Source organism: Kitasatospora sp. NBC_01300, from assembly GCF_041435235.1.
Lineage (GTDB): Bacteria > Actinomycetota > Actinomycetes > Streptomycetales > Streptomycetaceae > Kitasatospora.
The window spans coordinates 6,060,192-6,117,862 of sequence record NZ_CP108408.1 but is presented as its reverse complement, the minus strand read 5'-3'; the positions used below and the strand labels follow the sequence as shown (position 1 = coordinate 6,117,862).

Genomic DNA, 57,671 nt, shown 5'->3' with positions numbered 1-57,671 from the left:
CGCCGTCACCACCCTCGGCCTGGCGCTGCTCGTCCCGCTGGACACCGGCTGGTCCGCCGCCGACATCGCCTGGCGGCTCGCCCTGGCCGGTGTCGGGATGGGCCTCAACGGCGGCCCCACCCAGGCCCTGGTGATGACCGCCTCGCCCCCCGGGAAGCTCGCCACCGCGGGCTCCGCCGTCCAACTGGCCCGCAGCCTGGGCTTCGCCTTCGGCCCGGCCCTGGCCGGCGCCGCCGCGCTGGCCGGCGACCGCGCCACCACCGGCACCCGGGCGGGCATCGCCCTGGCCGCCCTGGTCGCGGCGGCGGCCGTGGTCCTGCTTGCCCTGCACCGCCGTCCACGGACCTGAGACCACCGGACCGCGCCTCCCCCACGCCCAAAGCCCGAGCCCCCAAAGCCCGCGCCCCCAAAGCCCGCGTGCCCGAAGCCGTACCCCAGAGCCCGCACCCCGTCATGCCCGCACGACCGGAGGAACACCGCAGATGACCGACACCGTCCACGACCCGGCGCCGGCCCACCCGTCGGACGAGCCGCGCTGCCCGTACGGCTACGACCAACTCCCGGACCCCGTACCGCTGTACGGCCCCGCGTACAAGAGCGACCCGTACCCGCTCTACCGGCGGATGCGCGAGGCCGGGCCGGTACACCGGGTGGAGTTCCCGAGCGGCATCCACGCCTGGCTGGTCACCGGCTACCAGGCCGCCCACGAGACCCTCAACGACCCCCGGTTCGGCAAGAACCACGCGCTGGGCAACGAGAACTGGCGCAAGCTGGCGTCGATCATGCCCGAGCCGCAGCACTCCCAGTTGCAGGTCCACCTGCTGCACCAGGACCCGCCCAAGCACACCACGATGCGCAGGCTCGTCCTGGACGCCTTCGCTCCGCGCCGGGTGGAGTCGCTGCGCCCGCGCTTCCAGGAGCTGGCCGACGCGCTGGTCGACGAACTGCCCGAGGCCGGCGGCGCCGACCTGGTGGCCGGCTTCGCGGCACACTTCCCGTTCCGGGTGCTCGCCGAAGTGATCGGCCTGCCGGCCGAGTTGGCGGTGCGCTTCGACCGCGACTGGGGCAAGGTGGTGCAGCCCGTCGGCCCGCACGACCCGGGCCGCCCGGCGTACGAGGCGCGGCTGCGCGGCCTCCAGACGTACATCGCCGACGTCGTCGCCCACAAGCGCGCCGGGAACCCCGCCGGTGATCACGACCGGCACGACCCGGCCACGGCCGGCGCCGACCTGCTGGGCCGGCTCGTCGCCGCCCACGACGCGGGCGAGTTGAGCCGCGAGGAGGTCGACTCCATGGTGTTCCAGCTGCTGGTCGCGGGCCAGGAGCCGGTCACCAACCAGATCACCACCATGCTGATCACCCTGCTGCGCCACCCCGACCAGCTCGCCCGGCTGCGCGACTCCCTCTCCGAGGGGCCCGCCCACGACCCCGGCCTGCTGGCCCGCGCGGTGGAGGAACTGCTGCGCCACGACGCCGCGTTCGAGCTCACCACCTGGCGCTTCCTCGCCGAGGACGGAGACCTGTTCGGGACCACCGTCCCGGCCGGCGACTCGGTGATCGTCTCGCTGTGCGCCGCCAACCGGGACGAGACCCGGTTCCCGGACGCGGACCGCCTCGACCTCGACCGCACGCCCAACGCCCATCTCGCCTTCGGCCACGGCATCCACTACTGCCCCGGCGCCGCCCTGGCCCGGGCCGAACTCCAGACCGCCATCGCCACCCTGCTCACCCGGCTGCCCGGGCTACGCCCGTCCGAGGCCCCCGGCGAGGGCCTGGACTCCCTCGCCTGGATCCCCGCCGTCCTGGCGCGCGGGGTCAACCGGCTGCCCGTCGGGTACGACCGGCGCGTCTGAGCCGGGGCCCCCGGCCGCCCTGCGAACACCCCGCGGCCGCGCCCGCCCGCCGACGTCCCGCGACGTCCGCCCGACGTCCGCTCCACGCCCGCACCACCTTCCACGGAGGACCACCATGCCGCCCGCCGGCACCGTTTCCACCCGCCACCACCACACCGGACCCGTGCCCACACCCGTGCCCACACCCGGGCTCACACCCGCGCCGGAGCCCACGAACACCGGGGGCGGCGCCGACCCGCAGTCCGCCGCGCGGCTCGCCGCCCGGATCCTCGGCCTGCTGCTGCCGCACCGCCGCGCCTCCGACCCGGAGCTGGACGCCAAGCCCGAGCATTTCCCGTTCCAGCTGGCCCAGTTGACGGACTTCATCACCGCCGGCGACCCGATCCTGTTCACCCTGCCCGGCTTCCCCTGCAAGTCGCCTAACCCCGCGAAGGTGCTCAGCCACCTGCCCGACGAGGGCGAGCGGCTGTCGCTCACCTTCCTCGACGGGCTCTGCGCGGAGATCGGCGGGTACTACGAGCCCGGCGCGCGGATCCTGATCTGCTCGGACGGGCACATCTTCGGCGACCTCGTCCACGTCCCCGACGACCACATCGACGAGTACTCCGACGAGTTGACGGCGATGATCGCACGCGAGGACCTCGCCCACCTCGCCACCTTCGACCTGCGGGACGTCCTCGGCGACCTGCCGTACGACGACAAGCGCGCCCGGGTGCACGCCCAGTACGCGCCGAGCGTCGAGGAGTTGCGCGAGCTGGTGCTGACGGACGAGGAGACCCTGCGGCTCTACCGCGGCATCACCCGCTTCCTGGCCGACGACACCGTCGGCTTCACCGGCACCCGCTCCGCCCTGCAACGCGACTGCCGCCGCCGCGCCTACGGGGTGATCCAGCGCAGCCGCGCCTGGGGCGAGTTGATCGCCGAGCAGCACCCCCGGTCGGTCCGGCTCTCCATCCACCCGCAGCCGGCGGGCGCACCGAAGTTCGGCATCCGGCTGCTGGAGGCCGCCGACGCCTGGATGACGCCCTGGCACTCCTCGGTACTCCACCGTGCCGACGGCGACTGGGAGTTGCTGCGCAGCGAGGACGCCGCGCAGCGCGGCCGGCTGGTCGAGATCGACGGCCGGCCGAGCCACTACGAGGCGCTCTGACGCGCGGGCCCCACCTCGGCGGCCTGCACCCTCTCGGCCCCCGCCCCACCAGCATCCGCCGCCCCGACCCCGACACCCTCCACCGAGGTCGGGGCGGCCGGCGAGGCCGGGACTGCCGGGGTGCGGTGGTCGAAGGCGATCAACGGGTCGCCGGTGAGCGGGTGTTCGACCACCGCCGCCCGGACGCCGAACACCTCGGCCAGCAGCTCCGCGGTCAGCACCTCGCGCGGCGCCCCGGAGGCCACCAGGGCGCCGCGGTGCAGGACGTGCAGCCGGTCACAGACGGAGGCGGCGGCGTTGAGGTCGTGCAGCGCGACCAGGGTGGTGCGGCGCTGGTCCCGCAGCAGGGCGAGGAGTTCGACCTGGTGGCGGACGTCCAGGTGGTTGGTCGGCTCGTCCAGCACCAGGACGTCCGGCTGCTGGGCGAGCGCGCGGGCCAGCAGCACCCGTTGCCGTTCGCCCCCGGACAGTTGGGCGAAGCGGCGGTCGGCGGCGTCCGCCATGCCGACCCGTACGAGCGCGTCGGCGGTGATCCGGTGGTCCTCGGCGTCGTCGGCGGCGAACGACCGCTTGTAGGGGGTGCGGCCCATCGCGACCACTTCGCGGACGCTCAACTCGAAGTCCCCGCCCCGCTCCTGCGGCAGCGCGGCGATGTGCCGGGCGGACTGCGCGGGGCGCAGCCCGGCCAGGTCCCGCCCGGCCAGCAGCACCCGCCCTGCACTCGGCCGCAGGTGCCGGTAGACGGTGCGCAGCAGGCTGGACTTGCCGCTGCCGTTGGGCCCGACCAGGCCGGCGATCTCCCCCTCCTCGGCGACCAGGTGGACGCCGGCCACCACCGCCCGCCCGGACAGGGTGACGCTCAGGTCCTCGACCGCGATCCTCACGTGCGCTCCAGTCGTCGGTCCAGCAGGTAGAGCAGGGTGGGGGCGCCGAGGACGGCGGTGACCACGCCGATCGGCAGTTCCTGGCCGTCCAGCGCGGTGCGGGCCACGGTGTCGACCACGACCAGCAGCAGCGCACCGGTGAGCGCGGACAGCGGCAGCAGGCGCCGGTGGTCGCCGCCGACGAGCAGGCGGCAGACGTGCGGCACCATCAGTCCGACGAAGCCGATCGCGCCGGATACCGCGACCAGCACGCCGGTCAGCACGCTGGTGACGACGAAGACCTCCCGGCGCAGCCGGGTGACGTCCACGCCGAGCCCGGCGGCCGTCTCGTCGCCCATGAGCATCGCGTTGAGCCCGCGGGCACGGGCCTGGAGCAGGGCCAACCCGAGCACCACCGCGACGGCGGGGACGGCGAGTTGGGCCCAGACGGCGCCGCCGAGACTGCCCATCAGCCAGAACAGCACGCCACGGGTCTGCTGCTCGTCGCGGGTCTGCAGGACGAGGTAGCTGGTGATGCCGCCGAGGAACTGGGCGATGGCGATGCCCGCGAGGACCAGGCGCAGCGGGGAGAAGCCGCCGCCGCGCCTGGCCGCCAGCCAGACCAGGGAGAACGCGGCGAGCGCGCCGGCGAAGGCCGCCAGGGAGACGGTGAGGCCGAGCGCGCTGCCGAAGGCGAGGTCGAGGCCGAGCGAGGTGCCGAGGACGATCGCGGCGACCGCCCCGAGGGAGGCGCCGGAGGAGATGCCGAGCAGGTAGGGGTCCGCGAGCGGGTTGCGGACCAGGGCCTGCACGGCCGTGCCGACCAGGCCGAGCCCGGCCCCGACCGTCGCCGCCAGCAGGGCGCGCGGGACGCGCAGCTGCCAGACGATGAGGTCGCGGGTGCCGGGTTCGGGGGCCCGCCCGGTGAGGTGGTGGGCGACCACCGACCAGACCTCGCCGGGCGGGATGTCCACCGCGCCGAACGACACGGCGGCGGTCAGCGCGAGCACCAGGGCGGCGGTCAGCGCGACGGCCAGCGGCCCGGCCCGCAGGGTGCGGGCCGGGCGGGGCTCGTCGCGCCGTTCGACGGAGACGGCCGACGTCACCGGCTACTGCCCGTTCTTGACGAGGTCGGGGTGGACGGTGGCGGCGATCTGCCGGACGGCGTCGGCGTTGCGCACGCCCGCGATGGTGGTGACCTCGGAGCCGAGCCGCACGAAGTGGCCCTCCTGGACGGCCTTCAGGCCCTGGGTCGCGGGGAAGCCGCGCAGGAACGCCTCGGCGTCGTCGAAGGCCTTGCGGGTGGCCTCCTCGCTGCCCCGGTTGCGGACGGCGAGCTGGATCCAGTCCGGGTTCTTGGCGACGACGTCCTCCCAGGAGCCGGGCTTGAAGTCGGCGTCGCAGTCGGCGAACACGTTGCGGGCGCCGGCCTGGGTGATCACCGCGTTGGCGACCTGGCGGCCGCAGACGGCCACCGGCTGCTTGGTGCCGGCGTCGAAGTCGAAGACGAAGTAACCGGGCCGCTGCGCCTCCGCGACGCCGGCGAGGGCGGTGCGCACCTCGCCGATCTGCTTCTCCATCCCGGTGACGAGCTCCTCCGCACGGGCGGCCGTGCCGGTGACCGCGCCGAGGCGGCGGATGTCGTTCTCGACCCCGGACAGGTCGGTGCGCGGCGCCTTGGCGGCCTTGGGGGTGCCGGCGCAGGCGGTCGAGAGGAGGTAGACGTGCTGGATGCCGGCCGCCGCGAACTCCTCCTCGCTGGGACCGGTGGCGCCGCCGCCCATCATCGGCATCGCGCCGAAGGTGTCGACGTACAGGTCGGCGCCGGAGCCGAGCAGCTTCTCCTTGGGGATGGTCTTGTCGCCGAGCACCGGCACCTTGGCGCCCTGTTCGGCCAGGGCCGGCGGGAGGGTGCCCTTGCCGGGCGGGAAGCCGGTACCGATCACCCGGTCGCCCGCGCCGAGTTGGAGCAGTAGCTCCAGGGCGGCGGCGTTGCTGGTGACGATCTTGGCGGGGGCCTTGGCGATGGTGGTCTCCCGGTCCGCGCAGTCGGCCACCTTGACGGGGTAGCCGCCGGCCGGGGCGGTCTGGGCGGCACCGGCCGCGCCGCGCTCTCCGCCTCCCCCGCCGCCGTTTCCGGCGCCGCTTCCGCAGGCCGTGGCGAACAGGGCGACGGCGGCCGCGATTCCGCAGACAACGCGAGGGCGCATGGTAATTCTCCTGGTCGGTGATCGTGCTCGGGGCCCGTCCTGCGAACCCGGACCAGGTAGTCGGTCGGACCGCCCGGGGGGTTCCCGGGGATTTCCGCGCCGCCCGGCTCCCGTACACCCGCCGGCCGCTGCCCGTTCGCCACCCGACCGCCGCCCATCCGCTGCCTGTCCGCTGCCCGTCCGTGAACCCCCGGCGTAGGGTGGCCGGATGGCCGATCCCACCGTCCTGCGGGACGATCTCGACCTGCCCGTCCGGTTCGGCCCGCGCCCGCCGCGCCGGGTGGTGTCGTTGGTGCCGTCGCTGACCGAGGCGGTCGCCGCCACCGCACCCGGGCTGCTGGTCGGCGCCACCGACTGGTGCAGCCATCCGGCCGACCTGGCGGTCACCAGGATCGGCGGCACCAAGAACCCGGACGTGCCGGGCATCCTCGCCCTCGCCCCGGACCTCGTCCTCGCCAACGACGAGGAGAACCGGCGCCCCGACCTGGACGCGCTGCGGGCGGCCGGCCTGCCGGTCTGGGTCACCGACATCCGCACCCTGGACGACGCGTTCCGCTCGCTCGACCGGCTGCTCACCGCCGCCTGCGCGCTCCCGCGCCCGGACTGGCTGGACCGGGCCGAGGCGGCGTGGGCCCCGGTCCGGCGCCCGCCGGACGGCCCGCGGGCGATCGTTCCGGTCTGGCGCCGCCCGTGGATGGTCCTGGGCCGCGACACCTTCGCCGGGGACCTGCTGAGCCGCCTCGGCCTCCGGCTCGTCCACGCCGGGCACGCCGAGCGCTACCCGGCCATCCCGCTGCCCGAACTGCTCGCCTGCCGCCCCGGGTTGGTGGTCCTCCCGGACGAGCCGTACCGCTTCACGACACAGGACGGCCCCGAGGCGTTCCCCGGCGTCCCGGCGGCGCTGGTCAGCGGACGCCACCTGACCTGGTACGGACCGTCCCTGGTGACGGCGCCGACGGTGCTCGCGCACGCGTTGGACCACCCGTTCGTACGGGGCTCGAACAGCACATCGTAGGATGACCGCCACTCACCGGGACCGCCGGTGACGAGTGGGGGGAACCACAGTGGCAGTCAGCGCATCCCGGAGAGCACTGGTCATGGTGTCGGCCGCAGCAGTCTCGACGGCCGTCCTGGCCGGCTGCGGCACCAAGCACGCCGACAACCACCAGAACAGCGCGCCGGACACCACGGCGGTCGCCGCCACCGGGACGCCGACCGAGACGCCGAGCGCGAGCCCGTCCGCGACCGCCACCCCGACGCCGACCGCCACCCCGACGGCCAGTGCCTCCCACAGCCCGACCCCGTCCGCGAGCAAGTCCGGCAAGCCCGCCCCGACCACCCCGGCCCCGACCACCACCAAGCCCGGCGCGCCGAGCAGCCCGCCCGCCGCTCCCACCACACAGCCCCCGGTCGCCAAGCCCGCCGTCGTGGCCCCCGTGCCCGTCGCCAAGCCCGGCCCGGTCGCTCCCCCGCCGCCGCCCGCGCCGCCGACCCCGCACGTCCCGCCGCTGCAGAGCAGCTGCCAGCCCAGCAAGCCCCAGCCCGACGAGCCCAAGGAGGCCGTCGGCGCAGCCCTCGCCACCGCCGCCGGCCAGGCCCGCACGCTCAACCTCAGCAGCGGCGGCACCGACAAGCTCCCGCCGCTGCCCGTCAACCTGGTCAAGGCGATCGCCTGGCAGGAGAGCGGCTGGCAGTCCGGCATCCTCGCCTGCGACGGCGGGATCGGCACCATGCAGATCATGCCGAACACGATCAGCTGGATGAACAGCAAGTTCGGCACCACCTCCGACGCGAAGACCCTCCCCGGGAACGTCCAGCTCGGCACCCAGCTGCTCGACTGGCTGGTCGCCTACTACGGCGACTCCTCCTTCGACGGCAAGTACGACCTCTCCCCCGACCCGGCCACCGGCAAGACGCCGCTGCTCGACCTCGTCATCTCCGCGTACAACGCCGGAGCGGGCAACGTGCACTACAACACCGTCACCGACCCGGCCACCGGCCAGGTCGTCGGCAGCCTGGTCATCCCCAACCCGGGGTACGTGGCCAACGTCAAGGCGCTGATGACCGGCCAGCCGTGGACCAAGACCGGCTGACGAACCCCCGAACCCGCGCGGACAGCGGAAGGGCCCGGAACGCGGTCTCGCGTCCCGGGCCCTTCGCCGTTGTTCCCCGCTGGTACGTCAGCCCCGCGCGGCGGTGACGGCGGCGCCCAGCGCCTCCTTGATCCGCGGCCCGAGGCGGGCGAAGCCCAGCTCCTTCATCGCCGCCCGCAGCAGTTCCTCCTCCGTACGCTTCACACCGTCACCGTCCACCCACCGGACGACGGCGAGCAGCTCGTCGGCCGAGTAGGCGGTCACGGGCCGGCCGGGCGTGAAGTCCGGCTTCTCGGGCCGACCGGCGGCAACGGGCGCGGGCTCGACGGCGGGCGCGGGCTCGACGACCTCGACGACCTCGACGACCTCAGCCTCGGCCACCGGCTCCGCAACAGCGGCGGACTCAGCAACCGGCTCCACCTCAGCCACCGGCTCGTCGGCCTCTGCCACAGGAACCTCGACCACAACGACCTCGGCAACCGTCTCAGGCTCGACCTCAGCCACCGGCTGCACGTCCTCAATGGCCTCGGTCTCTTCAACCGACTCCACGACAACAGCGGCGGGCGCTTCCTCGACGGCCTCAACCTCGGCCACCGGCTCCACGACAGCGGCGGACTCAGCAACCGGCTCAGCCTCAGCCACCGGCTCGACGACGGCAACCGGCTCGACCTCGGCCACGGAAACCTCGACAACCGCCTCGGGCTCCACAGCCGGCTCGACGACGGCGACGGCGGGCGCCTCCTCGACGACCTCGACGACCTCAGCCTCGGCCACCGGCTCCACGACAGCGGCAGGCTCAACAACCGGCTCGACCTCGGCCACAGGAACCTCGACCTCGGCGACCTCGGCAACCGTCTCGGGCTCCACAGCCGGCTCCACCTCGGCCACCGGCTCGACGACGGCGACGGCGGGCGCCTCCTCGACGGCCTCGACGACCTCGACGACCTCAGCCTCGGCCACCGGCTCCACGACAGCGGCAGGCTCAACAACCGGCTCGACCTCGGCCACAGGAACCTCGACCTCGGCAGCCTCGGCAACCGTCTCGGGCTCCACAGCCGGCTCGGTCGTCTCCTGCTCGACGACGGGCGTGTCCTCCAGGACCGACGCCTCCTCCGCGAGCTCGACCTCGGCCACGGCCTCGACAGCGGGAACCTCGACGGCGGCCTCGGCCTCCGTGGTTTCCGTGGTCTCCGCCAGGGCGGCGGTCGCGGCGGCCACCAGGTCGTCGGCGGCCGGGGACGGCGCCGGGAGGGAGACCACGACAGCGGACGGAGCTTCCTCCGTCACCTCTTCCTCGGCTGCCTCGGCCGTCTCGACCACGGCCTCGGCCTCGGCCTCAACGTCGTCCGAGCCCGCGTCCGCGTCGGTCACCGTCTCCTCGGCCGAAGCCGAAGCCGAAGCCGGAGCCGGAGCCGGAGCCTCGACGGCGCTGCCCTCCCCCGCGAGCCCGTCGCGCTGGCCGCCGGCCAGGGCCTGGCGGGCGGCGAACGCGGCTTCGGCGGCGCGGCGGTCGGCCCGGGCGGCGGCGAGTTCGGTGAGCAGGTCGCCGAGGCCGGCTTCCTCCAGGGTGGTGCGCAGCCCGCGGATGGTGGGCAGGCGGTAGAGCGTGCCCTCGTCCGCGGCGAGCCGCTCGACGAGGTCGACGAGCTCGGCGAAGGCCAGCCCGTCGAGGTCGTGGTCGGGGAGCAGTCGGGCGAGGCCGCGCAGTCCGGTGTTGATCGCCTCGAAGGCCTGGGCGGTCCGCTCGACCAGGGCGCCGTCGGCGGGGACGACCGGCAGGGTGCCGGCGGGGGCGAGGGCGGCCCAGGCGCGGCGCTCGACCTCGGCGGAGGCGAGTGCCTCGTGCAGGTCCTCGCGGCGGATGCGGCGGTCGGTGGCGAGGGCCGTGGCCTGCTTGCGCAGGGAGCGGGCGCGCAGCCAGGAGAGCTTGACGCCGTTCTCGCGGCGCCAGGTGCCGTCGGCGGTGGCGGCGGCGAGGGCGCCGAGGTCGGCGTCGTAGGCGGCGGTGGTGAGGGTGGCGGAGGTGCGGTGGACGCGCTGGAGCATCTCGACGAGGAGTGCGGCCTTGGCGACGGTGTCGGGTTCGTCGAGCTTGGCGTCGGCGGCGAGTACGGCGACGGCGTCCCAGGTCTGCTGGAGGTCGCGGCCGCGCAGTTCGGCGAGGGCGGTGGAGGCGGCCCGGGCGTCCTCGGGGGTGGCGACGGTGTCGACGGCCGCGTACCAGGCGTGGGTGTCGGCGGTGAGGGTGAAGGCCCCGAGTTCGGCGTAGCGGCCGAGGTCCTCGCGGAGGTCGGTCTCCGCCGTGGTGGCCTTGGCGTCCTGGGGGTCCTTGACGTCTGCGGCGTCGGCGACGTCCGCCGGGTCGGCTGCGTCGGCGTTGCGCGAGTGAAGCACTGTCATGTGAGGTCCGGTTCTGGGCGACGACGGCGGGGCTGGCGGCGAGGGGGCGGCGGACCGGTTGCGCGGGGTGCCCCGGGGGCGGGGCTGGGGGGCGCGCGGGAGGGCCGCCGGTTGTGGACGCCCAGAATACGGGTGCCCGTTCGAGCCTTGCACGCACCCACCGCCCGACGGGCCGGTGTCGTGTGCCATACCCCCCGCCTGGCCGCTACCCGGGAGGGCCGCACGGGTGGTGGGACGTTGGGCCGGACGGGTGCTGGGGCCCGCGGCCGTCGGGCCGGGCGGGCGGGGTCCCCGGGCGGGCCCCGGGCCGTCGCGGCCGGTCCAGCGGGACGGCGCGGAGCCGCCGGCCGAGGGGTGGGCGGTACCCGGCGCGGCCGAGGGAGCTGAGGTCGACCGGCGCGAGGTACTCGTGGAGCGCGGTGCGGTGCCACCATGCGCCGGTTTCCCGCAGTTCGCGCCAACTGGTGAACCGGTAGAGGTAGAGGGTCGCCCGGACGTGGGTCGGCGGGGTGCCGGGAAAGGGGTTGTGGCGCAGCAGGCGGAGGGTGGCGGGATCGCCGGCGAGCAGGCGGGCGACGAAGGGCAGGAACCAGGGGCGGGCGTAGGCGGGTGAGATGCCGGCGAACCACATCAGCCAGTCGAGCCGCAGGTGGTAGGGGGCGTACTGGCGCGGGAGACGGCGCACGTCGCCGGGTTTGCCCTTGAAGCCGTACTCGTGCCAGACGGTGTGCGGGGTGAGGGTCGGTTCGTCGGTGCCTTCGACGACGACCTCCTGGCGGACGCGGCTGATGCTGCCGAAGGCGCCGTAGGTGTTGACGAGGTGCAGCCGGTTGAAGGAGCGGTTCATGGCCTGGCCGCGCGAGACGAGGTTGCGGACCGGCCAGTAGCTCAGGACGGCGACGGCCGCGGTCAGGGCGATCACCAGCGCCTCGAACCAGACGGGCGCGGCGGGGTGGACGCGGGCGTGGAGGGGCAGTCCGACGCGGGCCGGGTCGACGGCGGCGAGGGCGAGCGTGATCGTGAGCCAGTTGAGCCAGGCGAAGTTGCCCGAGGCGATCAGCCACAGCTGGGTGGTGACGACGGCGCAGGCGGCGTAGCTCGCGACCGGCTGCGGGAGGAGGAGGCCGACGGGGACGACGAGTTGGACGAAGTGGTTGGCGGCGACCTCGACGCGGTGCAGCGGGTCGGGCAGGTGGTGGAAGAACCAGCTGAGCGGTCCGGGCATGGGCTGGGTCTCGTGGTGGTAGCGCAGGCAGGTGAGGTCGCGCCAGCAGCGGTCACCGCGCAGTTTGATCAGTCCGGCGCCGAACTCGACGCGGAAGACCAGCCAGCGCATCAGCCAGAGCACCAGGGTGGGCGGGGCGGTGTCGGCGTTGCCGAGGAAGGCGGCGAGGAAGCCCGCTTCGAGCAGCAGCGACTCCCAGCCGAAGGAGTACCAGGTCTGTCCGACGTTGACGATCGAGAGGTAGAGCCCCCAGAGCACCGCCCACAGCAGGACGGACGCCCAGAGCGGGACGGCGTCACCGAGTCCGGCGGTCACGGCGGCGGCGAGCGCGGCGCCGCTCCAGGCGACGGCGGCGAAGAAGCGGTCGCTGTAGTGGAGGTGGAACAGTCCGGGCGCGTGGCGGAACGGGACCCGGGCGGTGAAGCGGGGCACCGGCAGCATGCCGTCGCTGCCGATGAGGGCGCGGAACTGTGCGGCGGCGGCGAGGAATCCGATCAGGTAGAGGCCGGCGAGCAGGCGTTGGACGAGCAGTCGGCTCAGCCAGTAGTCGGGGGCGGCGAACCAGTCCATGCGGCCCATGCCTACCACCGGCGGCCGCCGGGCGGGTCACGGCCGGGGTGCGGGCGGCGGCGGTTCACCCGCACGGGCCCGCACCCCGGACGCACCGTGGCGGGGAGCCTCTCCTCGGGGGTGAGAGGCGCCCCGCCACGGTGGTGGGTGGTGCGCGGTGGTGCGGTTCGACGAGCGGTGGTGCGGAAGGGGACGGCGACGCCGCGCGCGGACGGCGGGTCGGCGGCTCAGTTCGGCAGGACGAGTCCGGACTCCCCGGCGATGCCCGGGCGGCCGGCGGGGGTGGCGCCGCTCTGTTGGAGCCGGTCGACCAGCAGGGCGGCCAGCGTGCCGAGTTCCTCCTCCGTGCGGGACTGCGCGGTGACGTCCATGCCGACGGTGAGGACACCGTTGACCTGGCCGGTGCGCGCGGCCCGCAGCGGGGTGCAGGTGAAGCTGAAGACCTGCTGGCCGCGCTGGACGTCGGGGCGGCCTGACTGGATCCGGACGTCGTTGAGGACGGTGCTGCGCCCGGTGTGGTAGGCCTCGACGATGGCCTGCTGGAGGCCGGCGGCGCCGAGCTGCGGGTAGGCCAGGCCGATCGCGCCGTACGCCACCGGGGCGCCGAAGGTGTCGGCGTGCTGGGCGTTGGCGTAGCGGATCTCCTGACCGGGGCCGTCGGTCAGCATGATGGGGAACGGGGAGCCGTCGAAGGCGGCGAACATCTCCTGCTGCTGGGCGAGCAGGTTGTCGCGCAGCCGGATCTCGGAGAGCAGCGCCTCGGCGAGGTGCTGGATGTCGCGCAGCCGCTCGCGCCCCCACTGCCGGGGTTCCCGGTCGAGGACGCAGACGGTGCCGATGACGGTGTTGGTGTCGTCGACGAGCGGGGCGCCGAGGTAGGCGCGCACGCCCAGTTCGTCGACGACCGGGTTCCCGGAGAACCGGGGGTAGGCGAGGATGTCGTCGAGCGCGAGGGGGGAGCGCTGGGCGACGACGTGCGGGCAGAAACCGTGACTCAGCGGCATCTGACGGGTGGGCAGGTCGAAGGCGATGCCCCGATCGGCCCAGGAAGCGCCGTCGTCGACCGCGACGTCGTTCGAGTTTGGCGGAATGTAGAGCCCCCGGAACATCTGGCGCTCGTCGTTGATGAAGTTGACCATCGCGATGGGAGCGCGGGTGATGCTGGCGGCCAGGTGGGCGAAGCGGTCGAAGGCCTCGTCCGCGGACGGTTCGTTGAGACCAAGGCTGCGCAGCCTGCGGGTCCGCTCGGACTCCCCGGCGGCACCCGGGAACTGGCCTTGAGTGCTCATCACATCAGTCATGGCGCACATGTAATCAGACATCCGGGCGGTTCGGTGCTCCCGGTCCGGCTCATCGCCGTTGCTGATGGACAGTCAAAGCCGCATGTGAGCGGCCGCTCAGCAGGTTGCCGCAACGGGTCAAGATCACTTCCCACTCAGAGCCATGGCAAAACTCCTCAGCGTAAGGACGGGCCGATTTCCGCCAATTCAAGATCGACTCTGGGTCAGCACAGGAGGCCCATACGACAATGAGCCCTGCCGAAGACACGGGCGGCATTCCCAACCCCTGGGAATCCGCCCCGAGTTCCGCATGCACCGATTGCGACGGGGCAGTCGGCCGCCACCACCTCGAACCCCCACTCATCTCCGGGGAGCGGCTGGAGCGACTTCGACAGCACGGACGGAGGCACGGCACATCCACTGACACGAGAGGACCCCAGCATGGCGATGGACTACTTCACCGACGAGCGCCACGAGAGTCTCCGAGCGGAGGTCCGGGAGTTCGCGGAGAAGGAGGTACGCCCGCACGTGGCCCGAATGGAGGCCGAACGGACCGTCGAGTTCGAACTGTCGCGGGAGATCGCCCGGCGGGGCTGGATCGGGGTGACCATTCCGCGCGAATTCGGCGGACTGGGGCTGGGGCACCTCGCCAAGACCGTCATCGTGGAGGAACTCGCCCGCGTCAGCGGCGCCATGGGCGCGGTGACACAGGCCTCACAGCTCGGCGTCGCCAAGGTCATCCACTTCGGCTCGGACGTCCAGCGGCGCAAGTGGCTGCCGAGGTTCGCCTCCGGCGAGTCGCTGCCGACCATCGCCGTCACGGAACCGGAGTGCGGCGGCCACGTGCTCGGCATGTCCGGCACCGCCCGCCGCGAGGGCGACCAGTACGTGCTCAACGGCCGCAAGTGGTTCGTCGGCAACTCCCACATCGGCGACGTGCACGGCGTGGTCCTCCGCACCGGCGAGGGCAGCAGGGGCCTGTCCGCGTTCCTGGTCGAGAGCGAGCGCCCCGGCTTCCGCGTCGGCGAACTCGGCTCGCAGAGCGGCCTGCACGGCTTCAGCTTCGGCGAGATCGTCTTCGAGGACTGCCGCATCCCCGTCGGCAACCGGCTGGGCCTGGAGGGCCAGGGCCTGGACGTCGCCTACTCCTCCTCCACCCTCTACGGCCGGCTCAACCTCGCCGCCGTCGCACTCGGGATCCACACCGCGATCGTCGAGGACACCGCGCGCTTCGCCGAGGGGCGGGTGCTCTACGGCAAACCGATCAACCGCCTGCCCAACATCGCGCTGAAGCTCGGCGAGATGCAGTCCAGGCTGATGACCGCCAAGCTGGCCGCCTACCACGCCTCGCACCTCCTCGACCACGGCAGGGCCTGCGACGCCGAGCTGATGAACGCCAAGCTCATCAACACCGAGTACGCGCTGGACTCCGCGCGCAACGCCATGGAGATCCACGCCGCCCGGGGCCTGCAGACCGAGTTCAGCATCGAGCGCTACCTGCGCGACGCCACCCACGTCTACCCGCCGGCCGGGACCTCGGACGTCCAGCGGCTGCGACTCGGCCAGGTCGCCTGCGGCACCTACGGCAAGCAGTGGTCGGCGGAGCTGTCCGACCTGGCGAGCTGGGCGTGGACCGAACTGTCCCAGCGGGAGGCCGCAGTGGAGCTGCAGGCCTTCGGCGGCGGGCAGGTGGTGCCGATACCGCTGGCGGGCTGAACCGGCGCCGCGCGCCGACGCACCGGTGGGCCTGCCCACCGGCGGACCCACGCACCGGCGGACCCACGCACCGGCGGACCGGGCTGTCGGGCTGTCGGACGAGGGCGAACGTTCGGCGCGGCGGTGAATTGACCTGTTCCTGACGACTCTCCGGGAGGTTCTCCCGGCCCCCGGAGAGCCGTCCGCGCACCGTCCACGCGCCGCCCGCGACCGACGTGAGCTGCGACTTTCCGCCGGCGGACACTCCTTCCGGATGCCTCCGTCATTGTTATAACCCGTCCACATATCGTCAGTTGATGTTGCGATGAGGGCACTTGGGACTGATACCGTTCCTGCCGTCGGCGGCCGTGCTGCACCCCCGCCCGGGCGATGACACCGCGTCACCCCGTCCGGCCACCCCGGCCGTGGCGCCCTGAAGCCCCGGACGGACCGCGTACAGGTCGGCCCGCCGTTCGGCCCAGCGACTCGGCCCTGCAACAAGGAATCAGATGCCAGGCATATCGGCTCCCCGCACGGCCCACCGCGCCGGCCGGTCCGGCTCGCTCCGCAGCTCACTCCTCGCCCTCGTCCTGGTCCCCGGCCTGGGCCTCGCCGCCGCCTGGGCCTACGCCGCCTACCTGCTGCGCGGCGCCGAACACCGCACCGCCGTGATCGCCGGAAGCGCCGTCGTCGCCCTGGTCCTGCTGATCAGCCTGGTCCACGGCATCCGGACCGCGCGAACCCTGTCCGCCCGCCTCGGCGCACTGCGCGCCGACACCCTCGCACTCGCCCGGGACGAGATCCCCGAGGTCGTCGGACGGCTGCGCGCCGGGGAGCCCGTGCCCACACCGCCCGCCTGGTCGCCGTCCCGCCGGACCGGCGACGAGGTCCAGCAGACCTCCGACGGCCTCGCCGCCGTCCGCCAGGCAGCCGTCGCCGCCATCATCCACCAGGCCCAGGGCCGCGAGGGGACGAAGAAGGTCTTCCTCAACATCGCCCGCCGCACCCAGATCCTGATCCACCGACAGATCAGCATGCTCGACGCCCTGGAGCGCGAGCACGAGGAACCCGAGCTGCTGCGCGAACTGTTCGCGGTCGACCACCTCGCCACCCGGATGCGGCGCAACGCCGAGAACCTCGTCATCCTCGGCGGCGCCCTGCCCGCCCGGCGCTGGCGCAACGCCGTGCCCATGGTCAACGTGCTGCGCAGCGCCGTCTCCGAGACCGAGAACTACGCCCGCGTCGTCGTCCAGGGCGTGCCGCGCGCCTCACTCAGCGGACAGGCCGTCGCCGACGTCATCCACCTGATCGCCGAACTCATCGAGAACGGCACCACCTTCTCCCCGCCGTACACCCAGGTGCAGGTCTCCGCGCAGGAAGTCCCGAAGGGCCTGGCGGTCGAGGTCGAGGACCGCGGCCTCGGCATGGGCGAGGACGAGTACGAGCGGCTCAACGACTACCTGGCCAACCCGCCCGAGCTGGACGTCTCCGCCCTCGGCGACGACCTGCGCCTCGGCCTGTTCGTCGTCGCGCGGCTGGCCGCCCGGCACGACATCCAGGTCACCCTGCGGCCCTCGCCCTACGGCGGCACCCGGGCCGTGGTGCTGGTGCCGTCGGTGCTGCTGGAGCAGGCCGACCAGCCGGCCGCCATGGCCGGGCTGCCGTCCGGCGCGCGGGTCACCCGGACCCCTGTCCCCGAGCCCCTGCGGGCGGCGGGCGGCACCGGCACCGGCACCGGCGGTCCGGACGGGGGGCTGACCGGCGCGCTCGCCGGAGTGCTCGGCGGGCTGATCGGCACTGGGCCGGGCACTCCGGCGCCCGGGGCCGAGCCGGGTGCGCCCGGCGGGCCCGGGGCCGGCGGTGTGGCCGGTGGCCCGGCGGTGCCTGATGTCCCCGGTGTTCCCGGTGTGCCCGGTGCTCCCGGTTCGGGTGGTGTTCCCGGTGCGGGTGGCAGCGGTGTGATCATCGGCGAACTGCTCGCCCAGTACCCCCTGGACGGCGGCCCGGTCGGAGGAGCCGCCCCCGGCCCGGCCAACGGCGGTCTGCCGGTCGGTGCCGAGATACCCGGCCTGCCCGGGGCCGTGGTCGTCCCCCGGCCCGCCTTCCCGCGCCCGTACGAAGTCCCGTCCGACGGTTCGCCCGGTGAGCCGTCGGCCGACGGCCGTGCTGCGGACGTGCCGGCCGGGACCACGGCCGGGCCCTTCGACGGCGCCACCGCCGAGCCTCCTGCGCCCGCCCACGAACGCTCCCCGGAGGGGCACTCGGACCGTGGCCCGGACGGCGAACTGCGCACCCCGCGGGTCCTGCCCCAGCGGGTCCGCAATGCCAGCCTCGCCGAGCAGCTCCGCGAGGCCCACGCTCCCGGCGCCATGCTGCCCCCCGTGGTCGGCCCGCCGCCCCAGGCCGGGCCCTGGCACGGAGCCGCCGGGGCCACCGGACGAACTGGGGCCACCGGAGAAACCTGGGCCGCCAGGGCCGACGACCCGTCGCCGCAGCGCTCCCGCACCACCATGGCCGCCATCCAGCGCGGCACCCGGACCGCCCGCGCGGCCGACCCCGGCGCGCCGACCACCCCCACCGCCCCCCAGGCGCCCGCCGCGCCCCACTTCCCGGCCGCACCTGCCGCCGCCCGGGAAGCCTCCGCCGTTCAGGAAGCCAAGGAACAGCAGTGATGACGCAGCACACCGACACCCAGCGCGACCTCAACTGGCTGCTGGACCAGCTGGTGGCGCGGGTACCCGAGACCCGGCACGCCATCGTCCTCTCCGAGGACGGCCTGCTGGTCGGCATGTCCCAGGGGCTCGACCGGGCCGACGCCGAACACCTCTCCGCCGTCGCCTCCGGCCTGCAGAGCCTCGCCCGCGGCGCCGGCCACCGCTTCAACGGCGGCCGGGTCCGGCAGACCGTGGTCGAGATGGACCAGCTGTTCCTGTTCGTCACCACCGCCGGGCAGGGCGCCCGGCTCGCCGTCCTCACCAGCGAGCAGGTGGACGCCGGGCTGATGGCCTACGAGATCAACATGCTGGTCAAGCAGGTCGGCCAGTACCTCACCGCGGCACCGCGCAGCGACGCAGGCCAGGCCGGCGCGGGCGGCGGTGCGTGACCGCCGACGCCGACGAGGCCTGGTTCTACGACAAGGACGCAGGCCATCTGGTCCGCCCCTACGCGATCACCAACGGGCGCACCGGCCCGGTCCGTGACGGATTCGCGCTGATCACCCTGGTCGTCACCTCCGACCCGCGCACCGACACCAGTCGGCTCACGCCCGAACCGGCCGCGATCCTCGACCTGTGCCGCGAACGCCCGCTGGCCGTGGCCGAGATCGCGGCCACCCTCGACCTGCCGGTCAGCGTCGTCAAGGTGCTGCTCGACGACCTCGCCGAGGCCCGGCTGATCCTCACCCGCGCCCCGGTCCAGCTCGCCGAGGCGCCGGACATCTCGCTGATCCAGGCCGTGATCGAGGGCGTCCGCCGGCTCTGACCCCGCGGACCCGACCGCCCCGCACCTCTCAGTCCCACTCCAGGAGACCCGAATTGACGACCCAGAGCCTGGTGCCGGGCGCGGTCAAGATCCTCGTCGCCGGCGGCTTCGGCGTCGGCAAGACCACCATGGTCGGCTCGGTCAGCGAGATCGAACCGCTGCAGACCGAGGAGCGGATGACCCGCGCCAGCATCGGGGTCGACAGCCTCGACGGCGTCCAGGGCAAGTCCACCACCACCGTGGCGATGGACTTCGGGCGGATCACCGTCCGCGAGGACCTGGTGCTCTACCTGTTCGGCACACCCGGCCAGTTCCGGTTCTGGTTCATGTGGGACGACCTCGCGCTCGGCGCCCTCGGGGCGATCGTCCTCGCCGACACCCGGCGGCTCGAATCCAGCTTCGCTGCCGTGGACTTCTTCGAGCAGCGCGGCATCCCGTTCGCGATCGGCGTCAACTGCTTCCACGGCCGCCGCGACGCCAGCCCCGAGGACGTCCGGCGCGCCCTCGACCTCGGCCCCGAGGTCCCGATCGTGCTCTGCGACGTGCGGGAACGGGCGTCCAGCAAGGAGCTGCTGCTCGCCCTGCTCGACCAGGTGCACCGCAACGCCCTGTCCGCCGGGGGGCGTTGAGCGTCCAGGCCGTGCGGGCCGTACTGGCTTGCTGGCTTGCCGCGTCCGGGGCCGGACCCGGCCTTGGTGTCGGGGTCGAGGGCAGGTCAGGGCCGGGTCAGGTCGGGGCCGGGGTTCAGGCGTTGGCCGGGGTGCGGCCGGTGAGCCCGGCCGGACCGTCGAGTCCGGAGAGCGCGTGGACCAGCGGTGCCAGCTCGGGCACCTCGGCGGCCTGCGCCAACGTCGCTTCCAGGGTGGCGTCGTGCACCGGGCGGGCGGCCGTCAGCAGGGTGCGGCCCTCCGGCGTCAGCTCCGTGTAGATCCCGCGCCGGTCGTCGGCGCAGAGGTAGCGGCTGAGCAGCCCACGGTCCTCCAGCCTGGTCACCAGGCGGGTCGTCGCGCTGCTGCTCAGGGCGGCGGCGCGGGCCAGCTGCTGCATCCGCATGTGCCACCCGTCCTGGCGCGACAGGGCGTCCAGCACCGTGTACTCGACCACCGAGAGCCGGTGCTCCGCCTGCAGCGCCTTCTCCAGCGCCGCGTCGATCAGCCCGTGCAGCGCGGCGAGAGTCCGCCAGCCACCCGCCCGGACCTCGGCCGCGTCGTCGCGGATACCCATAGCTCGCTTTCCCTTCCACTTCCCCGCACGTCTCACGACGTCTTCCCTGCGACAAGTATGCCAGCCGACGCGGATTAGCTGTCTATGCAAATAGTTTTCCTTATACCTCCCCCCGATGCCGGTCCGGAGCGGGCTCCCCGGCCCAGGCGGCGGCACAGAGCGCGGTGGCCAGCTCCTCCGTGTAGCAGGCGGCCGCCAGCCAGGACCCGGCGAAGGCGTCGTGGTCGTCCGGGACCACCCGGCCGAACACGTCGCGGCGCCGGTCGGCCGCGGCGGCCCGCAGGGCGTCCAGGAGCTCGGCGGCCGTCACCAGCCCGGCGGCGCGCAGCAGGCTCCCGTCCGCGGCCGCCGTGGCCGCGCTCGGGGCCAGGGCGTGGCGCCCGGTGGTGACCGCCTGCTCGACCCGGCGGCCGAGCACGTGGACGGGTGGACCGTACGGGGCCTCGCTCGGGAGACCGGCCGGGAGGCCGGGCCCGGCATCGGCGGGGGCGGCATCGGCGGGGGCGGTGGTCGGCTGGTCGGCAATCCGCTGGTCGGCAGTCTGGAGGTCGGCGGTCTGGAGGCGTTCGAGGCCGAGATTGACCCGGTCGGCCCGGTCCGCGGGGACGGCGAGCGAGGGAAGGCCGGGGGTCGCGGGGGCCGTCGGGGACTCCGGGGGTGTGCCGACCGCGAGCAGACGGAGCTCCGGGCGGTCCGATCGCTCCAGGCGGCCGATCACCCGCAGCCGCAGGCCTGGCGCGGTGGCGAGCAGTGCGAGGTTCGCCCGGAAGGCCAGCCCCGGGTGCTCGTGCCCCGCGCACAGACCGACCACCAAGCCGCCGTCGGCACCGTCGGCACCGCCCTCGCAGCGTGCCAGCAGCCGCAGCGATCCGCCCGGGCCGGCCGGAGCCGGGCCCAGCAGGGTCACGTCCAGGAACAGCAGGTCGCTCCCGGCCGGGCGGCCCTCGTACGGCAGCGACTCCGCCGCGAGCGCCCGCGCCACCTGGGCGGCCGCCGGTTCGGCCCAGAGCGTGGCCACCGGCTCCGCCGTCCACGCCGCGCCCGCCGCCCGGACCGCCCGGACGGAAGCACCCGCGCCCAGCCGCCCGGCGGCGGACCGGGTCGCGCCCTGGACGGCCAGCCCGGCACGGCTGAACTCCCGGTGGCTGAGCGGGGCCTCCCCCAGCCGGACCGTCCGGTTGCCCGCCCCGACCGCCTGCGGGGCCGCGGCGGCCGCGTCACCGTGCGGCATCACCTCGGCCACCGTGCTGAGCCGGCCCCCGGCGTCCACCGCCCAACTCACCACTCCCGCATGCGTGGCCGTCAGCACCGGCTCGGTGAACAGCCCGTACAGCCGCAACCCGCCCTCCTCGCCGTACGCCTGGCGGGCGGTGCCGCGCAACTCGGCGACCGGGCCGCAGCCGGTGCTCAGAGCGGTGGTCAGGTCCAGCAGTTCACGCAGACCGGCCACCAGGTCCGCCAGTCGGTGGTCCGGCGCCCCGGACCGGGCCGCGCGCACCCTCGTCACCACCGCGACCGCCGCCGCGGCCGGGCGGTACAACCCCGCCAGCCGCGCCCGGTGGGCCGCCCGCAGCAGCTCGGCCTGCGCGACCGCCCCCGCTCCGCTCACCCCGGCGGCCAGCACCGCGCACCCGGCCCGGTGGAGGTGGCGGGCCGCCGCCACCTCCACCGGGGTGGGCCCGGCCTCGGGCTGCGCCTCCGCCGAGGACGCTGGGGCGGCCTCGACCGGTGTGGCCTCCTCCGTCTCCTCAGCCAGATCCGCCAGATCCGCCAGCTCGGCCGGCTCGGCCAACGGGCAGAGCGTGACCGCAGCGGCCCGGTGCACGCAGGCCGGGGCCAGCAGGCAGCCGCAGCGCACATCGTCCGCATCCGCGACCACCGCGCCCGGGGCGTGCAGCACGAGCGCCGTCTCCTCGTCCACCTCCACCCGCCACTCGTCACCGCAACGGGTCACCGGCCGCTCCGCGAGCTTCGCCGCCGCGCCGTCCAGCCGCTTCTGCAACCGGGCACTCAACCCGGCCACCACCTCCGCGACCACCTCAGGCCGGACCGCCGGCCAGCCGCTCGTCCGCTCCGCCACACTCATCGCACCTTCTCCCCCACCCAGCGGGCCAGTTCCAGCGGACTCAACGCCGCCACGGGCATGCCGGCCGCGACCAGCTGGCCCGCGACCGCCTTCGAATAGCGGGCCGTCCCCGTGTCGTCCAGCGCCGCGCAACCGAGCAGGTGCACTCCGGAATCCACCAGTGCCCGGGCCTGGGCCAGCAGCCCACCCACCGGACCGCCCTCCTCGAAGTCGCTGACCACCACGACCAGCGTCCGGGACGGCACCGTCACCAGCTTCCGCGCGTACCGCAGGCCGCCCGCGATGCTGGTGCCACCACCGATCCGCACCTCCAGCAGCACACTCAGCGGATCCTCGACCCGCTCGGTCAGGTCGACGATCTCGGTGGAGAACGCCACGAAGTGGGTGCTCAGCGAAGGCACCCCGGCCAGGATCGACGCCGTCAGCGCCGCCCAGACCGTCGACGCCTCCATCGACCCGGAGACGTCCACGACCAGGATCAGCCGCCAGTCGGCCGACTGCCGGGCCCTGGTCCGGAACACCGGGCGCTCGGGCACGATGAGGGTGCCGCCGCCGCCCGACGGGCGGGCCGTGGCGAGATTGGCGCGAATGGTCCGGTCCAGGTCCAGTCCGCCACCCGGCCGACGCGTCGGACGCGGCACGCTGATCCCGGTCAGCGCCGGACGCAGCCTGGTCGCCAACGCGCGCGTCAGCTCGTCCACCAGACGCCGCACCAGCGGACGCAGCCGCGCCACCCTCGCCTCCGGCAGGCCGCCCGCGTGCTCCAGCACCGTGCGCAGCAAGTCGACCGACGGGCGGACGGCCCCCGGCTCGATCGCCTCCAGGACGTCCGTCCGGCCCTGTGCCACGGCGGCCGCCAGCACCTCCTCCCGGACGCCCGGCCCGAACAGCGCCGACAGTTCCTCGGCCCACTCCCGCACCCCCGGGAAGGGCGCCTCGCGGCCGCCCCGCCCGGACCGCCCGTCCAGGCCCGGGCCGGAGCCCTCGCCTCGCCCGCTGCCGTACAACTCGTCCAGGGCGGTGGCGAGTCGGGCGCAACGCCCGCTCAGGCCACCGCTGCCGGGGCGACCGAGGAGCAGCCGCCAGCGCTCGGCCGGGGCGAGGGCGTGCCGCGTCGCGACGGGCACGGAAGGAAGAGGGTGGGCGTGGTGCGGTGGCTCGGGCACCGGATCGCTCCCGGGCGCCGGCAGCAGTCCGCGCCGGGCCAGCGCCGCGCGGGCGGCCAGATCCGCACGGACCCAGCCGGCCACCACCGCCGGTGGGACGTCCTCGGGCAGGCTCGCGAGCCGGGCACCCAGGCGTTCCTCGACCAGGACCAGCAACCGGTCCCGGGCGGCCGGGCTGAGCGTGTCGAAGCCGCCGCGCAACGCCGGCAGCCGGTCCAGGAAGGCGGCGTCGGGCAGCGAGGTGATCCGCTCCAGCACGGGCTCCAGCGCCTCCGGCGCGGCGGCGAACAGCCCCTCCGCCGCCGTCAGCAGGCCGACCAGCCCCCGACCGAGCGCGTGCCGGGCCTCCGGACCGGTCGCCCCGTCCACCCACGAAGCCGCCCGCCCGCCCAGCACCTCCGCCCGCTCCCGGCCCAGCAGCACCCGCACCGCCCCGGCCGCACCTCGCACCAACGGACTCCCCCGGTCCGCGAGTTCGGCCAGGACGTGCCCCAGCCGCAACCCGCCGTCCAGGTCCGCCCGCCGCGCCAGCTCCACCAGCGCCCGTGCGTCCGCCGGATCGTCCGACCCGCCCAGCCCCTCCAGCTGGCGCACGGCCGCCACGGTCAACACCTCGCCCACCGCCCCCAACCGCCCCGCGGGCCCGACCGACGCCCCGCCCGCATCGGGTGCATCGGGCAGCAGGTCGGAGCCGTCGGAGCCGTCGAGGGCGTCGGGTGAGGGGTACCCCGGGAGGTGGCCGGCGGCGAGGCGGTCGAGGAGGGCCAGGGCGTCGAGGAGTTCGGGGAGGGTGCCGGAGGACGGGAGGACGGCGGCGAGTTGGGTGAGGCGGGTGTCGGCGAGGGCCGGGAGGCCGCAGGCGGCCGCGTCGGTGAGGCCTTGGAGGACCTCGCGGGCGGTGGGGCCGTCGGCCTGCTCTTCTCGGCGGAGGCGTTCGCGCAGGGTGCCTTCGGCGGCCTGCGCGGGAGTGACGCCTCGGGTGCCCGCGACGGTGAGCATCGCGGCGGTGGCCGGGGTCCAGTGGAGGTTCCAGCGCGAGCCGATGGTTTCGGTGCCGCCCGCGCCGGTGGTGGTGACGGGGTCGGCGTAGGAGACCCCGCAGGTGGTGAGGCGGTGGAGGAGGATCTCGCGGCGGCGGTCGAGGGGGGTGCGCAGCGGGTCGAGGCGGAGCTCGCGGGGCTCGGGGTCGGCGGGGCCGGGGAGGCCGAGGTCGGCGAGGAGGGTTTCGACGGCGGGGGCGAGCCCGCTGCGCGGGGCCGCAGGGGTGGCGCGGCCGGTTCGGGTGCCGACCAGGACGCGTTCGAGGGCCCGGGCGACGGCCCGGCCGCGGCCTAGGGGTTCGCCTTGGGCGAGGACGGTCTGGACGGCTTCGACGAGTTCGCCGCGGCCGGGGGCGGCGTGGCCGCGCAGGCGGGCGAGGTCTCCGGCGAGGCGGACGATCTCGCGGGCGTCGGCCGGACCGGAGGGGTGGTCCTGGCTGCGCAGCGCTTCGCAGATCCGGACGGCGGTGGTGGTGAGGGCCCGGGTGAGGCGGTCGGGGTCGCCGCCGGCGTCGAGGACGGTGTGCTGCCACTCGGGATCGCGGATGCCCGCCGGATAGCCGGAGCGGGCGTCGAGCAGCGGGTAGGTGTAGGGGATCAGGGAGAGGGCGTGCCCGAGGTCGTCCGGGTGCGGCGGTTCCTCGGTGGTGGCGGGCCCGTCGAGCAGGGCGGGCGCGTGGAAGGCGCCGACGACGGCGGCGACCCGACGCCCGCCGGCTGCCGCGGCCCGGATCCGGGCCCGCATCCAGGCTTCGCGCCGCAGGTCGTACAGGTCGACGCCGGGGCCGGTCTCGGCGTCGCGGCGCAGCGCCCAGCCGACCAGCAGGGCGGCGCGCCGGACGGCGTCGGGGGTGGAGCCGGGGGCTGCGGTCTCGACGAGGCGGTCCCACAGGTCGTCGTCGGCATCGCGGCCGGTGAGGCGGTGGCGCAGCGCGTCGGCGACGCCGGGGGCGCCTGGGGTACCGGCGACGGGCTGCTGCTCTTCGTGGGGCGTGGTGCGTCGGGCGAGCGGGAGGTCGCAGGCGAGTGTCTCGACGCCGTTGCGCCGGGCCCAGCGCAGGGCGACCAGTTCCGGGGAGAAGTCGGCGAACGGGTAGAAGGCGAGCCCGCCGGGGCCGGAGTCGGCGGCGGGGCCCCGGCCGCCCTCGCGGCCGGCCGGGGCGGCCGCGAGGGCGACGGGGGCCTGGGTGGCCTCGTCCGCCAGCCAGCCGAGCCAGGGCTGGAACTCGGCGGGGAGTTCGACCAGCACCACCTCGGGTTTGGCGGCGTCGAGCAGCGCGGGGAGGACCGCGCTGAGCGACGGCGCGTGGTGCCGCACGCCGATCAGGTAGGGCCCGGGCCGGCCGGTGCCGGAGTCCGCCAGGTGGTCGGCCGCAGCCCGGACGGCCTGGCGCGGGTCGCCCAGGCCGTCCGGGCCGTCCGGGCCGTCCAGGTGGTCAGGGCCGAGCGGACGGGCGGGGCCGTCCTGGTGGTCGCGGCCGTCCTGGCGATCAGGGCCGGCCGGGGCGGGCGTCACCGTGCTGGTCATCGCCTCATGCCTCCAGGGCCGAACGGAGGTCCCACAGGGTGCGCCAGGTGCCGGCGCCCTGTTCGGCGCGCCGGCGGACCGGTCCGTCCCAGTAGCCGAGCAGCCGGGCGGCGTCGGCCGGGTCGTCCTTGCGCACGACGCCGATGAGCTGGCCGGGGAGGCGGCCGAGCAGGTCGCCGCCGTCGGGCAGGTAGGCGGCGGTGACACCGAGCGCGGTGGCGACCGAGACGGCTTCCGCGGTGCTCATCACGGTGGACGGGCGCTCGACGTCCCAGCCTTCGGTGGAGCGGCCGGTGCGCAGGTCGCGGAAGGCGGTGACGAGGGCCTCCAGGACGGCGTCGTCCACCGCGTAGGCGGCTCCGGCCCGGGCGACGGCGACGGTCGACTGCCGGCGGACGAGTTCGACCTCGGCGGCGAGGCTGGCGATCGGGCCGACCGTCTCGAAGTTGAACCGCCGCTTGAGCGCCGCGGACATCTCGCTGACGCCCTTGTCCCTCAGGTTGGCGGTGGCGATCAGGGTGAAGCCGGCGGCGGCGTGCAGCTGACCGTCCGGGGTGCCGGCCAACTCGGGGACGGCGACCCGCCGTTCGGAGAGCAGGGAGACCAGCGCGTCCTGCACCTCGGGCAGGCAGCGGGTCACCTCCTCGACGCGGGCCACCGCCCCGGTGGTCATCGCGGTGAGCACCGGGGAGGGCACCAGGGCGTCCCGGCTGGGCCCCTTGGCGAGCAGGAGGGCGTAGTTCCAGCCGTACTTGAGCTGGTCCTCGGTGGTGCCGGCGGTGCCCTGGACGGTGAGCGCGCTGGTGCCGCAGACGGCGGCGGCGAGCAGTTCGGAGAGCATGGACTTGGCGGTGCCGGGCTCGCCGACGAGCAGCAGGCCGCGCTCCCCGGCGAGGGTGACGACGCAGCGTTCGACGAGGGCGCGCTCGCCGACGAACTTCTGCTCGATGGCGAGGCCGCGGCGGCCGGCCTTGAGCTTCTCGCCGTCGCTGCCCATGACGAAGGTGACGACGGCGCGCGGGGTGAGCCGCCAGCCGGGCGGGCGCGGGCCGGTGTCGTACGCGGCCAGGAACTCCAGTTCGGTGGCGTGCTTCTCCTCGGGCGGGATGATCTGCCGGCTCGCGGTGGCGGTGTCGGCACTCAGCGGCGTGCTGTTCGGCGGTGTGGCGCTCATCGGCGGGCCTTCCTGCGCTTGCTGGTCTGGAGCTCTTCGTAGCCGGGGGCGTCGCCGTCGAGGGTCCGCTGCCAGGCCCGGGCGAACAGATCCGGGACGGGCAGGTGGGGCAGCGAGACGCGGTGGGTGGGCAGTTCGTAGAGCGCGGCCTTCCAGGTCTCGGCGGGCAGGGCGGGGGACTTGGCCTCCTGCCAGCCGCCGGGCAGGAAGAGGGTGCGGCCGGCCCGGGCCCGCTTGGCCTCCAGCACCAGGTCGGTGGCGGCGAGTTCGGCGCGGGCGCGCTTGAGCCTGGCCGGCTTCCAGCCCGTCCAGCGGGCGACGTTGCGGTCGGTGGGGTCGGGCAGGGCCAGCAGTTGGAGGTAGAGCACCGCGGCGTCCTCGCCGAGGCCGTGGGCCCGGGCTGCCTCGGCGACCAGGTCGGGGACGGTGAGCTGCGGGTGCTGCAGCCAGGCCGCGGCGTCACCGGACGCGGCGGCGGAACTGACGGCGGGGCTGGCGGCGGCGGGGCCGGCGGCGGCCGCCAGGCGCTCCACTTCGCCGCGCAGGACGGCCTCGATGGCGCCCCGCTCGGAGTCCAGCCAGTAGCCGGCGCCCAGCCCGCCGAGCAGTTCGAGCACCGGGTCGTCGGGGCCGGTGAGCCCGGCCGGGCGCAGCCAGACCCGCTCGTACTCGTCGTGGTACGGCGTCAGGACGAGGGCCGGGCCGCAGTCGACCAGCCCGGTAGGGCCGGCTCCGCCCACGGCCGGCAGGCCGAAGTGGGTGCGCAGGACGGCCGACATCGAGGCGCCCTTGGTGGTGTGGACGAGGTGGAGGTCGAGCAGCAGCTCCGGATCGGCGAGGCGGCTTCGCAGCGCGGCGGCGGCCGCGGGCAGCAACGGGCGCAGCGGGCTGTCGGCGGGCAGGTGGTAGGCGAGCCAGCGCAGGGCGTCGACGGCGCGGCCGAGGTCGCCGGGGGCGGGTGCGGCGCTCTGGTCCTCGGCGAGCAGCTGAGGGGTGGAGCCGCCGTCGCCGCTGAGCCGGAAGCCCGTGGTGCCGGTCAGCCAGGGGGTCTGTGCGGGGTTGAGCACCGCCTCGATGTGTTCGATCCGCGCGCCCGTGACGGTGGCCTGGGCGGTCTCGGGGAGGGTGACGAGCCGGCCGAAGTGCCGGATCCAGGCGGCGGCGCCGGCGTCGACGTCGGGGCCCTCCGTCCAGAGGGTCTTGGGGTCGGCGGGCAGCAGGGCGCCCCAGACGTCGGCGAGGGCGCTCCGGTCGCGGCCGCGCAGCCAGTCCCGGGCGGCCCTGGCCTCGGTGGACTTGAGGCCGTACTCGGCGAGGCGGTCGGCGGACAGCACGGCGCTGTGCCACTGGAAGAGCCCGGGCGGCGGGCTGAGCAGCAGGGCGGCGCGGGCGGCGCCGATCCCGGTGAGCCCGCCGAAGGCGGTGGCACGGGCGGGCTGCCAGGGGACGCTGCCCCGCAGCGCGGCCACCCGCCAGAACTTGGCGATCCAGGCGGCGCTGACCCGCTCCTCGGTGCCGCGTTCCTTGACGGTAGTGAAGTGGGCGACGGGGCCGAACGCGCCGCTCGGGTCGTGGTCGACGGCGTACCACTGCTCCGTGCCCTCGTGGTGCCGGCGGTGGCCGAGGATGACGACGGTGCGGTCGCCGTGGCGCAGCACCTGCCCCTCGCGGGGGACGGCGGGCTGGCGGCGGTCGGTGCGGTCGGCGGGTTCGCCGAGGACGATCTCGCGCAGGGCGGCGCCGCGGTCGGCGAGCACTCCCTCGGTCAGTTCTCCGAGGAGCAGCACGAGGCTGGAGCGGTGGGCCGGTTCGGTGAGCGGGGCGGCCACCGCGTAGGCGAGGGTGTCGAGACGGCCGAGCAGGTGGAGCCAGCCGTGGTGGGTGTCGCCGTGTTGCAGGGTGACGGTGGCCGGGGTGCTCCAGCCCTCGCCGGTGGCGGTCGGCGGGTCGGCCAGGACGGCGGTGACGGCGCGCAGGTTGTTGAGCACCCGCCACCGGTCGCCGTCGCCCCAGTTGGGGCCGAAGCAGGCGACGTCGGGCAGGAGGGTGGTGACGGCCTCGCGCAGTTCGTGGTCACGGCCGTGCTCGGGCCGGTACTCGGCGGCCTCGGCCTTGGACGGCTTCTCGGCCTCCGGCTGCGGGACGAACCGGGCGGTCCGGTCGAGCAGGTCGGCGGCGGTGCGGGCGAGCCCGGCGACCCCGGCGAGCAGCAGCGGGTGGCTGATGCCGGGCAGGACGGTGCCGACCGCCTGAACGGGCAGGGCGCGGCGGGCGCCGCCGGAGCGGGCGAGCGGGCGCCGGACGCCCTGGACGGTGATCCAGCGCTGCTCCTCCTCGGGCGCGGGCCGGCTGTCGGTCGGCCAGGCGGCGTCGATCAGGCGGGCGGCCTGCTCGGTGTCGACGCCCCGCAGGACGCGGGAGCCCGCCTCGTCGCGGGGCCGCAGGGCGTGCCAGTGGTCGAGCGGGGGGACGAGCGCGGTGCCGGCGGCGGCGAAGTCCCCCGGGCGGCAGGGGCGCAGGTCGATGCTGCGGTCGGTGTCCGTGGCCAGGTCGGGCAGGGTGAGGGCGAGGCCGCCGCGCTGCGCCTCGGTGACGACCGGTCGGGCCTGGCCGGGGAGGGTGAGGCGGCCGACCGGGACGTGGTCCGGGTGGCCGTCGGTGATCGGCAGGACGATGGCCTGCCCGTCGGCGGTCGTGGTGGTGACGGCGCGGCCGGGGTCGATCCGGACCCAGCTGCCGAGCACGGTGCCGTCGGTGCCGAGCGGCGTCTGCTCCAGGCCGGGCTGGAGCGGCAGCAGTCGGGCGCGGGCGGCGGGCAGCCAGCCGGCGGCCGCGGTGGCGGCGATCACCGGTGGTTCGGCGGCGCGGCCGAGGACGCCGGTGTGCGGGTCGAGTTCGCGCAGGACGGCGCCGTCCTGGCCGTAGCGCAGCGTCCAGTGGCCGGTGCCGTCGCTGAGGACCCGGTGTTCGCCGGGCATCCGGGTGTCGCCGGGGTGCAGCGGGCGTTCGCCGGTGGTGCGGCCGCCGCCGGGCAGCGGGAGGGAGGGGGGCTCGGGATCCCGGTCGCCGTAGTAGTAGCCGGCGATGGACTCGCCGGTGAGTTCGATGACCTCGCCGGGCCGGCTGGACCAGTAGGCGTGCTGCTTTCCGTCCTGGTACCAGGCGACGAGGAGTTCGCCGTCGACGAAGCGCAGCCGGGGCTGGTTCCAGCGCTCCTTCGCCGGGGGCAGGCGCAGGGTGTGCTCCAGCAGGACGCCCTGCGGGCCGACCACGACGGCCTGGTCGTGGCGGGCGAGGATCAGGTGCGGCCAGGCGTCCTCGACGATCAGGCCGGTGAGGCGCCCGCCGTTGAGGCCGGGGGCGGCGGGCGACTCGGAGTCCGGTCCGGCGGAGCCGGGGTCCGCAGGGTCCGCGGGCTTGGTGGGGTCGGCCGGGTCGGTGAGCTTGGCCACGGCCTCTTCCAGGGCGGGCCAGCCGAGTTCGTCGAGGATGCCGGCGCCGAGCGCCCCGGCGAGCAGGCCGGTGACGTCGAGGGCGGCGATCCGCTCGGCGGCGGCCGGGGCGACGGCCCGCACGGCGGTGCGGTACGGGCTGAGCGACTGCACCAGGTCGGTGGCGGCGGCCAGGCCGCGGGCGGCGGTCAGCTCGTCGGCCCGGAGTTCGGCCCACTCCTCGAACAGGCGGCGCAGCAGCGGCAGGGCGGGCACCTGCCGCTTGACGGCGGTGTCCCAGGCGGGCGGGGTGGCGGCGCGCAGGGCGGGCCGGAAGCGCGGGTCGGCGGCGACGGCCGCGAGGCCGGTGCTGTCGGCGCCGCACTGGTCGACCCAGTCCTTGAGGTCGAACCGGTGGGTGGCCGACGGGTCGGCGACGGGCACGCCGTCGGCGAGCAGCTGGTCCAGCAGGTCGAGCTGGGTCCGGCTGCGGCGGACGTCGGTGTACAGGTCCACCGGGACCCCGTCGGCCCGCAGCCGCTCGGCCATCCGGCCGGCCAGGGCGACGGTGGCGGCGCAGCTGGGCCGGGAGCGCCAGCCGCGCCCGAGGTGGTGGCACCAGCGCTGGAGCCACGCGGCGGCAGGCTCGGCGCCCTCGGTGCGCGGGCCGGTGAGCAGCTGTTCGGCCCCGGTCTCGGCGAGCAGGTCGAGCCAGGCGGTGTCGTTCAGGGCGGTGTCGGTGCCGACCGGGTCGGGCATCAGCTCCAGCAGGCGGGCCCGGACCGCCGGGTCGCGCCGGCCGAGTTCGGTCAGGGAGCCGTGCCAGGACTTCCAGAACGCGCCGGGCGCCCGGTTGACGCCCGGGGCGGCCAGCAGTTCGGCGAGCAGCGCCTGTTCGTGCTCGGCGCGGTCCAGCCCGGCAGCCTTGATCAGCGCGCGGGCGTCCTCGGCGACCCCGGCGTAGGGGGCCATGCCAGCGGCGGAGCGCTCGGTGCACAGCTGGTGGAAGCGCTGCCAGGCGGTCAGCGCGTCGAGCCGCCCGGCGAGCTCCTTGACGTACTGGCGCAGGGACTTGACGGTGAGCGCGCCGGCCAGGGCGAACTCCAGGAAGACGGCGCGCAGCCGCTCCTCGTCGACCGTCAGGCGGTAGGTGCGCTCGGCCTCGCGGGCCTTGCCGAAGTAGCTGGCGGCGTAGGTCCGGTTGCCGTGGGCGAGGAAGATCCGGCCGACCTCCTCGCAGAAGGTGGGCAGGAAGTGCGGCACGGCGCGGCCGAGACGGGCGGCCAGCTCCTCGAACCCGTCCTTGGCGGTGCCGGGCTTGGACCGGGCCTGGCGGGAGAGCCGTTCCATCTCCTTGACCAGGGCGAGCGCGTGGTGCCCGTTGGCCGGGTCGTGGACCAGCGCCCAGGCGGGGAAGCCGAGCGCCTCCTGGCGGACCTGGCCGACCTCGGCGGGCGCGCCGTCGGGGACCAGCCCGAGGAAGTCGACGGCGAGGTCCTCGGCCGGTCCGAGTGCGCCGGGGACCAGCCGGACGATCCGGCGCCCGTCGAGCGCGGGGTGGGTGTAGGCGCGGGCGGTGAGCACGTCGGCGGCGCTGTCGGGGCGGCCGGCGCCGGGCAGGGTGCCGGGCGGGAGCACGGCCCCCGCGTCGAGCAGCCGCTCGTGCGGCCCGGTGTCCTGGGCGGGCGCCCGGCCGGCGTCCTGAACGGCCCTCTGGTCGAGTCCGGTGGCGGTCATGCGGCGTCCTCCCCTTCGATGGTGCGGCCTGCGTACAGTGCGGCGGCCATCCGCATGCCCTCGGACCAGGCGATCGGGCCGACCTCGGCGAGCGGCAGTACCCGGCCGTCCGGGCCCGCCCAGCTGAGCGCGCCCGTCTCGCAGGCGTCGTACTCGTAGTAGTCGCCCACCCAGACGCGGGCCTCGACGGTGCGCCCCGCCTCCACCACGGGCTGGACGGCGGAGCCGCCGCGCACCCGGTGGCCGAGCCGGGCGCAGCGCCCGAGCAGCTCGCGCAGCTCCCGGTAGCGGCCGCCGGCGTAGGTGGTGACCTCGGTGCCGGCCGGCAGTTCGTCCGGCCGGTGCCAGACCTCCCGGTAGAGCTGCGGCACGCGCTGGGAGACGCCGAGCTCGACGGCGAACTCGCGCAGGTCGTCGAGGTCCGGGAGCAGCACGGGGTGGGGTATCAGGATCTCGCCGTCGGTGAGCCGGACGGTGTCGCCGTCCAGGTCCACCAGGCCGATCCCGCGCTCGGCGTCCGCACCGCGCAGGAAGCCGGCGACGGCGCCGTCCGGGCCGGTGACCACCAGGTCGCGCAGGACGGCCTGCCAGGCCTCGTCCGCCCAGACCGCGGTCAGCACGGCGGCGGGCACCGGCAGCGAGCGGACCATCCACCGCTCGACGTCCTCCTGGCAGCGCCGCTCGTGCGCGGCCAGCCACTCGGTGAGCTGCCTGAGCTGGATGACCACCGGATCGTCACCGAGCTTCGAGGGCAGGGACTTCAGCTCGCGGCCCGCCGCGTTGCGGCAGACCACCTTGCCCTCCCCGTCGAGCGCGACGCGGTACCCTCCCGCGCCTGTTTCCACCCATGCCACGAACGTCTCCTCCCACCTGCCGGTCAGCGATGCGAGGAACGTAGCGAGGCCCACTGACAAAGCGGCGCCCGCGGAGGCCGTTCCGCGGCCTCCGGGGCGCAAACCCGTCGAACGAGTGAACGGGGCAGGCGGCCCGCCGCCTGCCCCGCCACCCGCCTCCCGTCGTCCGCCAGGTCAGACCTGACGCATCGTCAACACACCGGCGCCGCCCGGGGAACGATCACCGGCGCGCCGTCGCCGGGGGCGGCGAGCACGTCGCTGTCGATGTCGTACAGCGCGCGCACGAGCGGCGCGTCGACCACCTCGCGGGGCGGTCCGCAGGCCACCACCGATCCGTCGCGCAGGGCGACGACCAGGTCGGCGTAGCGGGCCGCCGCCGCGAGGTCGTGCAGCACCATGACGACCGTCCGCCCGCCGGCGGCGACCTCCCGGACCAGCTCCAGCACCTCGACGGCGTGCCCGAGGTCGAGCGCGCTGGTGGGTTCGTCGAGCAGCACGACGGGCGCGTCCTGGGCGAGCACCATGGCGAGCCAGCAGCGCTGCCGCTGGCCGCCGGAGAGGCGGTCCAGCCGGCGGTCGGCGAGTTCCTCGACGCCGGTGGCGCGCAGCGCCCCGGCGGTGAGCCGCTCGTCGTCGGCCGACCACTGGCGGAAGAGCCCCTGGTGCGGGTGGCGGCCGTAGCGGACGAGTCCGGCGACGGTGACCGCCTCGGGGGCCTGCGGGCTCTGCGGGAGCAGCGCGACCCGGTGCGCGGCCTGGCGCGGCCGCAGCCGCCAGACGTCCTCTCCGCCGACCAGCACCCGCCCGCCCTCCGGCCGGTGCAGCCGGGCGACGGCCCGCAGCAGGGTGGACTTGCCGCAGCCGTTCGGGCCGACGACGGCCACCACCCGGCCGGCCGGGACGGTGAGGTCGACGCCGGCGAGCACCGGGCGGCCGGGGCCGTAGCCGGCGGTGAGGCCCTGGATCGTCAACTCCATCGCGGTTTCCTTCGGTTGGAGGGGGCTGCGGGCCGGCCGGCGAGGTGCCGGCCGGCCGGGCACGGGCCCGGACGAGGGCCCGACAGCGAACGCGGACCGGTCAGGAGGCGGCGAGCGCCTTGCCGATGTCGCCGATGACCACGTCGGCCGCGAGCGGCCCCCCGCGGGTGGACCAGACCGAACCGTCCACGGTGACGGCGTGCTTGTTCTTCACCGCGCCCAGCTCCTGGTAGGCGGGCTTGGACTGGACGTCCTTGAGCGCGGTCTTGCCGTCGTCGGTGAGGGTGGACAGGAACAGCCAGTCGCCGTCGATCTCGGCGAGCTTCTCCAGGCTGAGCGCCGGGCTGTGCGCGTTGCCGTCCTTGTCCTGCGCGGCCGGGCGGGTGAGGCCCATGTCGAGGGCGACGCCGCTGGCGAACTGCTTCTTCTCCATCCAGCTCGGCCCGGTCGGGTTCCAGCGGACGATGGAGACGGCCGCGCCCTTGTTCTTGCCGAGGTCTCCGCCGGCCTTGGCGGCCTTGGCCTCGTAGTCGGCGATCACCTTGTTGCTCTGGTCGAGCTTGTTGACGGCGTTTCCGATGCCGCGGAAGGCGAGCTTCCAGTCGTCGGTGGGCGCCATGGTGACGAGGGTGGCGGGGGTGATCTCGCGCAGCTGCTTGAGCATCTGCTCGTCCTGCATGTCGCCGGCCAGGATGAGGTCGGGCTTGGCGGCGATGACCTTGTCCATCACGGGCTGCAGCAGGTTGCCGACCACCGGGACGCCCTGGACCTTGTCCTTGAGGTAGGCCGGCGGCTCGTTGAGCCCCTGGCCGTTGGTGATGCCGACGGGCTTGACGCCGAGGGCGAGCACCGCGTCGAGGTCCTCCTGGGTGAGGGTGACGATCCGCTGGGGCGCGGCGGGGATCTCGACGGCCTTGCCGGTCGCGTCCTTGACGGTGCGCTTGCCGCCGGCCGCGTCCGCAGCCGGGCTGCCGGCGGCGGAGGAGGAGCCCGCGGAGCCCGAGGATCCGGAGGAGGACCCGGAGGAGCCGCACCCGGCGAGCAGGAGGGCGGCCGCCCCGGTGACGGCCAGCGCCCGGGCCGCACGGCGGCGGACGGGGTGGAGCGGGCTCTGGGCGAACGGCATGGGTGCCTCCGGGCAGCGGTGGTACGGGGGTTGGGCGGCGTCCGGGCGACCCGGCACGATGACGGTGCCCACAGGACGATGCGCTCATTAGGTTAGCCTTACCTTATGACATTGTCGCAAGTGGGCGCCCCTCGGGAGTCCCGCACCGAGCCGGACGCCCCGCCGCCACCGACGCCACCGCGCGGGGACGGCCGCCGCGCCGCCTGGCCGATCGCCCTCGGCGCGGTCGCGGTCCTGCTCGCCCTCGCCGCGCTCTCGCTGTCCGTCGGCGCCGGGGAGGTCGGCCCCGGGCGGGTGCTGGACTACCTGTTGGACCGCCACGGCGCCCGCGCGGACGGCCGGCTCGCCCTCGTCGTCGGCGACCTGCGCCTGCCCCGCACGGCCACCGCCCTGCTGGTCGGCGCCGCGCTCGGGGTCGCCGGGGCGCAGTTGCAGTCCGTCACCCGCAACCCGCTCGCCGAGACCGGACTGCTCGGCGTCAACGCCGGCGCCTCGCTGGGAGTCGTGCTCGGCATCGCCGTGCTCGGCGTCCAGACCTCGTACGGGTACCTGGCCTTCGCCTTCGGCGGCGCCGTGCTCGCCAGCACGCTGGTGCTGCTCATCGCGGGTGCCCGGGGCGGGTCCCCGATGCGGCTGGTGCTCGGCGGCTCCGCGGTCGGCGCCACCTTCGGCGGGCTCACCGGCGTGCTGATCGTCAACTCGCCCGAGGCGTACGACCGGTACCGGGTGTGGGTGCTGGGCTCGCTGGCCGGGGTGGAGGGCTGGACGACGCTGCGCCAGCTCGCCCCGGTGCTCGGCGTGGGCTTCCTGCTCGCCCTGCTCGCCACCCGGCCGCTCACCGCGCTCGCGCTCGGCGACGACCTCGCCCGCGGCCTCGGCCACCGGCCCGGCGCCACCCGGGCCGCCGTCGCCTTCGCCGTCACCCTGCTGACCGCCTCGGCCGTCGCGCTGGCCGGCCCGATCTCCTTCCTCGGCCTGCTCGCCGGGTTCCTGGCGCGGGCCGTCGCCGGCCCCAGGGTCGGGCAACTCACCGTGCTCGCCGGGCTGTTCGGCGCCGCCGTGCTCACCGGGGCCGATGTGCTGGCCCGGGTGGTGGCCCGCCCGTTCGAGGCGCCGGTGTCGGTGATCGTCTCCCTGGTCGGCGCCCCCGCGCTGATCGCGATCGTCCGCTCCCGCCGGACCGCCGCGCTCGGCATGGCCGACCCGGCCGAGCCCGCCCCCGTCCGGCGGTCCGAGCCGCCCGCGCCCAAACCCGACCTGGTGCTGCGGCGCGGCGCCTGGTCGCTGCTGCTCCCCCGCCGGGCACTGCTCGCCTCGCTCGCCCTGGCCGCGGCGCTGCTCGCCGTCGTCGTCGTGTCCGCCCACGCCGGGCAGAGCGAACTCGGCCTCGGCCGCACCCTCCAGGCCGTGTTCGGCTACGGCGACCGGCTGGACGTGCTGCTGGTGCAGAAGTTCCGGCTCGGCCGGATCGTCGCCGGGCTCGCCGCCGGCGCCGCCCTCGGCCTGGCCGGCTGCCTCACCCAGACCCTCGCCCGCAACCGCCTCGCCACCCCCGAACTGCTCGGCGTCAACGACGGCGCCACCGCCGCCGTCCTGATCTCCGCCACCGTCTCCGGCACCTTCGGCGCCTGGTGGGCCGGCCCGCTCGGCGCGCTGGCCGCCGTCCTGGTCGTCACCCTGGTCTCCGGCGGGCTCGGCGCGCAGGGCTACCGGGTGCTGGTCGTCGGCCTCGCGATGTCCGCGCTCGCCTCGGCCGTCATCCAGGTCGCGCTCGCCCGCCGCTCGCTCAACTCGGCCGGCTCGCTGTACGTCTGGACCTCCGGCAGCCTCAACGGGCGGGACTACGCCATCGCCACCCCGGTCCTGATCGGGCTGGCCGTGCTCGTGCCGCTCGCGCTGGCGGTGGCCCGGCGGCTGGCGGTGCTCCGCTTCGACGACAGCGTGGCCGCCTCGCTGGGCGTCGACCCGGGCCGGGTCCGGCTCGGCTGCCTGCTGCTGGCCGTCGCGCTGGCCGGGCTGGCCGTCGGCGTGTGCGGGCCGGTCGGCTTCGTCGCGCTGGCCGCGCCCGTGATCGCCGGGCGGCTGGCCGGGCCGGCGCGCGTGCCGGTCCTCGGCTCGGCACTGACCGGCGCCGTCCTCGTCGTACTCGCCGACACCGTGGGGCGGGTGCTGATCGGCGGGGTGGAGATCCCCGTCGGCATCGTCACCACCGTCCTCGGCGGCCCCTTCCTGCTCTGGGTGCTGCTCGGCCGCAAGGGCACCCCCGCCTAACCTCCCCGAGGAGTCCCGCAGATGGAAACCCTTCCCCTCGTCGAGCCCGATCCGGCCGACCCCGCCTACCGCCTGGTCACCTTCGTGCACGAGGACGCGTCCTGCGACGGCGTGCTCGCCCTCCTGCACACCGTCACCGACAAGGACCGGCACGCCGGCGACCTCGCCCCGCACCTGATGACCCGCCGCGACGACGGCCGCTGGTCGATCACCTACCGGCTGCGCGCCGACCACCGGGCGTCCTACCAGCTGTACCCGTTCCGGGGGGACGCCCCCGGCACCGCCCGGGCGGACTGGCTGCGCGTCCTCGACCACGCCCGCCCCGACCCGCACGACGCCGCCCCCCGGCTGCCCGCCCGCGACGGGCGCCACCCGTCGTCCGTGCTCAGCCTGCCCGACGCCCCCGCCCAGCCGTACGTCCGGCGGCGCGACGGCGTGCCGCGCGGGCGAACGGTGGCCCACGAGGTGGCCGGGCGGCGGGTGGACGTCCACCTCCCCGCCGGGGGCGGGCCCTCCGCCGGTGACGGGCCGTTCGCGGTGGCCGTGCTGCTGGACGGCGAGATGTGGGGCGAGGTGCTGTCGGTCGGCGACACCCTCGACAACCTGACGGCGGACGGCGCCATCCCGCCCACCGTCGCCCTGCTCGTCCACACCATGGGCCCCTGCCGCCCCGACGACCTCAGCTGCAACCCGGCCTTCGTCGACCTCCTCGCCGACCGCCTCCTCCCCTGGGCGGCGGCGGAGTTCGGCACCACCACCGACCCGGCCGACACCGTCATCGCCGGCCAGAGCGCGGGCGGCCTCACCGCCGCCTTCGCCGCGTTCCGGCGCCCCGACCGCTTCGGCGGCGCGCTCTGCCAGTCCGGTTCCTTCTGGTGGCCGGACGAGACCGAGTTCGACGAGGGCAGTGAGTGGCTGACCCGCCAATTCGCCCGCGAGCAGCGGCGGGAGGCCCGGTTCTACGTCGAGGTCGGCCTCCAGGAGTGGATGCTGCTCCCGCAGAACCGCCACCTGCGCGACGTCCTCACCGCCCGCGGCTACGACCTCGCGTACCGCGAGTTCAACGGCGGCCACGACTACGCCTGTTGGCGCGGCGGGCTGGCGGACGGGCTGGCGCACCTGCTCGGGGGTGCCTGACGGTCCCCACCGGATCGGCGGACCGGCGCGCGGCGACGGGGGCGTGCTAGCGTCCCGGTGGCGGCGCGCCGGTGACCGCCCCGGACGAGATGTGCGCCGTACCCGGCCCGCCAAGACGACGCACCGAAGGAGACGTCATGGCCGCCGGTGCCCCGATCGCCCGTCCGCTCGACGTGCGGTGGATCCACGGGTCCCCGTCCGCGAAGCACAACACGGACCCGGACATCCAGGTCCACGCGTACGACGAGCACACCGTCATCCTGCGGCAGAACAAGGCGGTCAACTACGAGGCGCCGTTCCTGTTCCTGCTGTTCGGGGGCGAGCGGGCGGTCCTGATCGACACCGGGGCCACCGCCTCCGCCGCGTACTTCCCGCTGCGCACCGTGGTCGACGGGCTCATCGACCGGTGGCTCGCCGACCACCCCCGCGACGGCTACGGACTGCTCGTCCTGCACACCCACCCGCACGGCGACCACGTCGCGGGCGACGGGCAGTTCGCCGACCGGCCCGCGACGACCCTGGTCGGCGCCGACCCGGCCACGGCCTGGCCGTACTTCGGCTTCGACCAGGACCCGGACGCCGTCGCGCGGGTGGACCTGGGCGGCGGCCGGGTGCTCGAATGCCTGGCCACCCCGGGCCACCACCCGGCGGCCGTCACCTACTACGACCCGTGGACGGGCCTGCTGCTCACCGGCGACACCGTCTACCCGGGCCGCCTCTACATCGACGACTGGCCGGCCTTCACCCGCACCGTCGACCGGCTGATCGACTTCGCCGAACGCCGCCCGGTGACGCACCTGCTCGGCTGCCACATCGAGATGACCCGCACCCCCGGCGTCGACTACCCCATCCGCACGACCCACCAGCCCGACGAGCCGCCCCTGCAGCTGACCGTCGGACACCTCCGGGCCATCCGCACCGCACTCGCCGACCTCGGCGACCGGCCGCGCCGGCACGCCCTGCCCGACCTGATCCTCTGGCCGAGCGCCTGAGCCCAGAAGGCCGCGCCCAACGAGCTGACGCCGCACCCCGCGATCGCGGGGTGCGGCGTGGCTGTTCAGTCGACGGGGGGTGGTCCCGGCGCCTCCCGGGGGAGGCGGGCGGTGAGGAGGGTGCCGGCGGCGACCAGGGCGGCGGTGAGCAGGAGGGCGAGGCGGTAGGGGCCGGGTGAGCCGCCGTCGGTGTCCAGGGCGCCGATGAGGGCGGCGGTGGCGGCGATGCCGAGGGCGCCGCCGAGGGTGCGGACGATGGTGAACAGGCCCATGGCGCGGCCCATCGCGGGCCCGGGGACGTCGGCGAAGCCGGCGATCTGGACGGTGAGCACGGCGGTGCCCAGGACGAGCCCGACCGCGAACATCAGCGCCCGTACGGCCCAGGGGTTCTCGGCGAAGCCGAGGGCGGCCAGGACGAGGGCGGCGAGCAGCAGCGCGGGCAGCGCGAGGCGGCGGGGGCCGAACCGGGGCAGCAGGCGGTCGACCACCTGGGAGGCGGCCATCAGGCCGATCGCCTCGGGGAAGACGCTCAGCCCGGCGTCGAGGGCCGAGGCCCCGAGGGCGGCCTGGTAGAGCAGCGGGAGGACGAACAGCGCGCCCATCAGGCCGGCCGAGGTGAGCAGGGCCAGCCAGGTGGCGGTGCCGAAGGTGCGGTCGGCGAGCTGTCGCAGGTCCACCAGCGGTTCGGCGGCGCGGAGTTGGTGGCGCACGGCGATGCCGAGCAGGACGAGGCCGGCCACGCCGCTGAGCGCCACTCCCGGCGAGGACCAGCCGTGCGCCGGGCCGAAGCCGAGCGCGTAGGTGAGCAGTCCGAGGCCGGGGGTGGCGAGCAGGAAGCCGGTGGTGTCGAAGCGGCCGGCCGGGGGCTCGTCCGCCGCGCGCAGGCCGACGAGCCCGGTCACGACGGCCGCGACCCCGATCGGCACGTTGACCAGGAACAGCCAGTGCCAGGAGAGGTGTTCGGTCAGGAGGCCGCCGAGCGGCGGGCCGAGGGCGGGCATCAGGGCGGTCGGGACGATCAGGATCCGGCTCAGGCCGGCCCGTTCGTGCGGGGCGAAGGCCCGGAACAGCAGGGTCATCCCGACGGGGGTGAGCAGCCCGCCGGCCACGCCCTGGACGGCCCGCGCGGCGGCGAGCGAGCCGAGGCCGGGCGCGGCGGCGCACAGGGCGGAGGCGAGGGTGAACGCGGCCAGGGAGCCGAGGAAGACCCGTTTCACGCCGAACCGGTCGCCGAGCCAGCCCGCCACCGGCAGGCCGACGGCGAGGCCGACCAGGAAGGCCGTCTCGACGGCGTTGGCGGCCGAGACGGGCCGCCCGAAGTCCTCGGCGATGGTGAACAGCGCGGGGTTGACGATGGTCGAGTCCAGGCCGTTCATGCACATCGCGGCGGTGTAGACCACGACCACCGCGGCGCGCCCCGCGAGCAGGGGGCGCGCCGGGGCGGCCTCGACGGCCGGAGGGGTCACAGGTCGGTCCAGTGGGCGGTGATCCACTGCACGGCGTCGGCGCGCTCGCACGGGCCGTGGGAGACGTTCCAGCCGGCCGGGACGGCGGCGAAGGCCGGCCAGAGCGAGTGCTGGCCCTGGTCGTTGACGAGGGCGAGGAACTCGCCGTCGCCGTCGAAGGGGTTGGCGGGGGCGTCACTCATCGGAGGACTTCTCCAGGTGGTCGGTGATCACGCGGGCGATGTGCGCGATCGGGGCGGGCAGGGTCATGTCCTTGTGCGAGCAGGCGACGTCGGTGTTGTCGATGCGGCCGGACACGTACGGGGTCCAGAGTTCGGGCACCAGGGTCTCGTCGATGGTGTCGACGGTGGCGCGGAAGAACAGCACGTCGCCGTCGAAGGGGCGGTGGTCGTGGCCCCGGACGAGGTGGTTGGTGTTGAGGTAGATCCGGTTGAGGGCGGCCACGGTGGCGTCGTCGAGTCCGGCGAGCGGGCTGCCCTCGCGGCGCAGCAGCTCGGTGACGGCGGCGAGTTCGAGCGGCCGCCCGGCGAGGTCCTCGGGGCCGTAGCCGCCCATGGTGAGCAGCGCCTCCAGCGCCTCGGCCTGGTCGGGGACGGGCAGGTCGCGGAAGCCCTCGGCGGGGTAGGCGTCCAGGATCGCGAGCAGTTCGACGGCGTGGCCGAGGTCCTGGAGCCGGACGGCGACGGCGTGCGCGATGATCCCGCCGGTGGACCAGCCGAGCAGCCGGTACGGGCCCTCGGGCTGGACCTCGCGCAGCCGGTCGACGTAGTGCGCGGCCAGTTCGTCCAGGGTCTGCGGCAGGGGCCGGGCCGCCGTGGCGGCGCCGACGCCCTGGGCCTGGAGGCCGTAGATCGGCAGGTCGGCGGGCAGGTGGCGGATCAGGCCGGTGTAGCACCAGCTGAGGCCGCCGGCGGGGTGGACGGCGAACAGCGGGGTACGGCGTCCGGGCGCGGCGGGCCGCAGCGGGAGCAGGACGTCCAGCGCGTCGGCGTCCTGCGAGCCGGCCGCCAGGGCCGTGTCGAGGGCGGCGACGGTGGGCGACTGGAACAGGGTGCCGATGCCGACGTCCAGGCCGAGCAGTTCGCGGATCCGCCCGGCGAGGCGGACGACCAGCAGCGAGTGGCCGCCGAGGGCGAAGAAGTCGTCGTCGACGCCGACCGTCGCGACGCCCAGCACCTCGGCGAAGAGTTCGCACAGATGCTGTTCGCGCGGGGTGCGCGGCGGGCGTCCGGCGCCGGTGGCGGGCGCGTCGGGGGCGGGCAGGGCGCGGCGGTCGAGCTTGCCGTTGGCGGTGAGCGGCAGCCGGTCGAGCAGGACGACGGCGGAGGGCACCATGTGGGCGGGCAGTTCGGCGGCGGCGTGGGCGCGCAGGTCCTCGGGGGTGGGGGCGGCGGCGCCGTTCGACTCCTCGGGGCCCGCCGTCGTGACCGCGTAGCCGACCAGGCGCTTGTCGCCCGGGGCGTCCTCGCGGACGACCACGGCGGCGTCGGCGACGCCCGGGTGGGCGGCCAGCACGGCCTCGATCTCGCCGAGTTCGATCCGGAAGCCGCGCAGCTTCACCTGCTGGTCGGCGCGGCCGAAGTACTCCAGGACGCCGTCGGCGCGGCGGCGGGCGAGGTCGCCGGAGCGGTACATCCGGGTGCCGCGCTCGCCGAACAGTTCGGCGTACGGGTCGGCGACGAAGCGTCCGGCGGTGAGGTCGGGGCGGCCGAGGTAGCCGCGGGCCAGGCCGGCCCCGGCGACGTACATCTCGCCGGTGACGCCGGGCGGGACGGGCTGGAGGTGCTGGTCCAGGACGTAGACCCGCAGGTCGGGGATGTTGACGCCGATGGTGCTGCTGCTTCCGGCGGCGGCGGTGGCCCGGTCGAGGGCGATGTAGGAGACGTGCACGGTGGTCTCGGTGATGCCGTACATGTTGACCAGGGTGGGCGCGTCCTCCGGGTGGCGGGCGTACCAGTCGTCGAGCCGGGCCAGTTCGAGCGCCTCGCCGCCGAACACCACGTAGCGCAGGGCGAGTTCGGAGCCGGGGCGGTCCCGGTCGGCGGCGCTGAGCTGGTAGAAGGCGGACGGGGTCTGGTTGAGCACGGTGACGCGTTCGCGGGCGAGCAGGTCGAGGAAGGCCGCCGGGTCGCGGCTGACCAGGTGCGGGACGACGACCAGGCGGCCGCCGTGCAGCAGGGCCCCCCACAGCTCCCAGACGGAGAAGTCGAAGGCGTAGGAGTGGAAGAGGGTCCAGACGTCGTCGGCGCCGAAGCCGAACCAGTGGTCGGTGGAGCTGAACAGCCGGACCACGTTGTGGTGGGTGACGGGGACGCCCTTGGGCCGGCCGGTGGAGCCGGAGGTGTAGATGACGTAGGCGGTGTCCTCGGCGCGCAGCGGGCGGGTGCGCTCGTGCTGGGCCAGCGGGGTGGCCGGGTGGACGGCCGACTCCGGGCCGTCGACGAGCAGTTGGGGCACCTGGTGGGCGGGCAGCCGGGGCGCGGTGGCGCGGTCGGTGAGCAGGGCGGCGGGGGTGGCGTCGGCCAGCATGTAGGCGAGGCGGTCGGCCGGGTAGTCGGGGTCGAGCGGCAGGTAGGCGGCGCCGGACTTGGCCACCGCGAGGAGGGCGACGACGAGTTCGAGCGAGCGCGGCAGGGCGAGGGCGACGATGGTGCCGGGGCCGATGCCGTTGGCGGCCAGCAGCCGGGCCAGGCGGTCGGCGCGGGCGGCGAGCTCGGTGTAGTCGAGCTGCTCGTCACCGCAACTGACGGCGACGGCCCGCGGGTTGGCGGCGGCCGCGGCTTCGAACAGCTCGGCCAGGGTGGCGCCCGGGGCCGAGGTGTGCGGAGTCGAGGCGTGCGGAGCCGAGGTGTGCGGAGCCGAGGTGTGCGCGGCCGAGGTGTCCGGGGTCAGGGCGTGCGGCGCCGACGTGTGCGGGGTGCCGTTCCACTCGACGAGGGCGCGCAGCCGCTCCTCCTCGCCGATCAGCGGGAGCCGGCCGATCGCGGTGTCGGGGGCGGTGGCGGCGGCGGTGAGCAGCCGGGCGAGGCGGGTGGCGAGCCCTTCGACGGTGGCGGCGTCGAAGAGGTCGGTGCGGTACTCCAGGAAGCCGCCGATGCCGCCGCCGGGGAGCTCGCCCGCGTTGAGGGTGAGGTCGAACTTGGCGGTGCCGCTGGGGACGGCGGCGATCCGGGCGGTGAGGCCGCCGCCCAGCGGGTGGGGCTCGTCGGGGCGGCTCTGCCAGGCGAGCATCACCTGGAACAGCGGGTGGCGGGCGAGGGAGCGCGGCGGGTTGAGCTCCTCGACCAGGCGGTCGAAGGGCAGGTCGGCGTGCTCGTGGGCGGCGAGGACGGTGCCGCGGACCTTGCCGAGCAGCTCGCGGAAGGTCGGGTCGCCCGAGGTGTCGGTGCGCAGGACCACGGAGTTGACGAAGTAGCCGACCAGGTCGGCGGTCTCGGGGTCGTCGCGGCCGGCGACCGGGGTGCCGACGGGGATGTCGGTGCCGCAGCCGTGCCGGGTGAGCAGGGCGGCGAGTCCGGCCTGGACGGCCATGAAGACGGTGCCGCCGGCCGACCGGGCGAGCTCGGCGAGGGCGGTGTGGGCCTCGGCGTCGAGGGTGAAGGGCACGGTGGCGCCGTGGTGGCCGGCGACGGCCGGGCGCGGGCGGTCGGTGGGCAGTTCCAGCTGGTCGGGCAGGCCGGCCAGGGCGGTGCGCCAGTACTCCGACTGCCGCGCGGCGAGCGGGCTGGGCGCCTCGGTGGTGCCGAGCAGCTGCCGCTGCCAGGCCGTGTGGTCGGCGAACTGCACGGCGGGCGACGGGAGTTCCGGTGCGCGCCCGGCCAGCCGGGCGGTGTAGGCGGCGGCGAGGTCGCGGACCAGCGGGGTGGTGGAGGCGCCGTCGCTCGCGATGTGGTGGAGCAGCAGGAGCAGGGTGTGTTCGGCCGGGCCGTGGGTGAACAGGGTGGCGCGCAGCGGCGGCCGACCGGTGAGGTCGAAGGCGTGCCGGACGGCTTCGGCGAGCTCGGTGCCGTCGTGCAGGTCGACGGGCGCGGCGGGCAGCACCCGCTGGTACGGCGTGCCGTCCGGCTCCTCGCCGTAGACCGTGCGCAGCACCTCGTGCCGGGCGGTGAGGTCGCCGAGGGCGAGGGTGAGGGCGGTGCGGTCGAGCGGGCCGGTGAGGGTGAGGGCGAGCGGGATGTTGTAGGTGGGGCTGGGGCCCTGGAGCCGGTGCAGGAACCACAGGCCGCGCTGGGCGGGCGACAGCGGCATCCGTTCGGTGCGCGGCACGGGCACCAGCGCGGGGCGGGCCTCGGGCTCGCCGCCGGGGTGCGTGTCGAGCAGGGCGGCGAGGGCGGCCGGGGTCGGGTGGCGGAAGACGTCGGCGAACCCGACGGCGGTGGCGAAGGTCTCGCGCAGCCGGGCCGCGAGCCGGCCGGCCAGCAGCGAGTGGCCGCCGAGGTCGAAGAAGGAGGCGTCCCGCCCGGGTGCCTGCGGCAGGTCGAGGACGTCGGCGAACAGCCCGCAGACCAGTTCCTCCTGCGGCGTGGCCGGGGCCGTGCCGGGCTCGGCGGCGGCGGGCTCGGGCAGGGCGCGGTGGTCGAGCTTGTCGTGGGCGGTGCGCGGCAGTTCGTCGAGGACCAGGACGGCGGCCGGGACCATGTGTCCGGGCAGCCGGGCGGCGAGCGCGGCCCGCAGCGCGGCCGGGTCGAGGGCGACGCGGGGGGCGGGGGCGGGCTCGGCTGCGCCCCCGGTGACGGTCTCGGGGACGGCCTCGGACTCGGGAGCCGCCTCGGGAAGGGCCTCCGGGACGACGTACCCGAGCAGCCGCTTGCCCTGCGGACCGGAGCGGGCGATCACCACGGCCTGGGCGACGCCCGGCAGTTCGGCGAGGACGGCGGCGATCTCGCCGGGCTCGATCCGGAAGCCGCGGATCTTCACCTGGTCGTCGGCGCGGCCGAGGAACTCCAGGGTGCCGTCCGGTCGGCGGCGGGCGAGGTCGCCGGTGCGGTACATCCGGTCGCCGGGCGGGCCGAACGGGTCGGCTAGGAAGCGCTCGGCGGTGAGGTCGGGGCGGCCGAGGTAGCCCCGGGCCAGGCAGGCCCCGGCGACGTACAGTTCGCCGGCGACGCCGTCGGGCGCGGGGCGCAGCGAGCCGTCGAGGACGTAGGCGCGGGAGCCGCGCACCACCCGGCCGACCGGGGCGCCGTCCGGGCCGGGCGTCCAGGCGTAGGCGTCGACGGTCGTCTCGGTCGGGCCGTAGAGGTCGATCGGGTGCAGGCCGGGTGCGGCGGTGAGGCGCTGCCAGAGGGCGGGCGGGGTGGCCTCGCCGCCGACCGCGATGACCGCCGGGCGGTGCCACTCCTCGTCCAGGATGCCTTCGGAGAGCAGGACTTCGAGGTAGGAGGGGGTGACGTCGAGGTAGTCGACGCGCTCCCGGTGCAGGTGGCCGGCCAGGGCGGCCGGGTCGCGGTAGGTGGCGTCGTCGAGCAGGTGCAGCTCGTGGCCGTGGACCATCCACAGCACCGGGTCCCAGGAGGCGTCGAAGGCGAACGAGGCGCTGTGGGCGACGCGCAGGCGCTCGCGGCCGGTGCGGCGCACGGCCGGGGCGATGTGGTCCTCGCCGTGGCCCGCGTACAGGTTGGCCAGCGAGGCGTGGGTGACGACGACGCCCTTGGGGCGGCCGGTGGAGCCGGAGGTGTGCAGCACGTAGGCGGCGTGGTGGGGCCGGGGGGCCGGGGGTGCGGTGGCGGGCTCGGCGTCCGCGTCCCCGGGAAGAACGGCGGGCAGGCCGGCCGGCAGGTCCAGTTGGGCGAGGGCCTCGGCGGTGCCGACCGCGCAGACCGGGCGGGCGTCGTCCAGGACGGCGGCCAGGCGCTGCCGGGGGTGGGCGAGGTCGAGGGAGACGCAGGCGCCGCCGGCCTTGAGCACGCCGAGCATCGCGACCAGGGTGTCCACGCCGCGCGGCAGGGCGAGCGCGACCGGCGCACCGGCGCGCACGCCGAGGGCGTTCAGGCGGTGGCCGAGGCGGTTGGCGGCGGCGTCCAACTCGGCGAAGGTGAGGGCGACTTTGCCGCTGCGGACGGCGACGGCGGCCGGGGTGCGGGCGGCCTGCGCGGCGAACAGCTCGGGCAGCGTGCGGTCGAGCGGCGGCTCCGTGCGGCCGGCGGTGGCGCGGCGCAGGCCGTCCGGGTCGAGCAGGTCGATCCGGGCGATGGGCGTCTGCGGCGCGGTGAGCAGCAGGTCGGCGAGGGCGTCGAGGTAGCGCAGCAGCCCGTCCCGGTGGGCGGCGAGCGAGGCGGCGTCGTGGCGGGCGGGGTCGGCGTCCAGGACGAGGCGCAGCGCGCCGCCGGGGGCGGGCGAGACGCCGACGGCGAGGTCGTCGACGGGCCCGGCGGCGAGGTTGCGGACGACGCCGGGCAGGCCGGCCAGGTCGAGATCGCCCTCGAAGGCCTTGATGTTGACCATCGGGCCGAACAGGGCGCGCCGCTCGCCGGTCAGCCCGAGGTCGCGGCGCAGGTCCTCCAGCGGGTAGCGCTGGTGGCGGCGGACGGCGCGCAGTTCGCGGACCACCCGGCGCAGCAGCGCCTCGGCGCTGTCGGCGGGGCGGACGGCCAGGCGCAGCGGGAGGACGTTGGCGGTGGCGACGGGGGTGCGCAGGGCGGCCGGTCCGCGGCGGTTGGCGAGCGGCAGGCCGAGCACGACGTCCTCGGTGCCGGCCAGGCGGTGCAGGTAGCCGGCGGTGGCGGCGAGGAGCAGTTCGGCCCAGGTGGCGCGGGCGGTGGCGGCGGCGCGCTCCAGGCGGTCGCGGGTGCCGGCGGGCAACTCGGCGGTGAGGCGCAGGGAGGCCTGGGACGGGGTCGCGGACGGCGCGGGCGCCGGGCTGCCCGGCAGGGTCGCCGGGGTGTCGGCGCCGGCCAGGCGGTCGGCCCAGTAGACGCGGTCGGCCGGGTACTCCTCGCCGTCCCGGTAGGCGGCCTCCTCGGCGGCGACCTCGGCGAGGGTGGCGAACGGGCGCGCGGCGGGCTCGGTGCCGGTGGCGTGCGCGGTGTACAGCTCGGCGAGGCGCTCGCCGAGGAGGTTCAACGCGTAGGCGTCGACGGCGAGGTGGTGGATCCGCCGGTACCACTGGTACCGGTCGTCGGCGAGGCGGATCAGCGCGTGGGTGAACAGCGGGCCCTCGGCGAGGTCGGCCGGGCGGGCGAGGTCGACGCGCATCCAGGCCTCGGCCTCGGCGGCCGGGTCGTGCGCGGCGCGCAGGTCGAGGTGGTGCAGCGGCCAGCGGCGGCCGGGGCGCGGCTGCTGGCGGGGCGTGCCGTCCGGGCCGGTGACGACGACGGCGCTCAGCGCCTCGGCCTCGTCGACCGCCTGCCGCAGCGCGTCCTCGAACCGGGCCTCGTCGAGCGGGCCGGTGATCTCGACGGCGTCGCCGGTGTTGTAGACCGGGCTGTCGGGGTCGAGTGACTGCGCGTACCAGATGGCGGCCTGGGCGGCGAGCAGCGGGACATCGACGGCCTGGGTTTCGACGGCAGGCATGGTTCGGGGTGCTCCTCGGGGTCCGGCGAACGAAACGCCTAGTTAGGTTAGCCTAATCTAACTTCATATGATCTGGTCAATGGCCCCCCAGTGCGGGGGCCCTGACACCACGGAGGCGCCGCCCATGCCCCTGACCGCGACCAAACAGGCCGTCCGCGAACGCATCCACGCGCACCGCGCGGAACTGCTCGCGCTCAGCCACCGCATCCACGCCCACCCCGAGACCGCGTTCGAGGAGCACCGCGCGGCCGCCTGGTGCGCCGAACTCCTGCGCGCCCACGGCTACGCCGTCACCGCGCCCGCGCACGGACTCGACACCGCGTTCACCGCGAGCCTCGGCAGCGGGCCGGTCACCGTCGCCCTCGTCTGCGAGTACGACGCGCTGCCCGGCCTCGGGCACGCCTGCGGGCACAACCTGATCGCCGCCGCCGGCCTCGGCGCGGCGCTCGGCCTCGCCCCGTACGCCGACCAACTCGGGCTCACCGTACGGGTGATCGGCGCACCGGCCGAAGAGCGCGGAGCCGGAAAGGCACTGCTGCTGGAGGCGGGCGCCTTCGACGGCGTGGACGCGGCGATGATGGTGCACCCCTGCCCGGTCGAGGTCGCCGACTTCCGCTCCTTCGCGCTCGGCACCCTCTCCGTCCGCTACACCGGCCGCGCCGCCCACCCGAGCCTCAACCCGCACCAGGGACGCAACGCCGCCGACGCCCTCACCGTCGCCCAGGTCGCCCTCGGGCTGCTGCGCCAGCACCTGCCGCCGCAGTGGCGGGTGCACGGCATCACCACCGCCGCCGGCACCGCACCCAACCTGATCCCCGACAGCGCGAGCGCGGAGTACGAGATCCGCGCCTCGGCGGCCGAGGACCTCGCGCAGCTGCGCGCCCGGGTCGAGGACTGCTTCCGGGCCGGGGCGCTCGCCACCGGCTGCGAGGTGACGCTCGACCGACCCGAACCGGACTACCTGGACATGCGCTCCGACCCCGCCCTGCTCGACCTCTGGCGGGCCAACGCGGCGGCGCTCGGCCGGCCGGAACCGGTCGAGAGCGGGCCGTTCGCGTGCACCGACATGGGTAACGTCTCCCACGCCGTGCCCGCCATCCACCCGGTGCTGGACATCACCGGCGGCGCCTGCGCCCCGCACGAGGCCGCGTTCGCCGAGGCCGCGGTGGGGGCGGAGGCCGACCGGGCGGTGCTGGACGGCGCGGTCGCCATGGCCTGGACGGCGGCGGACCTGGCGGCGAGCGGCTGACGATCGGCGGCTGACGGCTGGCGACCGACAGATGACAACTTTCAGATAACAGATTTCATCATCTGTTATCTGAAAGTTGTTCGCTGAACATCGTCACCCGTTCGCCGCCCCAGCCCCAGCCCCAGGCCCGCCCCCGCTGCCGTCAGCCGCCCAGCAGAGCGGCCGGCGACGCCCGCACCGCCGTGACGCCCAGCTCCCGCACCAGCTCCCCGACCTCGCCCGGCCGCTGCGGGTCGGCCAGCACCACGGCGGCGCCGGTCCGCAACGGCCAGAGGAACTCCCAGAGCGGCAGGCCCAGTTGCAGCACCCGGTCACCCGGGCCGAGCGGGTGGGCCGCCTGGAGCTCGCGCACCCGGCGGTCGGCCTCGGCGTGGGTGAGCCGGACGGCGTCCGGGCGCCCGCCCGGGCCGTACCCGACGCACAGCAGGTGCTGCGGCGTGAGCGCCCGGGGCGGGTCGGTGGCCAGCTCGCCGTCCACGTCCAGCCCGTTCAGCGCCTCCGGCACCCCCTCCCCCAGCACGCAGACCGGCGCGGTCTCCGCGAGCAGCTGCTCCCGGCGCCCGGGTGCGTCCGCCGGGTCCAGCGGCAGGTACGCCGCGCCGGACTTGACCACCGCGAGCAGCGCGGTGAGCAGCTGCGCCGGGTGGCGGGCCGGCGCCAGGCCGACCACCGCCCCCGGCCGGGCGCCGCGCGCGGCCAGGGCGCGCGCCAGCCGGTTGGCCGCGGCGTTCAGGTCCCGGTAGGTGACGACCGCGCCGCCCGCGAGCAGCACGGCGGGGGCGTCCGGGGTCCGGGCGGCCTGCGCCTCGACCGGCCCGACGACGGTGGTCGGCGGGTACTTCGCCGCCCGGTCCGTGCGCGGGGGCGCCTGCGGCCCGGCGGCCTCCAGCAGCACGGTCTCCATCAGGCCGCGCCGAGCAGTGCGGCCCAGGCCTCGACGGCCGGGCGCTCGGCCAGTTGCACGAACGCCACCTCGGCGCCCTCGGCCCGCCAGCGCTCGGCGAGCGCCATCAGCCGGACCGAGTCCAGGCCCCAGTCGGCCAGGTTCTCGTCCAGCGGGACGTCCGCCGGGTCCTCGCCGAGCAGGTCGGCGACCTCGGCCCGGATCCGCTCCACGGTGAAGGCCATGCCCGTCACTTCCCTTCCAGCATCGCGAGGACGGCGTCGGTGGTGGTGACCTGCCCGCAGCGGCCGGCCACCCAGGACAGCGCCGCGCGGTGCTCGTCCGGGCCGAAGTCGGCGACCGCGTCGGCCACCACGAAGGCCGGCAGGTCGCGCATCCAGGCGTCGCAGGCGGTGGCCTGCACCCCGATGTGCGCGTACACGCCGGTGATCACCAGCTGGTCGCGGCCGTGCTCGCGCAGCAGCCGGTCCAGATCGGTGCGCACGAAGGCGCTGTACTTCCACTTGGTGAGCAGCGTGTCGCCCGGTGCGGGGGCGACGGCGTCGGCGATCGCCGTCGCGCGCGGGTCGTCCGGGATGCCCGGGCCCCAGAAGTCCTGCTGGAGGCCGCGCTCGGCCGGGCTCTGCCCGCCGGGCTGGGCCGAGTAGAGCACCGGCATGCCGTGGGCGCGCGCCGCCTCGGCCAACCGGCCGACGTTCCCGAGGAGTTCGGGCACCGGCGCGGCGGCGGCGTCGAAGGCGTCCAGGAAGTGGTTCTGCAGGTCGTGCACCAGCAGCACGGCGCGGTCCGGATCGACCGTCCACTCGACCCGGTTGGCGGGCAGTTCGGTGGCGGCGGGCAGGGGATAGGAGGGAATGCGGGGCAGGCCCACGGTGGTCTTTCCTTCAGTGAGTAGGGAGTGCGGCCGCGATGGCGGCGCGCAGGTCCTTCTTGCTGACCTTGCCGATCCCGGTGGCGGGGAAGGCGTCGACGAACTCGACCCGGTCCGGCACCTTGTACTCGGCCAGCCCGCGCTGCCGTACGAAGCGCTTCAACTCGATGCTCTTCGGCGGCTGTTCGCGGTGCTCGGTACGCAGGACGACGTAGGCGCAGGTGCGTTCGCCGAGGTAGGGGTCGGGCATCGACACCACCGCCGCGTCGTGCACGGCGGGGTGGGCGAGCAGGTGGTTCTCGATCTCCTCGGCGGCGACCTTCTCGCCGCCCCGGTTGATCTGGTCCTTGGCCCGGCCCTCGACCACCAGGTGGCCGGTGGGGGTGCGGCGGACGAGGTCGCCGGTGCGGTAGAAGCCGTCGGCCGTGAAGGAGTCGGCGTTGTGCTCGGGCGCGTTCCAGTAGCCGCGGATGGTGTACGGGCCGCGGGTGAGCAGGTGGCCGGTGACGCCGTCGGGCAGGTCGCGGTCCTGGTCGTCGACCACCCGGACCTCGTCGTCCGGGGAGATCGGCCGGCCCTGGGTGGTGGTGATCAGCTCCTCCGGGTCGTTCAGGCGGGTGTAGTTGACCAACCCCTCCGCCATCCCGAACACCTGCTGGAGCGTGCAGCCGAGCACCGGGCCCACCCTCCGGGCGGCCTCGGCGCTGAACTTGGCACCGCCGACCAGCAGCACCTCCAGGCTGTCCAGGTCACCCGCCCCGGGGCCGCCCGCGTCGCGCTCGGCGGCGTCCAGCCAGAGCAGGGCCAGCGGCGGCACCAGCCCGGTGATCGTCACGCCCTCGCGCTCGATCAGCGGGAAGGCCGTCTCCGGGTTGGGCCGCGGGCACAGCACCACCCGGCCGCCCGCGTACAGCGTGCCGAGCGAACCGGGCGAGCTGAGCGGGAAGTTGTGGGCGGCGGGCAGCGCGCACAGGTAGACGCTGTCCTCGTCGAGCGCGCACAGCTCGACCGAGCCGCGCAGCGAGTAGATGTAGTCGTCGTGGGTGCGCGGGATCAGCTTGGGCACGCCGGTGCTGCCGCCGGAGAGCTGGAGGAAGGCGACGCTCCCGGGCTCCGGCTCCTCGGCCGGCCCGGGCCCGTCGCAGGGCACGTCGGCCAGCCGGAGGTGCTCGCCCGGGTCGTCCCCGGCCACCAGGACCAGCCGCAGCGCCGGGCTCTCCGCCTTGACCTTGGAGGCCAGTTCGCGGTAGTCGAAGCCGTTGTCGACGGCCGCGACGACGTAGCCGGCCGCCCCGGTGAAGGAGCAGAAGTAGCCGATCTCGGTGGAGCGGTGGGCGGGCAGCGCGAAGACCGGCAGCGCGCCGATCCGGAACAGCGCGAAGACCACCTCGAAGAACTCGGCCACGTTGGGCAGTTGGACCACCACGCGGTCGCCGTGCCCGATCCCCCGGGCGAGCAGCCCGGCGGCCATCCGGTCGGCGCGGCGGTCGAGTTCGGCGTACGTCCAGCGCCGCCCCTCCCCCGCCGGGTCGACGATGGCGATCCGCTCGCCGTGCGCGGCGGCGCGCTCGCGCAGCATCCGCCCGAAGGTCTCGCCGCGCCAGTACCCGGCGGCCCGGTAGCGCTCGGCGAACTCGGCGGGGTACGGGGTGAACGCGGCGTCCTGGACGGAGGCCTGGTCCACGACGACACCCTGGTCCTGCATCGGAAAGCTCGTCGGCGCCGTCACTGCGACACCCCCGCGGCGTCCAGGAAGGTGCGGAACTTGGCACTGGTCTCGGCGAGTTCGTCCTCGGGCCGGGACCGGTCGACGACGCCCGCACCCGCGTACACCCGCAGGGTCCGCTCGTCCGCCTCCGCGCAGCGGATGGTGACGACCCACTCGCCGTCGCCGTCCGCGTCGCCCCAGCCGACCATGCCGGTGTACAGGCCCCGGTCGAAGGGCTCGACCTCGCCGATCACCCGCCGGGCGACGGCCGTCGGCGTGCCGCAGACCGCCGGGGTCGGGTGCAGGGCAGTGGCCAACTCCAGGGCGGAGACCGCCGGATCGGCCAGTTCGCCGGTGATGGTGGTGGCCAGGTGCCACATCGCGGCGGTGCGCACCAGGGTCGGCCGCGCCGGCACCTCCAGGGTGCGGCAGTACGGCTCCAGCGCGACGCGGATCGCGTCCACCACGACGGCGTGCTCGTGCAGGTCCTTGGGCGATTCCAGCAGCGCGGCGGCGCGCCGGACGTCCTCGCCGAGGTCGGCGCTGCGCGGCACCGAACCGGCCAGCGGGTTGGCCAGGACGGCCGTTCCGCTCCGGGAGAGCAGGAGTTCGGGGCTGGCGCCGATCAGCGTCCGCCCGCCGCCGGCGGGGACGGCGAAGGTGTAGCCGCCCGGGTCGCGGCGGCCGAGCCGCTGGAGGATCGCGGGCAGGTCCAGCGGGCGGTCGGCGGTCAGCTCCAGCGTGCGGGCCAGCACGACCTTGCTCAACTCGCCGCCGCGCAGCCGCTCGACGGCCGCCGCGACGCCCGCGCCGTACGCGGCCGGCTCGGGGATCGGACGCACCTGCCAGTCGACCGGCTCGGCCGGCGGCGCGGGCAGCGCGATCAGCGGGTCGTCGCGCAGCGCCCCTGCTCTGCGGACTCTCTCGGGGACGGCGAGTTCGACCCGGCTGTCGTGGTCGAACGCCACCGCGCCGACCACCAGCGGCCGTTCGACCCCGGCGCGACGGGCCTCGGCCAGCGTCGCGGCGACCCGGACGGGCAGCGGGCGCTCGTCCTGCGGGACGCGGGCGTGCACCCCGGCGGTGAGCAGGGTGCGGGTCGGCGAGGCGAAGAACGCCTCGTCGGCCGCGGCCCGGTACTGGCCGAGCAGGCCGCTGGCCGCGCCGATGACGGCGTGGTCGGGGGCCGGGGCGGAAGCGTCGGCCGGGGCGGCGGGGGCGGGAGCGGCGTGCTCGACGACACCCCCGGCGGGGGCGTGGTGCACCGTGGTCACCGTGAAGTCTCCAGTCTGGGACGGTCTGGACGGTCTGGGCGTCGGGGCGGAAGGGCAGGGTGGAAGGACAGGGCGGAAGGACGGGGAGGGCGGTCAGGGCATGGCCGACGCCCGGGGGTTGCCCGGGGCGCGGAGGGGAGCGGAGGGAAGCGGCGAGAAAGGCGTGGGGACGGCGAGGGCGCTCAGGCGCGCAGGGTCGCGCCGCCGTCGACGTAGAGGTCGTGCATGGTGATGTGCCGGGCCCGGTCGGAGGCCAGGAAGACCACCGCCTCGGCGATGTCGGCGGGTGCGGCGATCCGCCCGAGCGGGATGCCGACCCGCCAGGCGCCCAAGTCGCCGTCGATGACCCGCTGTTCGGCGGCCTCGGCGTCCTCGCCCCAGAGCGCGCGCTGCATCCCGGTGTCGGTCGAGCCGGGCGAGACGATGTTGCACCGGACGCCGGAGCGGGCGAGTTCCAGCCCGAGGCAGCGGGTGAACATGGTGGCCGCCGCCTTGGACGCCGCGTACGCGGCCATGCCGGCGCGCGGCACCCCGGCGGCGTTGGAGCCGACGGTGACCACGGCGCCGCGTCCGCGGTCGGCCATCCGGCGGCCGACCGCGCGGCCGGTGTGGAAGACGCCGGTGGCATTGACCGCGAAGGTCTCCGCCCAGTCCTGGTCGGTGAGTTCGACGACGGGTGCGGTGCGCAGGATCCCGGCGACGTTCACCAGCGCGGCGATCGGCCCGAGTTGGCGCTCGATCAGGTCGACCGTGTCGTCCACCGCCCGGCCGTCGGCGACGTCCAGGACGTACGGGTGCACGGCGGGCGACTCCGCCGCGAGGGCGGCGAGCGGGCCGGGGTTGCGGTCCACCGCGGCGACGACGGCCCCCTCCGCGACGAGCGCCCGGGCCACGGCCGCACCGATGCCCTGCCCGGCCCCGGTGACCATCGCGACGGCACCGGCGAATTCGGACTTCTGCACGGACATCCCCTCCGACCAGCAATATTAGGTAAGCCTAACCTAACACATATGTTCGGCTGCGCCGATGCCCTGTGCCACCGTCAACTCGCCGCCACCCCCTCGACTCCGATCCGATCGCCGCCGTTTCCGGGCGCAGCAGGACGAGACGTTCCGTCTCGCCGAGACGGCAGACCGAACCTCCTGGAGCCGCGGTGCCGCGGCGGCTGGAGAGCGGCGAACTGCCGGACGGCGCCCGGGAGCCGAGGGCGGCTCCCGGGCGCTCACGAGAGGGCCACAGGCCCCCCGGAGGCGACTCAGCCCGTCGCGCCCGTAGCACCCGTCGCCGGAGCCGACGGCGCCGCCGGGGCCGGGGCGAGGCCGGTGCAGCCCCGGAGGCCGTCGCGGCGCTTGCGGGCCGCCTCAGCGGTGGCGCCGGTGACCGGGACGGGAACGCCCTTGTCGTCGATGGTCGCCGGGGCGAAGGCCTCGCCGGTGACCTTGCCGTCGCGGGTGAGGGTGAGGGTGGTGACGCCGGTCTCGTTGGAGAAGGCGTAGTTGGAGGTGCCGTACCAGAGGAAGTTGCCGAAGCCGTAGCCGATGTAGGTGTTGCCGAGCATGCCCGAGCCGACCATGGTGTGGGCGTGGGTGCCGACCACGGCGGTGGCGCCGGCGGTGGCGAGCTTCTTGGCGATGGCGGTCTGCGGACCGGTGGGGCAGGCCTTGCCCTCGTCGCCCCAGTGCAGGTAGACGAGGACGACGGGCGCCTGCTGCTTGGCCGCCTCGACCGCCTTGACCAGCGCGGGGACGTCCAGCGCGGAGGCGATGCCCGGCTTGTTGGCGCCGGCCCGCCACTTCTGGTTGGTCAGGTCCTCGACCTGGCTGGCGGCGACGACGGCGACCTTCACACCCCGCACGGTGGTGACGTACGGGGCGTACGCCTCCTTGGCGTTGCGGCCGACGCCGACGACCGGGATCGGCGAGGAGTCCTTGGCGGCGAGGGTGTCGGTGAGGCCGTCGGCGCCGAAGTCGACGGCGTGGTTGTTGGCCATGGAGACGACGTCGACGCCGGAGTCCTTGAGCGCCGAGAGCGCCTTGGGCGAGGTGCGGAAGGTGTAGGTCTTCGGCTCGGGTGCGCCGCGCCCGGTGATCGCCGTCTCCAGGTTGAGGACGGACAGGTCCGCGTCGGCGAGCGTCCGGGAGAGCGGGCCGAGGGCCTGCTCGGGCGGCTGGACGGCGAGCCGGGCCTCGGTGCGGCCCTCGAAGTGGACGTCCCCGGCGAACGCGACGGTGATGCTGCCGTCGGGCCGGGGCGCGGCGTTCTTCCCGGCGGCGGTTCCGGACGGCGTCGCACCCGGGCTGGTGGAGGTGCCCGCCGCCCCGCCCGAGGAGGCCGCGGCCGAGCCGGGCGCGGCGGCCGGCGCCGGGGCGGGGTCGTCGGGCCCGCAGGCGGCGACGGCGGTCAGGCCGACGAACAGCGCGACGGCGGCCGCGGCACGGCGCATGAGTGGTTCCCCCCGGGTCGATCCAGAAGCGGTCAGCCTACGGCACGGCTTCCGCACCCATCCGCCTCGGTTCCGCAACATTCCGAGCACAAAACCGGCGGGCCGGACACCCACCCCCGAACACCCCCTCCCGAACACCAGCAGCCACCGGACCCCCACCACCGGACACCAGGCACCGGACCCCCACCGCCGGACACCAGGCACCGAACACCCACGGCCGGACCCCCACGGCCGGACACCAAAGGCTGGAGCACCGGGCGCCGAGGACTGAGCGCCGCCCCCGCGCGGTAGGAGATGCTGAACCGCCCCCGTCCGCCAGATCCCGGAGCCGCACCCACCCCATGGACGACACCGACACCACCGCCTCCGACGGCCCCGCCCCCGCCGGCCGCCCGCCGACCGACTTCACCCCCGCCGAGCGCGCCCGCGGCCGCGCGCTGCGCCGCGCCCAGCTGCCCTGGGCACTGGGCGGTCGGCTGGCGGGCCTGGCGCTCACCCTGCTGCTCGGCCTGACCCCGGCCGGGGCCGGCCTGGTCTCGGCCGTCGGCGGCTGGTTCGGCGGCTCCCGGACGGCCGGGGTGCTGGCGGGCGCGGCGGCCCTGGTGGTGCTCGGCCAGGCGTTGCAGCTGCCGTTCGGCGCCCGGCTGCGGGTGGTCCGGGCCCGGTACGGGCTGGTGACGCA

General features: G+C 75.5%; 39 protein-coding genes and 1 riboswitch (2 of these 40 cut by a window edge). Of the genes, 15 read left to right on the top strand and 24 right to left on the bottom strand.

Annotated elements, in window-relative coordinates; translation table 11 throughout:
* The 3 genes from OG556_RS26760 to OG556_RS26750 form a co-directional block, all read left to right on the top strand.
* A protein-coding gene (locus tag OG556_RS26760) for an MFS transporter (RefSeq protein WP_371520272.1) crosses the window boundary here: on the top strand, positions 1-349 show its 3' end. 1,025 nt of this gene lie to the left of the window's left edge; the window shows 349 of its 1,374 coding nt (coding positions 1,026-1,374); the start codon falls outside the window, past its left edge; the stop codon is at positions 347-349.
* A 133-nt stretch (positions 350-482) separates the two neighbouring features.
* Positions 483-1,853 carry a cytochrome P450 gene (locus tag OG556_RS26755; protein WP_371520269.1) on the top strand — a complete coding sequence of 457 codons (1,371 nt, stop codon included), beginning with the start codon at positions 483-485 and terminating at the stop codon, positions 1,851-1,853.
* Positions 1,854-2,016: 163 nt separating this feature from the next.
* Positions 2,017-3,003, top strand: a complete 987-nt coding sequence (locus OG556_RS26750) for an L-tyrosine/L-tryptophan isonitrile synthase family protein (RefSeq protein WP_371520267.1) — start codon at positions 2,017-2,019, stop codon at positions 3,001-3,003.
* On the opposite strand, the gene OG556_RS26745 is transcribed toward OG556_RS26750, so the two are convergent.
* From OG556_RS26745 to OG556_RS26735, 3 genes are read right to left on the bottom strand one after another with little or no spacing between them, the layout of a single operon-like run.
* Entirely contained in the window at positions 2,988-3,887 is a 900-nt protein-coding gene (locus tag OG556_RS26745) for an ABC transporter ATP-binding protein (RefSeq protein WP_371520264.1), read from the bottom strand. The two genes, OG556_RS26750 and OG556_RS26745, sit on opposite strands and share 16 nt — an antisense overlap.
* The gene (locus tag OG556_RS26740; RefSeq protein WP_371520261.1) at positions 3,884-4,972 is read right to left on the bottom strand and encodes a FecCD family ABC transporter permease; all 1,089 of its coding nucleotides are present in this window, start codon (positions 4,970-4,972) and stop codon (positions 3,884-3,886) included. Before OG556_RS26740 ends, OG556_RS26745 begins: the two co-directional genes overlap by 4 nt.
* Before the next feature lie 3 nt (positions 4,973-4,975).
* Positions 4,976-6,076, bottom strand: a complete 1,101-nt coding sequence (locus tag OG556_RS26735; RefSeq protein ID WP_371520258.1) for an ABC transporter substrate-binding protein — start codon at positions 6,074-6,076, stop codon at positions 4,976-4,978.
* A gap of 208 nt (positions 6,077-6,284) precedes the next feature.
* On the opposite strand from OG556_RS26735, the gene OG556_RS26730 reads away from it, so the two are divergent.
* Both OG556_RS26730 and OG556_RS26725 read left to right on the top strand, forming a co-directional pair.
* Positions 6,285-7,091, top strand: a complete 807-nt coding sequence (locus tag OG556_RS26730) for a helical backbone metal receptor (protein ID WP_371520255.1) — start codon at positions 6,285-6,287, stop codon at positions 7,089-7,091.
* 49 nt (positions 7,092-7,140) lie between these two features.
* Positions 7,141-8,169: a transglycosylase SLT domain-containing protein gene (locus OG556_RS26725; RefSeq protein WP_371520252.1), complete on the top strand. Its 1,029-nt coding sequence runs from the start codon at positions 7,141-7,143 to the stop codon at positions 8,167-8,169.
* Positions 8,170-8,256: 87 nt separating this feature from the next.
* Here OG556_RS26725 and OG556_RS26720 read toward each other — a convergent pair whose 3' ends face one another.
* From OG556_RS26720 to OG556_RS26710, 3 genes are all read right to left on the bottom strand, one after another.
* A complete protein-coding gene (locus OG556_RS26720; protein ID WP_371520249.1) occupies positions 8,257-10,569 on the bottom strand; it encodes a hypothetical protein in 2,313 nt (770 codons plus the stop codon).
* A 205-nt stretch (positions 10,570-10,774) separates the two neighbouring features.
* The gene (locus tag OG556_RS26715) at positions 10,775-12,364 is read right to left on the bottom strand and encodes a lipase maturation factor family protein (RefSeq protein ID WP_371520246.1); all 1,590 of its coding nucleotides are present in this window, start codon (positions 12,362-12,364) and stop codon (positions 10,775-10,777) included.
* 227 nt (positions 12,365-12,591) lie between these two features.
* A complete protein-coding gene (locus OG556_RS26710) occupies positions 12,592-13,665 on the bottom strand; it encodes a GAF domain-containing protein (RefSeq protein WP_371520243.1) in 1,074 nt (357 codons plus the stop codon).
* Between the two features lie 420 nt (positions 13,666-14,085).
* Here OG556_RS26710 and OG556_RS26705 point away from each other — a divergent pair, with 420 nt between their 5' ends.
* The 5 genes from OG556_RS26705 to OG556_RS26685 all read left to right on the top strand — a co-directional run bounded on the left by OG556_RS26705 (position 14,086) and on the right by OG556_RS26685 (position 19,448).
* The gene (locus tag OG556_RS26705) at positions 14,086-15,360 is read left to right on the top strand and encodes an acyl-CoA dehydrogenase family protein (protein WP_371520240.1); all 1,275 of its coding nucleotides are present in this window, start codon (positions 14,086-14,088) and stop codon (positions 15,358-15,360) included.
* Between the two features lie 488 nt (positions 15,361-15,848).
* Complete coding sequence (locus OG556_RS26700) at positions 15,849-18,011, top strand: ATP-binding protein (RefSeq protein ID WP_371520237.1); 2,163 nt, start codon at positions 15,849-15,851, stop codon at positions 18,009-18,011.
* Positions 18,011-18,442: a roadblock/LC7 domain-containing protein gene (locus OG556_RS26695; RefSeq protein WP_360205186.1), complete on the top strand. Its 432-nt coding sequence runs from the start codon at positions 18,011-18,013 to the stop codon at positions 18,440-18,442. The genes OG556_RS26700 and OG556_RS26695 overlap by 1 nt, the downstream gene beginning before the upstream one ends.
* Entirely contained in the window at positions 18,439-18,819 is a 381-nt protein-coding gene (locus OG556_RS26690; protein WP_363579557.1) for a DUF742 domain-containing protein, read from the top strand. Before OG556_RS26695 ends, OG556_RS26690 begins: the two co-directional genes overlap by 4 nt.
* A 53-nt stretch (positions 18,820-18,872) precedes the next feature.
* Entirely contained in the window at positions 18,873-19,448 is a 576-nt protein-coding gene (locus OG556_RS26685; RefSeq protein WP_371520233.1) for an ATP/GTP-binding protein, read from the top strand.
* A 115-nt stretch (positions 19,449-19,563) separates the two neighbouring features.
* Here the strand turns inward: OG556_RS26685 and OG556_RS26680 are convergent, their stop codons facing one another.
* The 8 genes from OG556_RS26680 to OG556_RS26645 form a co-directional block, all read right to left on the bottom strand.
* Positions 19,564-20,043 carry a MarR family winged helix-turn-helix transcriptional regulator gene (locus OG556_RS26680; RefSeq protein ID WP_371520230.1) on the bottom strand — a complete coding sequence of 160 codons (480 nt, stop codon included), beginning with the start codon at positions 20,041-20,043 and terminating at the stop codon, positions 19,564-19,566.
* Between the two features lie 100 nt (positions 20,044-20,143).
* Complete coding sequence (locus OG556_RS26675; RefSeq protein WP_371520227.1) at positions 20,144-22,129, bottom strand: hypothetical protein; 1,986 nt, start codon at positions 22,127-22,129, stop codon at positions 20,144-20,146.
* Entirely contained in the window at positions 22,126-25,863 is a 3,738-nt protein-coding gene (locus tag OG556_RS26670) for a DUF5682 family protein (protein ID WP_371520224.1), read from the bottom strand. Before OG556_RS26670 ends, OG556_RS26675 begins: the two co-directional genes overlap by 4 nt.
* Positions 25,864-25,867: 4 nt before the next feature.
* Positions 25,868-27,037: an AAA family ATPase gene (locus tag OG556_RS26665; protein ID WP_371520221.1), complete on the bottom strand. Its 1,170-nt coding sequence runs from the start codon at positions 27,035-27,037 to the stop codon at positions 25,868-25,870.
* On the bottom strand, positions 27,034-32,205 hold the full coding sequence (locus OG556_RS26660; RefSeq protein ID WP_371520218.1) for a hypothetical protein: 5,172 nt from the start codon (positions 32,203-32,205) through the stop codon (positions 27,034-27,036). The genes OG556_RS26665 and OG556_RS26660 overlap by 4 nt, the downstream gene beginning before the upstream one ends.
* Complete coding sequence (locus OG556_RS26655; protein WP_371520215.1) at positions 32,202-33,059, bottom strand: DUF4132 domain-containing protein; 858 nt, start codon at positions 33,057-33,059, stop codon at positions 32,202-32,204. Before OG556_RS26655 ends, OG556_RS26660 begins: the two co-directional genes overlap by 4 nt.
* A gap of 191 nt (positions 33,060-33,250) precedes the next feature.
* Positions 33,251-34,036, bottom strand: a complete 786-nt coding sequence (locus OG556_RS26650) for an ABC transporter ATP-binding protein (RefSeq protein WP_371520212.1) — start codon at positions 34,034-34,036, stop codon at positions 33,251-33,253.
* Between the two features lie 100 nt (positions 34,037-34,136).
* Entirely contained in the window at positions 34,137-35,162 is a 1,026-nt protein-coding gene (locus OG556_RS26645; RefSeq protein WP_371520209.1) for an ABC transporter substrate-binding protein, read from the bottom strand.
* A 105-nt stretch (positions 35,163-35,267) separates the two neighbouring features.
* Here OG556_RS26645 and fhuB point away from each other — a divergent pair, with 105 nt between their 5' ends.
* The 3 genes from fhuB to OG556_RS26630 all read left to right on the top strand — a co-directional run bounded on the left by fhuB (position 35,268) and on the right by OG556_RS26630 (position 39,562).
* The gene (gene fhuB, locus OG556_RS26640; protein ID WP_371520206.1) at positions 35,268-37,433 is read left to right on the top strand and encodes a Fe(3+)-hydroxamate ABC transporter permease FhuB; all 2,166 of its coding nucleotides are present in this window, start codon (positions 35,268-35,270) and stop codon (positions 37,431-37,433) included.
* Between the two features lie 21 nt (positions 37,434-37,454).
* Positions 37,455-38,570 carry an enterochelin esterase gene (gene fes / locus OG556_RS26635; protein ID WP_371520203.1) on the top strand — a complete coding sequence of 372 codons (1,116 nt, stop codon included), beginning with the start codon at positions 37,455-37,457 and terminating at the stop codon, positions 38,568-38,570.
* 64 nt (positions 38,571-38,634) lie between these two features.
* A riboswitch (guanidine-III (ykkC-III) riboswitch) is annotated at positions 38,635-38,695 on the top strand.
* 12 nt (positions 38,696-38,707) lie between these two features.
* Positions 38,708-39,562, top strand: coding sequence for an MBL fold metallo-hydrolase (locus OG556_RS26630; RefSeq protein ID WP_371520200.1), 855 nt, complete (start codon positions 38,708-38,710; stop codon positions 39,560-39,562).
* Between the two features lie 65 nt (positions 39,563-39,627).
* Here the strand turns inward: OG556_RS26630 and OG556_RS26625 are convergent, their stop codons facing one another.
* From OG556_RS26625 to OG556_RS26615, 3 genes are read right to left on the bottom strand one after another with little or no spacing between them, the layout of a single operon-like run.
* Positions 39,628-41,028 (bottom strand): DHA2 family efflux MFS transporter permease subunit, encoded by a 1,401-nt coding sequence (locus tag OG556_RS26625; protein ID WP_371520197.1) that lies wholly within the window; start codon positions 41,026-41,028, stop codon positions 39,628-39,630.
* Positions 41,025-41,210, bottom strand: a complete 186-nt coding sequence (locus OG556_RS26620) for an MbtH family protein (protein ID WP_063349847.1) — start codon at positions 41,208-41,210, stop codon at positions 41,025-41,027. The genes OG556_RS26625 and OG556_RS26620 overlap by 4 nt, the downstream gene beginning before the upstream one ends.
* Complete coding sequence (locus OG556_RS26615; protein ID WP_371520194.1) at positions 41,203-48,540, bottom strand: amino acid adenylation domain-containing protein; 7,338 nt, start codon at positions 48,538-48,540, stop codon at positions 41,203-41,205. Before OG556_RS26615 ends, OG556_RS26620 begins: the two co-directional genes overlap by 8 nt.
* A 124-nt stretch (positions 48,541-48,664) precedes the next feature.
* Here OG556_RS26615 and OG556_RS26610 point away from each other — a divergent pair, with 124 nt between their 5' ends.
* Complete coding sequence (locus OG556_RS26610; RefSeq protein ID WP_371520191.1) at positions 48,665-49,789, top strand: amidohydrolase; 1,125 nt, start codon at positions 48,665-48,667, stop codon at positions 49,787-49,789.
* Positions 49,790-49,931: 142 nt separating this feature from the next.
* Here OG556_RS26610 and OG556_RS26605 read toward each other — a convergent pair whose 3' ends face one another.
* The 7 genes from OG556_RS26605 to OG556_RS26575 all read right to left on the bottom strand — a co-directional run bounded on the left by OG556_RS26605 (position 49,932) and on the right by OG556_RS26575 (position 56,989).
* Positions 49,932-50,693 carry an AMP-binding protein gene (locus OG556_RS26605; RefSeq protein ID WP_371520188.1) on the bottom strand — a complete coding sequence of 254 codons (762 nt, stop codon included), beginning with the start codon at positions 50,691-50,693 and terminating at the stop codon, positions 49,932-49,934.
* Complete coding sequence (locus tag OG556_RS26600) at positions 50,693-50,917, bottom strand: phosphopantetheine-binding protein (protein WP_063349844.1); 225 nt, start codon at positions 50,915-50,917, stop codon at positions 50,693-50,695. Before OG556_RS26600 ends, OG556_RS26605 begins: the two co-directional genes overlap by 1 nt.
* A 5-nt stretch (positions 50,918-50,922) precedes the next feature.
* On the bottom strand, positions 50,923-51,564 hold the full coding sequence (locus tag OG556_RS26595; protein ID WP_371520185.1) for an isochorismatase family protein: 642 nt from the start codon (positions 51,562-51,564) through the stop codon (positions 50,923-50,925).
* 13 nt (positions 51,565-51,577) lie between these two features.
* On the bottom strand, positions 51,578-53,269 hold the full coding sequence (locus OG556_RS26590; protein WP_371520183.1) for a (2,3-dihydroxybenzoyl)adenylate synthase: 1,692 nt from the start codon (positions 53,267-53,269) through the stop codon (positions 51,578-51,580).
* 20 nt (positions 53,270-53,289) lie between these two features.
* Positions 53,290-54,537, bottom strand: a complete 1,248-nt coding sequence (dhbC, locus tag OG556_RS26585) for an isochorismate synthase DhbC (RefSeq protein ID WP_371522905.1) — start codon at positions 54,535-54,537, stop codon at positions 53,290-53,292.
* A gap of 191 nt (positions 54,538-54,728) precedes the next feature.
* On the bottom strand, positions 54,729-55,514 hold the full coding sequence (locus OG556_RS26580; RefSeq protein WP_371520180.1) for a 2,3-dihydro-2,3-dihydroxybenzoate dehydrogenase: 786 nt from the start codon (positions 55,512-55,514) through the stop codon (positions 54,729-54,731).
* A gap of 287 nt (positions 55,515-55,801) precedes the next feature.
* Positions 55,802-56,989 carry a CapA family protein gene (locus tag OG556_RS26575; protein ID WP_371520177.1) on the bottom strand — a complete coding sequence of 396 codons (1,188 nt, stop codon included), beginning with the start codon at positions 56,987-56,989 and terminating at the stop codon, positions 55,802-55,804.
* A 341-nt stretch (positions 56,990-57,330) separates the two neighbouring features.
* Here OG556_RS26575 and OG556_RS26570 point away from each other — a divergent pair, with 341 nt between their 5' ends.
* On the top strand, positions 57,331-57,671 hold the beginning of the coding sequence (locus tag OG556_RS26570) for a M48 family metalloprotease (protein WP_371520175.1). Its footprint extends 892 nt past the window's final position; 341 of the gene's 1,233 nt are visible here — the first part of the coding sequence; it begins with the start codon at positions 57,331-57,333; its stop codon lies off the right edge, out of view.

Excerpts from the sequence above, each read along its gene's own strand:
- OG556_RS26755 (WP_371520269.1), top strand. The coding sequence starts at position 483 with ATGACCGACACCGTCCACGACCCGGCGCCGGCCCACCCGTCGGACGAG.
- OG556_RS26735 (WP_371520258.1), bottom strand. The coding sequence starts at position 6,076 with ATGCGCCCTCGCGTTGTCTGCGGAATCGCGGCCGCCGTCGCCCTGTTC.
- OG556_RS26730 (WP_371520255.1), top strand. The coding sequence starts at position 6,285 with ATGGCCGATCCCACCGTCCTGCGGGACGATCTCGACCTGCCCGTCCGG.
- OG556_RS26720 (WP_371520249.1), bottom strand. The coding sequence starts at position 10,569 with ATGACAGTGCTTCACTCGCGCAACGCCGACGCAGCCGACCCGGCGGAC.
- OG556_RS26715 (WP_371520246.1), bottom strand. The coding sequence starts at position 12,364 with ATGGACTGGTTCGCCGCCCCCGACTACTGGCTGAGCCGACTGCTCGTC.
- OG556_RS26710 (WP_371520243.1), bottom strand. The coding sequence starts at position 13,665 with ATGACTGATGTGATGAGCACTCAAGGCCAGTTCCCGGGTGCCGCCGGG.
- OG556_RS26705 (WP_371520240.1), top strand. The coding sequence starts at position 14,086 with ATGGCGATGGACTACTTCACCGACGAGCGCCACGAGAGTCTCCGAGCG.
- OG556_RS26700 (WP_371520237.1), top strand. The coding sequence starts at position 15,849 with ATGCCAGGCATATCGGCTCCCCGCACGGCCCACCGCGCCGGCCGGTCC.
- OG556_RS26695 (WP_360205186.1), top strand. The coding sequence starts at position 18,011 with ATGACGCAGCACACCGACACCCAGCGCGACCTCAACTGGCTGCTGGAC.
- OG556_RS26680 (WP_371520230.1), bottom strand. The coding sequence starts at position 20,043 with ATGGGTATCCGCGACGACGCGGCCGAGGTCCGGGCGGGTGGCTGGCGG.
- OG556_RS26675 (WP_371520227.1), bottom strand. The coding sequence starts at position 22,129 with ATGAGTGTGGCGGAGCGGACGAGCGGCTGGCCGGCGGTCCGGCCTGAG.
- OG556_RS26670 (WP_371520224.1), bottom strand. The coding sequence starts at position 25,863 with ATGACCAGCACGGTGACGCCCGCCCCGGCCGGCCCTGATCGCCAGGAC.
- OG556_RS26665 (WP_371520221.1), bottom strand. The coding sequence starts at position 27,037 with ATGAGCGCCACACCGCCGAACAGCACGCCGCTGAGTGCCGACACCGCC.
- OG556_RS26660 (WP_371520218.1), bottom strand. The coding sequence starts at position 32,205 with ATGACCGCCACCGGACTCGACCAGAGGGCCGTTCAGGACGCCGGCCGG.
- OG556_RS26650 (WP_371520212.1), bottom strand. The coding sequence starts at position 34,036 with ATGGAGTTGACGATCCAGGGCCTCACCGCCGGCTACGGCCCCGGCCGC.
- OG556_RS26645 (WP_371520209.1), bottom strand. The coding sequence starts at position 35,162 with ATGCCGTTCGCCCAGAGCCCGCTCCACCCCGTCCGCCGCCGTGCGGCC.
- fhuB (WP_371520206.1), top strand. The coding sequence starts at position 35,268 with ATGACATTGTCGCAAGTGGGCGCCCCTCGGGAGTCCCGCACCGAGCCG.
- fes (WP_371520203.1), top strand. The coding sequence starts at position 37,455 with ATGGAAACCCTTCCCCTCGTCGAGCCCGATCCGGCCGACCCCGCCTAC.
- OG556_RS26630 (WP_371520200.1), top strand. The coding sequence starts at position 38,708 with ATGGCCGCCGGTGCCCCGATCGCCCGTCCGCTCGACGTGCGGTGGATC.
- OG556_RS26620 (WP_063349847.1), bottom strand. The coding sequence starts at position 41,210 with ATGAGTGACGCCCCCGCCAACCCCTTCGACGGCGACGGCGAGTTCCTC.
- OG556_RS26615 (WP_371520194.1), bottom strand. The coding sequence starts at position 48,540 with ATGCCTGCCGTCGAAACCCAGGCCGTCGATGTCCCGCTGCTCGCCGCC.
- OG556_RS26610 (WP_371520191.1), top strand. The coding sequence starts at position 48,665 with ATGCCCCTGACCGCGACCAAACAGGCCGTCCGCGAACGCATCCACGCG.
- OG556_RS26605 (WP_371520188.1), bottom strand. The coding sequence starts at position 50,693 with ATGGAGACCGTGCTGCTGGAGGCCGCCGGGCCGCAGGCGCCCCCGCGC.
- OG556_RS26600 (WP_063349844.1), bottom strand. The coding sequence starts at position 50,917 with ATGGCCTTCACCGTGGAGCGGATCCGGGCCGAGGTCGCCGACCTGCTC.
- OG556_RS26590 (WP_371520183.1), bottom strand. The coding sequence starts at position 53,269 with ATGCAGGACCAGGGTGTCGTCGTGGACCAGGCCTCCGTCCAGGACGCC.
- OG556_RS26580 (WP_371520180.1), bottom strand. The coding sequence starts at position 55,514 with ATGTCCGTGCAGAAGTCCGAATTCGCCGGTGCCGTCGCGATGGTCACC.
- OG556_RS26575 (WP_371520177.1), bottom strand. The coding sequence starts at position 56,989 with ATGCGCCGTGCCGCGGCCGCCGTCGCGCTGTTCGTCGGCCTGACCGCC.